Here is a 57,671-nt window from a genome sequence, read left to right on the forward strand (position 1 = left end):
AGGCCCGCACAGCGCGTCGCCCTCGCCTCGCGCACCCTGCACCGGGTGATGGGCACCCGGCACACGCGGGCGCGCGACGCGCTGCTGCGGATGCTGCCCTGAGCCGAGGGCCCCGGCCCGGTCCGTGCGGGTTCAGGCCGGGCCGGGCCCATCAGGGCCGGCCCGTAGGCGAAGACGGTCACCTGCGTACGGCCCCCGGACGTCCCGCTTGACCAGGGGGTCGGCCCACATCTCTCGTGACCCCGTCCCCGTCCCCGTCGTGTCCCGGCCGCCGTGGCGACGGGCCGGTTCGTGTCCGTTCCGGGAGGTGGAGTGGGCGCGGTGTACGCGGGTGCCTAGCCGTCGAGGTGTCGCTGCTGGGCCGCGGAGAGGGCCCGCACGACGAGGATGCCGGCCACCGCGGCGCCGATGACGGTCGCGTCGGCGGCTAGCAGCAGCGGTACGTCGTTGTAGGCGCGGGCGATGATCTCGTCCTTCGAGGAGTCCGCGTACACCAGCCCTGCCCCGCTCAGCATCCCCGCGAGCCACAGGCCCCACCACCAGTTCACGGCGCGCGGCAGCCGCTCGTCCGGGGCGCTCGCGCGGTGGATGTCGGCGACGATTCCGCGGGGCACCCACAGGTTCGCGATGGGCACGATCCAGCCCGCGTAGACCCACAGCCCGGCGTAGCGCAGCGGCTGCGACGAGAGCACCCGGGCGTTGTCCCTGACCCGCAACAGCCAGGACAGGAACGCGATCACGCAGACCACCGTGAGCACGTCTCCCGCGGCGGCGACCAGGTGGTAGGCGTTCTCCAGTCCGGTCAGCGGGCGGTGTTGGCCGTCACCCTGGTCCGGCGGCCCCGAGCCGGGCATCCCGGATATGGCGAGCTGAAGCTGCCACAGCGCCCGCGCCACCCAGGCGGCGCCGACGAGGGCGAGTGCGGCAACGGCCCAGCGGGCCGTCGTGCGGACCGGGCCCAGGGAGGGCGAGGCTATGTCGTCGTTCACCCGGTCACCTTCCCACGGAGGCACGCGCACGCCCGACCCGGCCTGCGGCGGTACGCCGTCGCCGCAGCACCGCCGATATGCAGCCGCCGCACCGCTGATACGCAGCCGCCGCACCGTTGGTACGCCGCGGCGCCGGTACACGTGTGGGGCGCGTCCGAGGGCGGCGGTTTCGGAGGGTCCTGTGCCACGCGTCGGTTCAACTCCGCGATACCCGCGCCTTTCCGGCGCTGCGGCAGGCGGTTCCGGGGCGAGTGCGTTCCTGGAATCCGGTCCTCCTCATTCGGGCCCCACCGAAAGGCATGGACGGCGAAATACCGGCCGAAGAGTCTGTACCTACGCCGCCCAGGCCGGCCCGTCGCGAAGGGAGAGAAGTTTCCCCGCGTCACGCAAGACCTTCCTTGGGATGCCGGTTCTTCCGGGTGGCGCGCAGGATGGCTGGTGATCTCTCGCTGCCTGACGTGACAGGCAGGCAGCGCGGCTTGTTCTCCGGCCATTCTGGAAGTCATTTCCTGGAGTTCGAAGAAGGGGATGGATCGGTATGCGAGATGACATGGCAGTTGCCGAATTCGAGTACGAGGCACCCGAATTCGTTGTGGTGGGTGACTTCTCAGAGATAACCCTGGGCCGCCCCAACTGGGGGTTCGACTCGGTCTGGACCTGCGCACGCGTCGGTTGCCACGACTGAGGCACAGCTGTGCCTCATGTGCGGCCCTCGGGCCAGGACTTGGGCAGGAGGGCCGCACAGCACCGGTGGTGCGGGGCCGAGGAGCTGAGGAGCGGCTCCCCGGCACATCATTCCGCCGATCCGTGCCGGACAGCATGAGGAGGTGAACCGGATGCGTGAGGAAACGCGCGTTGCCGGCTTCGAGTACGAGATGCCTGAGCTTGTTGCCGTGGGGGAGTTCTCCGAGGTGACCATGGGGTATCCCGGTTTCTCTTACGACTACGCGTGGGTGCATAAAGGGCCACCCAGCGGTATTTCCGCGTAGTCGGCGCGGCGCCTGGGACTCGGGAAAGTGGGGCCCAGGCGCCGCATTCACAACCTGCGACGAGGGGGTGGGGTGACATGGCATTCATCGTTCTTCCGGACAGTGCCGGGGGCGCCGCTGTTTCCGCCCGGTGGGCGGCTTCAGCGGGGAGTCAGACGATAGAGCACGCCTCCGGCCGGCCGTGGATCGTGGGCAGCTGGGCGCCGGAAGAGATTGTCCGGACAACCGCGGGGACCCGCAGGCTCGTGCTTATGGGCTGTACGCGTGTCGATCACGCACAGCTTCGTCGCGCGGTGGAGCGGGTGCATTCCCTGCGGGATTTCGACGCGATCATCCGCGCACTGCCGGGTGCCGTCCACGCCATCGCGTCCGTGGACGGCAGGGTACGGGCGCAGGGGAGCGTCAGCCTGACCCGGCAGATCCACTACGCGCGGGTTGAGGGTGTCACCGTGGCTTCCGACGGTGTCGATGTGCTCGCCGACCTCATCGGAAGCGGCATCTGCGCCGAGCACCTGGCCCAGCAGCTGCTCGCCCCGATCGTCCCGTGGCCGCTGAGCACACGCCCCTTGTGGCGGGGCGTCGAAAGCCTGCCCGGGGACGCGTACTTGCAACTGGACCCGGACTCCGCTCCCCGTACCACCCGGTGGTGGACACCTCCGGAACCGTCGCTGCCGCTCGCAGCCGGAGCGGAGGCGCTGCGCTCGGCGCTGGTCGAAGCCGTGGCGGCGCGTACGCACAGCGGTGGGACTCTTAGCGCCGACCTGTCGGGCGGCATGGACTCCACGAGCCTGTGCTTCCTCATCGGGGACAGCGGGCCCGCCCACCTCGTCACCAACCGGGTGGGAGGTATGGACCCCGCCCATGACGACGCGCCATGGGCCCTGGAAGCTGCTGCCCTGCTGCCACGGGCTGAACACCTGGTGTCGGCACCGGACGCCCTGCCCCACTGGTACGCCGGCCTCGCCGATCGGGTGGAGGACCAGGAAGGCCCGGACCCGATCGTCCGGGCCTCGTCGCGCCAACTCGCCCAGATCGATCTCGTCGCCGGGCGGGGCTCGACACGTCACCTCACCGGCCATGGTGGCGACGAACTGTTCAGCGCGCTGCCCGCCTATCTGCACTCCATGGTCCGCAGCAATCCGGTGGCCGCCGTGCCCCACATCAGAGCCACCGCGGCGATGGCCCGCTGGAAGCGGGTGCCGACGCTGCGCGCACTCTGGTCGAACGCGTCCTTCGGTGAGTCGCTCGTCGGGCTGGCCGACTCGCTCACCGCCCGTATCTCCTCTGCGGGCCCGGACTTCGGATGGGGCGTGGGCGTGCGCATGCCCGCATGGGCGAGTGCTGACGCCCTCGACCTCGTCCGCCAGGCGCTGCGCTCGTGCGCCACCGTCCAGCCGCTGGCCCCGCAGCGCGGCCAGCACGCCGTGCTGGAACAGGTCCGCGCGTGCGGCAGCATGATGCGCCGGGTGGACCGCCTGACGGCGCGGCGCGGAGTCACATGGCACGCCCCCTATGTCGACGACCGTGTCGTGGAGGCCGCGATGTCGATCCGCCTCGCCGACCGCGCCGTGACCTCCTCGTACAAGCCACCGCTCGCAGCGGCCATGCGCGGCACCGTCCCCGCGCGGATACTGGGGCGTTCCACCAAGGCGGAGTTCAGCGCCGAGGCGTACGCGGGCCTGCGGCGGCACAAGCACGAACTCGCGGCCCTGTGCGACGACCTGGAACTGGCCAGGCTGGGCCTGGTGGACGCCGGCGGACTGCGGAAAGCGGTGCTCGGCCTGCATCCCGGAGCGCTCACCATGATCCCCCTGGACGGCACGCTGGCGTGCGAGTCCTGGCTGCGCTCCGTACCCGCCGCCACGTCACTTTCCGTGTTGTCCGGAGGAGCGCGATGAACATCACCCTGGCCGACCACGTGTCCGTCGTGCCGGGCGAGGACGGAAGTTCGGTCGTCCTCGACCAGCGCAACGGCCGGTACTGGCAGCTCAACGCCACCGGCGCCATGATCCTGCGGCTCCTGCTGCGGGAACGGAACACGCGGGACACCGTCCGCGCCCTGGTCGAGCGGCATCCGACGGCCGCCGAGCGCATACCGGGCGACGTGGAAACCCTGCTGGCCACACTGCGCGAGCGAGGGCTGGTGACGGTATGAGCATGCCCATCGTGCCGGAGACGGCAGCCAGGCCACCGCTGGGGCGACGCCTGGCGGCCAGGTTCGCCGTGGGACTCGCGGCCGTATGCGTCCGGCTTTCCCCACTGCGGCTGGCACAGGTGCTCCGAGTGCTCAGCCGGGGTGCCCGGCCGGCGGACCGGCGGCGGGCGCTCGAAGCGCGCCAGGCGGTGGTCCATGTGAGCGTGCGCTGTGCCGGACAGGGGTGTCTGCAGCGCTCCGTGGCGACCGTACTGCTGTGCAGGCTCACCGGGACCTGGCCCGACTGGTGCACCGGCGCGCGCACCCAGCCCTTCCGCGCCCACGCGTGGGTCGAGGCCGGGGGAGTACCGGTGGGCGAGCCGGACGACACCCCGCTGTATCAGGTCACGCTGTCGGTGCGGCACCGCACGTGACGCGCCGGCCACCACCGGTCCACGAGCTGCCGGCCCTGGTCGGCCACGAGGTGTCGAGTACGCCGGGCCACGAACTGCCGGCCGCGTTCGGCCACGAGCTGTCGAATCCGCCGGGCCACAACTGTCGGCCGCTTTCGACGACATGTCGACCCGGCCGACTCGCGCACCGTCGGCCGCGTTCACCGCGTTCACCGCGTTCACCGCGTTCGACGCCGAGCCGTCGATTCCGCCGGTCCACGAACCGCCGGCCCCGGTCGGCCACGAGCTACGGAGCACAAGGAGGACTCACACGATGACCAACGGAGACGAAGTCCGCTTCGGGATTCTGCTGCGGACCCGGCGCGTCCGGGGCGAGTCCGACGCCGAGGTGTTCGCCCGCACCCTGGCCCTGGCACAGCGTGCCGAGGCGTTGGGCATGGACGACCTGTGGGTCACCGAGCACCACTTCCACCCCACCATCGTCAGCCCCTCGGCCCTGGCGCTGGCGTCCTTCCTGCTCGGACGGACACGCCGGGTGCAGGTCGGCACCGCGGTCACCCTGCTCCCGCTGCACTCACCCGTGCATGTGGCGGAGCAGGCGGCGCTCCTGGACCAACTCTCCGGCGGACGCTTCGTACTCGGCGTCGGCCGCGGGGCCCCGTCAGCCGACTACGAGGCCATCGGCCGCGGCATCGACCACTGGCACGACGGGCTCCCCGAGTCCCTGGATCTCCTCCGGGCATCGTGGTGCGGCGAAGTCGAAGCCGCTTCACGCCTTCACCAGTTCCGTGGCGTCACCCCGGCCCCCGTTCCCCGGACGCGGTCAGGGCCTCCGCTCTACGTCGCGGCCGGCTCGCCGGGCACCATCGAGCACGCGGCCCACCGGGGGTTGCCCCTGCTGATGTACTTCGACAAGAGCGCGGGGGCCAAGGCCGACATGGTGGCCATGCACGCCAAGTTCGCCACGGCGGTGGGACGGCCGGGCACCGGGTACGCGCACGCCGGTGCCTTCTACGCGCACGTCACGGACTCGCCCGGGAGAGCCCGTGAGCTGATGCTCCGACAGGCACGGGCGCTGTTGGGCGGCGCCGACCGAACGCGGTTGCTGATCGAAACGCCCGAGCCGGCCGGCCCTCCGCCGGACGAGAACCACGTGCAGGCCGTCGCCGACCGGCTCGTCGCTTCCCAGCCGGTCGGTGACGTGGAGACCTGTGTACGGCACCTGCTGCGCGACCTGCGTGCCACCGGCTGCACCCGGGTCCTGCTCCAGGTGGAACTCGACAGCGACCAGTGCGACGTACACGGCACTCTCCACAGGCTCACGGCCGAGGTCGTCCCGCTCGTGCGGGCCGGCCTGCGAGGCGCTGCCGGCCAGGGAAGCGGGGACAGCGCCGCATGACGCAGACCGTGCCGCGCGCCGAGGCCACGCAGCCGTCCCCGGCCGCCCCGGCCGGCGGCGGCCCCGCGCCGCCTCGCGTGCGGGCGACCTGGCGGGCGTTGCGCGGCTACATCCGGCCGTACCGTGCACCCATCGCACTCGGCGGGCTGCTGAACCTGGCCGCCGCTCTGCTGGTGCTCGCCCAGCCGCTCGTGGCGAAGGCCCTCGTGGACGCCCTGGGCAGGGACGGCCCGGTCACCGGCATCGTGCTGGGCCTCACCGGCCTGGTCTTCCTCGGCATGCTCGTCCGTGCGGCGGGCCAGTACGTGCTGGAGCGGGCCGCCGAATCCATCACCCGTGACGCCAGGCGCCAACTGGCAGCCCGGCTCATGCGGTTGCGCGTGGCGGAGATGGACAGGTCCCGGCCGGGCGACTTGATGTCGCGGGTCATCGCGGACACCACCCTGCTGCGGCAGGTCACCACGCAGGCGCTCGTCTCCGCGGTCATCGGCGGCCTCACCCTGGTGGCGACCGTCGTACTGATGGCCGTCCTCGACGCACCCCTGCTCGGGGTCTGCCTTGCCGCCGTCGTCCTCATCGGCTGCTGCGTGACCCTGATCATGCCGCGCATCGCCCACGCCACGCGGCGCGTACAGGAATCCGTCGGCGCAGCGGCAACCGTGCTGGAGAGGGCGTTCGGCGCGTTCCGCACGATCAAGGCGGCCGGTGCCGAAGCGAGAGAGGCCGCGGCGCTCGACGAGGCCGTCGACGAGGCGTGGCACGGTGGTGTGCGGGTCGCAGGACTGCGGTCGGTGGCCTCGTCCGCGACCGGGTTCGCCGTCCATGTGGCGTTCCTCGCGGTACTGGGGGTGGGCGGAGCGCGTGTGGCGTCGGGCGCTGTCGAACTCTCCACACTGATTGCCTTCCTGCTTCTCACCTTCCAACTGGCCAGCCCCGTCGGCCAGTTGGTGGAGGCCGCCGCCCAGTACCAGGCGGGGTCCGCCGCGGTGTTCCGGATCCAGCAGGCGCAGGGCATGGACGTCGAGCAGCCCTCGCCGGGCCGGCCGGGCACCCGCCGGTGTCCCGCGACGGTCGAGTTCCGCCGGGTGGACTTCCGCTACCGCGCCGAGCTGCCCCAGGTGCACCGCGATCTCTCCTTCCGGGCCGAAGGGCCAGGAACAACCGCCTTTGTCGGGCCCTCGGGAGCCGGCAAGACGACGGTCTTCGCTCTGATCGAGCGGTTCTACGAAGCCGTCGGCGGTACGGTCCTGGTCAACGGCATCGACGTGCTCGACTGGCCACTGGCCGGCCTGCGTGCCTCGATCGGTTACGTGGAGCAGGACGCACCGCTTCTTGCGGGAACCCTGCGCGACAACCTGACCTGCGCCGCTCCCGATGTCACCGACGACGACATCCGCGACACCCTCGCACGCGTTCAACTCGACGCGCTGGTCGACCGCCTGCCCGATGGACTCGATGCCTCGGTGGGACACCGCGGCAACGCCCTGTCCGGCGGCGAACGCCAGCGCGTGGCCATCGCTCGCGCCCTTCTGCGGCGCCCCGCCTTGCTCCTGCTGGACGAGGCGACCTCTCAGCTGGACGCGGTCAACGAACGGGTACTGCGTGACGTGGTCGCCGACATCGCCCGGGACACGACGGTGCTCGTGATCGCACATCGGCTGTCCACAGTGGCCACCGCGGATCAGATCGTGGTGCTGGAGGGCGGACGGGTACGCCGCACCGGCACCCACCGCGAACTCGTCGAAGGAGACGCCCTGTACGCGGAACTGGCCGCCACCCAGCTCCTCGCCGAACCCGGCGCGCGGCGGCCTGACGCGTCGTACGGCGCGCGGCGGGCGTGACGCGCCGTACGACGCGCGGCTGGCGGGTCGCTGTCCACCGCCGCCCCGCTACGCCAGGCTGTCGCGCCAGGCGCGGTGGAGGCCGGCGAAGCGGCCCGTGCCCGCTATGAGGTCACGGGGCCTGCCGTCCTCCACGATGTGGCCGTCCGCCATGACCAGGACACGGTCGGCGATCTCCACGGTGGAGAGCCGGTGGGCGATGACGACGGCGGTACGGCCGTGCAGAACGGTGTCCATGGCGCGCTGGACCGCGCGTTCCCCCGGGATGTCGAGGGAGGAGGTCGCCTCGTCCAGGATCAGCACGGAGGGGTCGGCGAGGAGGGCGCGGGCGAAGGAGACCAGCTGGCGCTGCCCGGCCGAGATGCGCCCGCCGCGTTTGCGTACGTCCGTGTCGTAGCCGTCGGGGAGCGCGGCGATGAAGTCGTGTGCGCCGATGGCCTTGGCGGCGTGCTCGACCTCCTCGCGGGTGGCGTCCGGGCGGCCGATCGCGATGTTCTCGGCGACCGTGCCGGAGAACAGGAACGCCTCCTGGGTCACCATCACCACACCGCGGCGCAGCTCGGCCGTGGCCAGTTCGCGCAGGTCGGTGCCGTCCAGAAGCACGCGGCCCGAGGTGGGGTCGTAGAACCGCGCGAGCAGCTTGGCCAGGGTGGACTTGCCCGCGCCCGTCGCACCGACGACCGCGACGGTCTGTCCGGCAGGCAGGGCCAGATCGAAGCGGGGCAGCACCTCGCCGCCCGTACGGTAGGCGAAGTTCACGCCCTCGAAGACGACCTCGCGGCCGGGCATCCCCGGGCGGCGGGGCGGCAGTTGGACCGGTGTCCCGGGCTCGGGCACGGAGGGGACCTGGGCGAGCAGTCCCGCGATCTTCTCCAGTGAGGCGGCGGCCGACTGGTAGGAGTTGAGGAACATCCCCAGCCTGTCGATCGGGTCGTAGAGCCTGCGCAGATACAGCGCAGCCGCCGCCAGCACACCGAGCGCGAGGCCGTCGGAGGCGACGCGGTAGGCACCCCAGACGACGATCCCGGCGACGGCCACGTTCGCCACCGTGCGGGAGAGGATCACATAGCGCGCCATTTCCAGGATGGAGTCGCCGTTGACCCGCAAGTGGTGCCCGTTCAGCCGGTCGAACGCCTCCTCGTTGGCGCGCTCGCGGCGGAAGGACTGGACGGGCCGTATGCCGTTCATGGTCTCGGCGAACTTCACGATGACCGAAGCGATGGCCGTCGACTTGTTGCGGTAGACGCGGATGGAGCGGCGCTGGAAGTTCCGTACGAGCAGCCCGAGCGGGACGAACGAGAGCAGCGCTGCGCCGCCGAGACCGATGTCCAGCCAGATCAGCGTGATCAGGATGTAGATGACGGACAGCACCACGGCCAGCAGCTCCTGGAGCCCCTCGTCGAGCAGTTCGCGCAGCGACTCGACGTCCGTGGTGGCGCGGGATATGAGGCGGCCCGAGGTGTAGCGGTCGTGGAAGTCCACGCTGAGGGCCTGCGCCTGCCGGTAGATGCGCTCGCGCAGCGCCTTGAGCACTCGCTGGTTGACGCGCGCCGCCGCGTTGGTGAACGCGTGCTGGAGCCACCCGGAGGCCACGGCGCACACCAGATAGCCCACGGCCACGGCGATCAGCGGCCCGTAGTCGTCCTTGCGCAGCGCGGGCAGGGCACGGTCGATGGAGTACGCGACGAGCAGCGGGCCGGCCTGCACGGCGGCCTGCTGGAGCACCAGCAGGGACGCCGCCACCGCGACCCCGCGCCGGTAGGGGCGCAGCAGCGAGCCGAGGAGCCGGCGTGAGGCGCCGGGCGGCGAGGGCAGTACGTCACGGTCGAAGGGGTCACCGCCGGGCCTGTCCTCGCCCGGGTCACCTCTCGTCTCCGGGGCCGTCCCCTGCGCGGGCCGGTTCTCGCCCGGGTCGCCCTGCTCCGGGCTCGCCTTGCCCGGGACCGTCGCGGTCATGCTGTGCTCCCCTCGGCGTGCCGGCCGGAACCTCCGGTGTGCCCGGTGCCTTCATCCGTCCGGCCGGTGCCGTCTGTGCCGTCTGTGGCGCCGGTGCCTTCTGGGGTGTCCGTGCCGCCCGTGCTGTCCGTGCCGTTCATGGCGCCCGTGCTGTCCGTGCCGTCCGTGCCGTTCACGGCGCCCGTGCTGTCCGGGTCGTCGGCGCCCGCCATCAGCTCGGCGTACTCCGCGTTGCTGTGCAGCAGTTCGTGGTGGGTGCCCACGGCGGTGACCTTGCCGCCGGACAGCAGCGCCACCCGGTCGGCGAGCAGCACGGTGGAGGGGCGGTGCGCGACGATCAGGGCCGTGGTGGTGGCCAGTACCTCGCGCAGCGCGGCCTCGACGGCGGCCTCGGTGTGCACGTCCAGCGCGGAGAGCGGGTCGTCCAGCACCAGGAAGCGGGGCCGCCCGACCACGGCGCGGGCCAGCGCGAGGCGTTGGCGCTGTCCGCCGGACAGGCTGAGGCCCTGCTCGCCGACCTCGGTCTCGGCGCCCCGGGGCAGTGCGCCGACGAACCCGTCGGCCTGCGCCACCCGCAACGCGCGCTCCAGCAGGCCGTCCGTAGGCCCGTCCGCAGGCCCATCGGCAGCCCCGTCCGCAGCCGCGCGGTCCTCGGCCTCGCTCTTCGCCGTGCCCATCAGCACGTTCTCGCGCACCGTCGCGGAGAAGAGCGTCGGCTCCTCGAAGGCGACGGCCACCCGCTCCCGCAGTTCAGCGCGCGGCAGGGCGCCCACATCGGTGCCGTCGAGCACGATGTGTCCCTCGGTGACCTCGTGCAGCCGTGGCACCAGCGCGGTCAGCGTCGTCTTGCCGCTGCCCGTCGCGCCGACGAGCGCCATCGTCTCGCCGGAGCGTATGCGCAGGTTCACGCCGTCGAGGGTGGGTGCGGCATCCGGTGGCGCGTCCGGATAGCGGAAGACGACACCCTCGAAGCACAGTCCCGACTCGGCCTCCCCGCGCGGTCGTCCACCACCGCCCGGACCTTTCCCGGGGCGCGGTACGTCCGCACCGCCCGCGTCTTTCCCGAGGCGTGCTACGTCCGCGTCCTGGTCGCCGCGCGGTACGTCCGCCGGTACGGGTTCGTCCATCACGTCGAAGAAGCGGTCCGTCGCCGTCGCCGCCTCGTTGCTCATCGCCAGCAGGAAGCCGATCGACTCGACGGGCCAGCGCAGGGCGAGCGCCGTCGAGAGAAAGGCGACGAGGGTGCCGGCCGACAGGCCGCCGTCGGCGACCTGGAGGGTGCCGAGCACGAGCGCGGCACCGATGGCCACCTCGGGCAGCGTCATGATCAGTGCCCAAATGCCCGCCAGCAGCCGCGCCTTGCGCAGTTCGGTGTGCAACAGCCGCTCGGAGAGGGCGCGGAAGGCGCGTGCCTGGCTGCGGTTGCGCCCGAACCCCTTGATGACGCGCACGCCGAGCACCGCCTCCTCGGTGACCGTCGTCAGATCCCCGAGCTGGTCCTGGGCGCCCCGGGCCGCCAGCGCGTACCGCACCTCGAAGACCGAGCACAGCAGCACCAGCGGCAGCACGGGGGCCAGCAGCACCAGGCCCAGCGTCCACTCCTGGAGCAGCAGGATCACACAACCGACCAGCACCGTAGTGCCGTTGACCAGGAGAAACGTCAGCGGGAAAGCGAGAAACATGCGCAGGAGCTGGAGATCGGTCGTGCCGCGCGAGAGCAGCTGGCCGCTGGGCCAGCGGTCGTGGAAGGAGACCGGGAGCCGCTGGAGCCGTCCGTAGAGCGCGGCGCGCATCGACGCCTCCACACCGGCCAGCGGGCGTGCCACGAGCCAGCGCCGCAGCCCGAACAGCAGCGCCTCGGTGAGCCCCACGGCCAGCAGCAGCGCTCCGCCCAGCCACACGCCGTCCGTGTCCTTGCGTGCGACGGGTCCGTCGACGATCCACTTGAGGATCAGCGGGATGACGAGCCCCAGACACGAGGCGAGGATCGCCACGAACGCGGCCGTGAACAGCCGCACCCGCACGGGTCGGACATACGGCCACAGGCGCATCAGCGAGCGCACGGACGACCGTTCTGCCGTGCGGGTGGTGTCAGGAGTCATCAGCGCGAGACTACGGTCAGGGACTGACATCCCTCACGTGCTTTTTCTGCCCTTTCGGCGCGCTCGCGCCACCGCCGGCTCCGGCTCCTGGGCCCGTACCGGCGCCCGCTCCCGTGCCGCTTCCGGCGCTCGGGCCCCCGTTCACGGCGCGCAGGTTGCGGATCGCCGGCACGGCCAGCAGTGCCCCGCACACCACGACGGCCATGACGCCGCCCGCCAGCAGCACCGTACGGCCCCCGAACAGCAGCGCGGCCGGTCCTGCCAGTGCCTGGCCCACCGGCATCATCGCGAGCGAACCCGCCACTTCGTAGGCGTGGATACGGTTCAGGACCGGGCCGGGCACCTGCGTCTGGACGCTGGTCGACCACATGACGCCCCAGAAGCCCAGTCCCGCGCCCGAGACGGCGGCGCCCGCCATCATCGCGGCCGTGGGCATGGCGGCGCCGACGGCGAGCGGGAAGCAGCAGTAGCCCAGCAACGCGAGGGAGCCCGCGCGCAGCTGCCGTACGGGCCTGAAGCGCAGCGCGCACAGGCCGCCGAGTGCGGTGCCGGCGCCGAGCGCCGAGTTGACCAGCCCGAACGCGCCCGCTCCCCGGGACGGGATGATCTCCGATGCGGTCAGCGGCACCAGCGGCCCCGCCACCGTGATCATGTAGACCATCCAGATGACGATGACGCCCCACATCCAGGTACGTGACCTGAACTCCCGCCAGCCCTCGACCAGATCGGCGCGGTAGCTGCTGACCCGTGCGGCGGCCCGCGCGACGGTGGCGGCGGGGAGCCGCAGCAGCGCCAGACACAGGGCGCTGAGCGCGTACGTGGCGGCGTGCGCGGCGAAGACGCCGCCCGGCGAGAACCCCGCGACCAGCATGCCCGCCAGCGCGGGGCCCAGCAGCATGGCGAGCGACTCGGCCGTACGTATCAGGCCGTTGGCGCCCTGTACGTCGTCGGCCACGCGCGGAATGGTGCTGGCGACGCCGGGTTGGAAGAGCCCCGCCGCGATGCCGTTGACCGCGCCGATCGCACAGATCTGCCACAGCACGATGTGCCCGGTCAGGAACAGCCCCGCCAGTAGTGCCTGGGTGCACAGCCGCACCAGGTCGGCGCCGATCATCAGGGCACGGGTGTTGAGGCGGTCGCAGAAGACGCCGCCGAAGATGACGAAGCCCGCGAGGCAGATCGTCAGGGAGGCGAGCGCCGCCCCGATCGCACCCGGGCCGTGCCCCTCCTGGATGAGCCCGGCCGACAGCGCGAGGGGCAGCATCGCGTCGCCGAGCTTGGCGACGGCCCGGGCGGCGAAGAAGAGGAGGAAGTTGCGCGAACGCAGGGTTCTGGCCGGGGGCTTGGCCACGGGAGATGCGGGCGGAGAGTGGGTCACGGGGGACCAGTGTGGCCCGCGATGCTGGTCCAGGCCATTGGATTGTTGGCCGCGCCCCTGCCTCCGACACCTGCCCCGCCTTGGTCACCTCGCCCCTGCCTCGGGCCGAGCCCCCGTGCCCGCGCCCTCGCCTCAGCCGGGCCCGTAGCCGGCGGTCTCCGCCTCCCCGGGCTCATCCCGTACGCGGAATACCACCACCGAGCGTGCGGTCAGGGGGACTTCGGAGCCGGCGGCGTGGACCGCGCCCTCGGGGGTTTCCTCGTGGGCCGTGTCCACGACGACCTCGTACGCGTCGCCCCAGGCCGCACCGGGCAGGCGGAAGCGGGTGTCCTCGGGGTCGGCGTGCAGGAGGCACAGGAAGCTGTCGTCGCGCACCGGGCGGCCCCGTGGGTCGCGCTGCGGGATGTCCCGGCCGGAGAGGTACATCCCGAGGGTGGCGCAGGGCGCGTACCAGTCGGACTCGGCCATCTCCTCGCCCCGCGCGGTGAACCACGCCAGGTCGCGAAGCCCCCGGGTGCCCTGTGCCCGCCCGGAGAAGAACGCCCTGCGGCGCAGTACGGGGTGCGCACGGCGGAGCGTGATCAGGCGGGAGGCGAGGTCGAAGAGGGAGCGCCAGGCCGGGTCGCGCAGCAGGCTCCAGTCGACCCAGCTGACGGGCCCGTCCTGGCAGTAGGCGTTGTTGTTGCCCTCCTGGGTCCGGCCCATCTCGTCGCCCGCCACGAGCATCGGCACACCGGTGGACAGCAGCAGGGTGGTGAGCACGTTGCGCAACTGGCGTCGGCGCAGGGCGAGTACGTCCTCCTGGCCGGTCTCGCCCTCGGCTCCGCAGTTCCAGGAGCGGTTGTCGTGCGTGCCGTCGCGGTTCCCTTCCCCGTTGGCCTCGTTGCGCTTGTGCTCGTAGCTGACGAGGTCCCGCAGGGTGAAACCGTCGTGTGCGGTGACGAAGTTGACGGAGGCGTAGGGGCGCCTGCCGCCCCATGCGTACAGGTCGCTGGAGCCCGACAGGCGGTATCCCAGGTCGCGCATGTCCGGCAGGGAGCCGCGCCAGAAGTCGCGCACGGTGTCGCGGTAGCGGTCGTTCCACTCGGTCCACAGCGGGGGAAAGGCGCCGACCTGGTAGCCGCCGCTGCCCACGTCCCACGGCTCGGCTATCAGCTTCACCCTGCGCAGCACCGGGTCCTGAGCGATGACGGCGAGGAACGGGGAGAGCATGTCGACGTCGTGCATGGAGCGGGCGAGCGCGGCGGCGAGGTCGAACCGGAAGCCGTCCACGCCCATTTCCTGCACCCAGTAGCGCAGCGAGTCGGTGATCAGGCGCAGCACCTGGGGCCGGACGACGTGGAGGGTGTTGCCGCAGCCCGTGTAGTCGGTGTAGCGGCGCGCGTCCTGGGGCGGCAGGCGGTAGTAGGCCGGGTTGTCGATGCCGCGCAGGGACAGGGTGGGCCCGCGCTCGCCACCTTCCGCCGTGTGGTTGTAGACGACGTCCAGTAGCACCTCGATTCCGGCGGCGTGCAGTGCGTGCACCATCCGCTTGAACTCGCCCACCTGTTGTCCGCGTGTACCGGAGGCGGCGTAGGCCGCGTGCGGAGCGAAGTAGCCGACGGAGTTGTAGCCCCAGTAGTTGCGCAGTCCCCGGCGCAGCAGGTGGTCCTCGTGTGCGAACTGGTGCACGGGCAGCAGCTCGACCGCCGTGACACCCAGCCGCGTCAGGTGCTCGATCGCCGCGGGATGCGCGAGCCCCGCGTAGGTGCCGCGCAGCCGCTCGGGCACGCCGGGGTGGCGCATGGTGAAGCCCCGTACGTGCAGCTCGTAGATGACCGAGTCCGGCCACGGCGTCTTCGGCCTGCGGTCGTCGCCCCAGTCGTCCTGGTCGTCCACGACGACGCCCTTGGGGACGAAAGGCGCCGAGTCCCGCTCGTCCCGCACCGTGTCCGCCACATGCTGCTGAGGCCAGTCCCGCACATGCCCGTACACCTCGGCTGGCAGCGTGAACTCGCCGTCGACGGCGCGTGCGTAGGGGTCGAGCAACAGCTTGGCCGGGTTCCAGCGCGCGCCGCTCCACGGGTCCCAGCGGCCGTGCACGCGGTAGCCGTAACGCTGCCCAGGGGCGACGCCGGGCAGGAAGCCGTGCCAGATCTCGTGCGTCAGCTCGGCCAGCGCATAGCGGGTCTCGGCACCCGCGTCGTCGAACAGGCACACCTCAACCCCCTCGGCGCCGCCCGCCCACAGTGCGAAGTTGGTCCCGGCGACACCGCCGGGACCTGTGTGGAAGCGCGTACCGAGCGGTTGCGGACTGCCGGGCCACACCCGCTCGCCCGACCCGTACGGCGCGAGCGGCCCCCGTGGCTGGTGCCCGGTGGCCGCGCGCAGCGCGGCTGTTACGGGCAGCACGGGCGACGGCAGCGCCGTACGCCGGCCGTTGGACCGCGAAGCCGCCGTGGGTGCCTCCTCGGCCCTGGCTCCCGGTTCTGATGCGTGCGACACGTGACCGCCTCCAGCGGCTCGCGGCTCGGTCGGACCGGCCGCACGGTGTACAGCGCCCTGCCGGGCACCATGCCACGGTCCTCCCCCGGATACTTCCCGGTCGGGGAAGCCCGCTCACACGCGTGATCGAGGTGTCCCGGGTGCACGAGGGTCGTTGGTCCCAGCAATGGGCGCCCGCGCACGGCCAGGAGAAGGCCGGTGCCGCACAGGGGACGCACTGAGGCACGGAAGAGCGAGCGAGCGCGGAAGGGCAGCGGACGTGGGGCCGGAGACGGGGCAGGGCGCCGGTAGTGGCCGGCGGACAGGGGTGCGCCGGCTGTACGGGGCGACGGCGGCGGCCGTGCTGGTCGCACTCTGCGTGGGCGTGGCGGGTTGCGCGCTCGTCGCGGACGACGGCAAAGCGCCCGACGACGCCATCACGGTCACACCGGACGACCGCAGCCGGGGCGTACCCGCTGACGCTCCCGTGGAGGTGTCCGTACCGGAGGGACATCTGGAGAGCGTCCGCATGGTCCGCAGGGGCACGGGCCCGAACGGGACCGTCGCCGGGGAGTTCGCGCCCGACAGGCGCAGTTGGCGGCCCCTCCCGGCGGGTGAGGAGGGCGCGGACGTCCTGGAGCTGGCGAGCCAGTACACCGTGGACGCCGTCGCCGTGGACGCGACCGGGCGCCGCGTCGCGCGGCACACCACCTTCACGACGAAGGTGCCACCGCACCGCTTCACCGGCTTCTTCCGCCCCGAGCACCGCCAGACCGTCGGCACCGCCATGATCGTGTCCCTCGTCTTCAACCGGCCGATCACCGACCGCGCGGCGGTTGAGCGGGCCGTGAGCGTCACGGCCGAGCCCCATGTACCCGTCGCCGCGCACTGGTTCGGCCGCTCCCGGCTCGACTTCCGGCCGCAGACCTACTGGAAGCCCGGTACCCGCGTCACGCTCGATCTGCGCCTGCGCGACGTACGGGGAGCGCGGGGCGTCTATGGGACGCAGCGCAAGAAGGTCTGGTTCACCATCGGCCGCGACCAGCGCAGCGTCGTCGACGTACGCAGGCACCGCCTGACCGTCCAGCGTGCCGGGGCGGTGACGTCCCGGGTGCCCGTCACGGCCGGCACCCGCGAGAACCCGACGTACAACGGCCGGATGGTCATCAGCGAGAAGTACCGGGTGACGCGGATGGACGGCGGAACCGTGGGCTTCGGCGGCGAGTACGACATCGACGACGTGCCGCACGCGATGCGGCTGACCACCAGTGGCACCTTCCTGCACGGCAACTACTGGGCGAAGCCGGGCATCTTCGGCGCCAAGAACACCAGTCACGGCTGCATCGGCCTGGAGGACGAGCGGGGCGGCGGGGCACGCTCACCCGCCGGCCTCTTCTTCCGGCACTCCCTCGTCGGCGACCTGGTGACCGTGCAGGGCACCAAGGAGCGGACGGTGGCACCCGACAACGGGCTCGGTGGCTGGAACATGCCGTGGAACGAGTGGACGGCGGGCTCGGCGCTCAGCTGACCAACGGGCGCCCCGCCCCGCACCCGGCCACCCGCCGGGCGCCTCCGACGCCGCGAGCCGGTCTCCCCGATCCCGCCTCCGCTGTCCCTTCACGGGCTCCCGGAGCGCCGGCCAGGTGACCCGCACGGACGTTTGCGCGTGCGGCGGAGTCCTGTGCTGACACGGCCCGTTGGGTGCCCTGCCCCGCGCCCCGTCTTCACCGCTTGCGCCCGTTCTTCCGCGGCTTCCGACCCTTCCTTACGGTCTGCGTGACCCCGTCCCCACCTGCCCTCCGACCTCCTTGTCGCCTCCGCGAAACTGCGACCGAACGGTGACACGTGGGGCGAGTTCGGTGTCAGCGGGGTGTGGTTATCTAACAGGGCATACGCGCGTCACAGCGCGTTCGGGGGCGCACACGGGTGCGCGTGCTGTGTGAGGGGACGTCGGAGATGGGGCCGTCTTGGATCTGAAGACCATGGCCAGGGACAAGCTCAGGATCGAGTCATTCCGGGGGGACAGCCGCGCCCAGCTCATAGGCGGCTCGGCGGCGGGCCTGGTGGTTCTGCTGGTCGTCATGCTGCTGGTTCTGGCCACGTGCGGCGGCAGCGGGAGTTCGGGCGCCGAGGCGAACGGCAAGGGCGGCTCTGGCGGTTCGGGCAAGGAGGCGTCCGAGGCCGTCGTGGAGATAGCCCCCAAGGACGGCGCCGACGAGGTCGCCACCTCAGGGGCGCTGCGTGTCTCCGCGGGCAAGGGCAAGCTGACCGAGGTCACGGTCAAGGAGGGCAAGGGCGGCGACGGGGAAGAGGTCGAGGGGAAGATCGCCCCTGACGGCGCCTCCTGGAAGCCCGCAACGCACCTGGCCACCGGCACGAAGTACACGGTGAACGCCATAGCCGAGGACTCCGAGGGGCGGGAGTCGGCGAAGCACGCCACGTTCACCACGATCGTTCCCAAGGACACCTTCGTCGGGTACTTCACCCCGGAGAACGGCGACACGGTCGGCGCCGGTATGCCGGTCTCGGTCAACTTCAACCGGCCGATCGCCCACCGCGAGACCGTCGAGAAGGCGATATCCGTCACCGCGGAGCCGAAGGCCGAGATCGAGGGCCACTGGTTCGGTGACCGCCGTCTCGACTTCCGCCCGGAGGACTACTGGAAGTCCGGAACCAAGGTCACCCTGGACCTGAACCTCAACGGCGTCGAGGGCTCCAACGGTGTCTACGGCAAGCAGCGCAAGACCGTGAAGTTCACCGTGGGGCGCCAGCAGGTCAGCGTCGTGGACGCGAAGAAGAAGACCATGACCGTGACCAGGGACGGCAAGAAGATCAAGACCATCCCCATCACGTCGGGCAGCCCGCAGAACCCCACGTACAACGGCAAGATGGTGATCAGCGAGAAGTACAAGGTGACGCGGATGAACGGCGACACCGTGGGCTTCGGCGGCGAGTACGACATCAAGGACGTGCCGCACGCGATGCGGCTGAGCACCTCGGGCACCTTCATCCACGGCAACTACTGGACGCCGCAGCCCCAGTTCGGGGAGGTCAACGCCAGCCACGGCTGTGTGGGGCTCTTCGACAGAAGGGGCGGCGGCGACGGCGGGACGCCCGGAGCGTGGTTCTTCAAGAACTCCATGGTCGGAGACGTCGTCGAGGTCAAGAACTCCAACGACGCCACGATCAAGCCCGACAACGGCCTCAACGCCTGGAACATGGACTGGGAGGAGTGGACGGCCCCGCAGTAACGGCCGTTAACCTTCCCCCATGACCGCTAAAACGGAGCACAGGGACCACAGCGAGCACCCGGCGGCACGCCTTGAGGTCGAGGACGGAGTCGGCACCATCCGCCTCGACCGCCCGCCGATGAACGCGCTCGACGTCGCCATGCAGGATCTGCTGCGCGACCTGGCGGGCGAGGCGACCCGGCGCGAGGACGTACGTGCCGTGGTGATCTACGGCGGCGAGAAGGTGTTCGCCGCCGGTGCCGACATCAAGGAGATGCGGGAGATGGACCACGCCGCCATGGTGGTCCGCTCCCGTGGCCTCCAGGAGGCTTTCACCGCGGTGGCCCGTATCCCCAAGCCCGTTGTCGCCGCGGTCACCGGCTACGCGCTGGGCGGCGGCTGCGAGTTGGCGCTGTGCGCCGACATCCGGATCGCGGGAGAGCGCGCCAAGCTCGGCCAGCCCGAGATCCTCCTCGGGCTGATCCCCGGCGCCGGCGGCACCCAGCGGCTGTCGCGCCTGGTGGGCCCGGCCAAGGCCAAGGACCTGATCTTCACGGGGCGCCAGGTGAGGGCGGCCGAGGCGCACGAGATCGGCCTGGTCGACCGCGTGGTGCCGGACGCCGAGGTGTACGAGCAGGCCGCGGCGTGGGCGGCGCAGCTCGCGCGGGGGCCCGCGCTGGCGCTGCGCGCGGCGAAGGAGTCGATCGATTTCGGTCTGGAGACGGACATCGAAACCGGTCTCGCGATCGAGCGGAACTGGTTCGCGGGCCTGTTCGCGACCGAGGACCGGGAGACCGGCATGCGCAGCTTTGTGGAGGAAGGTCCGGGCAAGGCGACGTTCCGCTAGCGCGTCCGCGCGGGCCCCGCGCATGTGGCACGCGGCCCCGCCGTCAACGCGGCGGTTGGCCAACTGACCTTACGGGTGGGGTGGTTGGGGGTGGCGCGTCACGCTCCGCCCCCGCGCCCCACCTTGTGGGGGACTTGGCTTCCGTTGCGCCCCTCCTTGATTCGGGCTCGCTTGTGGCGCCTTGTGATCACTTGCGTACGCGAGGTCATGCCAGGTCAGCCGCCGCACGCGCCCTTGCGTCGCACGCCGTGACGTGTCCCGCGGTCCGGCGGAGGGGGTTCTTCCGGCTATCCGGAAACCCCTGAACCGTCCCCAGGGCCTCTCACCTGCCGCCATGATGGTGGCCATGGCGGGTCAGGGAGATGTGGCGAGCGTGACCGAGCGGGTTCCGGACGACCCGGACGAGACGGCGGGGAGTGAACCCGCGGGCACGGTCCTCGACAGAGTGGGCGATCCGACCGTACGGGAGGTTCCGCTGCCCAATCTGCCGGAGTCCGCACGCCTGGCACGCCGGCTCACCCAGTTCGTGCTGCGGCAGCGCTGGGCGCTCTCGCCCCAACTGACCGAGTACGCCGTGCTGTTGGTCTCCGAACTGGTCGGCAACGCCGTACGCCACACCGGAGCCCACACCTTCGGCCTGCGGATGCTGCGCCGCACCAGCTGGATCCGTATCGAGGTCCGTGACCCCTCGCGTGGCCTGCCCTGTCTGCTGCCCGTGGCCGAACTGGACACCAGCGGCCGGGGCCTCTTCCTGGTCGACACCCTCTCCGACCGCTGGGGCGTCGATCTGCTGCCGCGCGGCAAGACGACCTGGTTCGAGATGCGCGCGGAGTAGAGGCAGGCGCAGCAGAGGCGGTCCGTCCTCCCGGGGCAGCCGCCGGCCGTCCCCCGTGAGCGTGATCCGGGAGGGCCCCGCCTTCACGGCGCGCGGCGCTGCGTACGCTCGGGAACATGACACTCGGCACAGCCCTGTGGTCCTTCGCGCTGGTCGTGGGGCTGCTCACCGTCACGCCCGGACTGGACACCGCGATCATCCTGCGTACGGCGGCCGTCGGGCACCGCCGGCGTGCGTGGGGCGTGGTCACCGGAATCCAGTCGGGAACCCTGACCTGGGGCGCGCTCACCTCGGCCGGTATCACCGCCGTGCTGACGGCCTCGCAACTCGCCTACGACGTACTGCGCTGGGCCGGCGCCGCCTATCTGCTGTGGATGGGCGCGCGCATGCTGGTCGGCACGTTCCGGCGGAGGCGCGGGGGAGCGGAAGGGGAGGGCGCGGCGTCCGAGTCCGGGCCGGCGGCCGACGGATGGTGCGCGGGATGGCGGCAGGGCGCGCTCACCAACCTCCTCAACCCCAAGATCGGTGTCTTCTACGTCGCCGTACTCCCGCAGTTCATCCCCGAGAACGCCCCGCACTTCGCGACGGGACTCCTTCTGACGGTCGTCCATCTCCTGCTGGGCGCCCTGTGGTCCGTCCTTCTCGTCGCCTGCGCCAAGGCCGTGAGCGGCTGGCTGCGCCGCCCCTCGGCCAAGCGGCTCCTCGACCGCGTCACCGGAACGGCCATCGTCGGCTTCGGTATGCACCTCGCGGTGAGCAAGTGAGCACGTGGACAGGGGAATGCGGGATCGCGGGGGCGGGTCCCTACGGGCGGACCGCGGGGTTCCGTACGGTTGTGCGCGCCCGCGTCTTGGGCCGGGCGGGCGGATGCCCGTATAACCGGCTGTATGAGACTGGATGTGCTGGGCGGATGCGGGGCGTGGCCGACGGCGCGGCAGGGGTGTTCGGGCTACGTCGTGGACAGCGGCGGGTTCCGCCTGCTGATCGACCCCGGATACGCGACGCTGCCGCGCCTGTGGGAGCGCGAGGGCGGCGTGGACGGGATCGACGCCGTACTGGTCAGCCACGGCCACCCCGACCACTGCGCCGACCTCAATCCGCTGCTGCGTGCCCGTGATCTGAGCGACGAGCCGCCCGAGGCGCTGGGCGTGTACGCGCCGGTCGGCGCCGTCGACGCGGTGCTCGCGCTCGACAAGCCCGGCATGCTGGCCGACGCGTACGACCTGCACGAGTTCGGTCCTGGCCAGCGCTTCGAGATCGGCCCTTTCCGCGTGGACACCTGGCTGCTGCCGCACTTCGTGCCCAACGCGGGGGTACGGCTGAGCGCGGAAGGCGCCGTTCTCGCCTATACGGGCGACACAGGACCCAGCGAGGACGTTCCCCGCCTGGCCCGGGAAGCGGACGTGCTGCTCTCCGAGGCGACGTACCCGTACGAAGTGCCGCGCGCCGACGCGGACTTCCTGCTCACGGCGCATCTCGCGGGCGGGTACGCCACCCGCGCGGGTGCGGGGCATCTGGTGCTCACGCATCTGTGGCCTGGCACCGACCGGGACGTCGCGCTGGAGGCGGGCGCTGCCTCGTTCGGGGGCACGCTGAGCGTCGCGGAGCCGGGGCTCGTGGTGCCGGCGGGCTGACTGAGGGGGGCGTCCAGCAGGCGCAGCCCGGCCGTCACGGGTCCCGGGCACCGCGGTGTCGACAGTCCGGGCCCGTCTCCCATGGCTGCCGGCGCCACGGTCGGCGGGGGGCTTCACGTCTGGCTCGGCGCGGAGCTGGGGGAGGCGTGAAGTGCGGGGCGTGCGTGGTGCTTCGGGGCGAGCTTGCCGCCGCGGGCACGGCAGGTGCTTGCGGCGGGCACCTCGAAGGTCGGACGGCCGAGCTGTTCGACGGCGGTGGCCGGTTCGGCGAACGGAGCATGTGAGCGGCCCCGTCGGGCCGGCTGCTGGTTCAGCCGAGGCCGACTTCGACGCCGCCGCGGGTGCCCCACCGGTTGACGCGGTGGCAGGTGGCCATGGCGTACAGATACATGGGGCGCAGCAGGAGCGCGCGCCAAGCCGTGGCCACGGGGGCGAGCGTGAAGAGCATCAGGGCCTGGCGCAAGGTCATGTCGCTGCGGCGGACGGTGAACAGGCGCAGGGCCATGAGGTAGCTCATGGCCGTGCCGATGACGGTGCCGGCGACGGCGAGGGCGCCGAGGTGGCAGCGTAGTCCGGCGTCTGTCACCAGCACGACGGGGATGGCGATGCCCAGGACGAGATGGACGTACTCGGCGACGGTGGCCCAGAAGACGATGCCGTTGGCCGGCATGTAGCGCAGCCACCACAGGTGACGAACGGTGGTGCCGCGCATCCAGCGCAGCTGCTGGGCCAGGTAGTGGCGCCACCGCTCGGGGGCGAGGGTGAAGACGAGTGACGAGGGCTGATGAACGGTGTCGCCGGCGAGCAGTCCGTAGAAGGTGAGCATCGAGTCGTCGTTCATCTGCATGGGTCGGCCGCGGAAGGTCTCGTGCTCGTAGACCCCGGCGGCGTCGCGGACGATGTGGGCACGGTAGAAGGCGAGCGTCCCGGAGTTGATGGTCACTCGGCCGAGGACGGACTGGGCGCTGCGCAGCCCGCGGGTGAAGGGCAGGTAGAGCAGGTTGGTCAGCCGGGTGAGGGCGTTGGCATCGTGGTTGAGGACGACGACCTGACCGGCGACGGAGGTGACCTTCGGGTCGCTGAAGGGCTTGAGCCCCTCGGCGACGGCATCGGGGTCGAGGATCGAGTCGCTGTCGAGGGTGACGAAGACATCCGCGTCGTCGTGTGCGAGGACGTGCATCTGGGCGTAGCGCTTGCCGCGGTTGGGGGTGCGGTCCCAGGTGGCCTCGACGCCGTGGTCCGCGGCCCGGTCGAAGAGTTCGGCGCGAATGGCGTCGTACGTCATGGCCGTGCCGTCGCCGTGGACGGAGCCGTCGTCGACGACCCGGATCCGGTCGACCGGCCGCGACTGGGCGAGCACCGACTGCAGACAGGCGCGCAGGGCGTCCGGGGCCTCGTTGTAGACGGGGATCTGCACGGTGACCTTCAGCGCGTCGAGTTCGGCCTGCGCCTGAGGGGACGCGGTGCGGGGCCGCTCCAGCCAGGACACCGGGACCCACCACAGCAGCAGGAACGACGCCAGCCACGGCAGAGCCATGCTTCCTGTGTCCCCGCCCGTCAGGGAACCGATCACGCTGATGGCGTGGGCGATGCCCCAGGCGAGAAACGCGGTCAGCGGAAACGCGCCCAGCAGCACGAGCCCACGGGGGGAGGCGCACCATGCGCGAGGAAGGCTGAACGTTCCGGACAGCCTGGCCGCCGGACGGCTGTCTTCCGGGGTGGAGACCACGCTGTCCGCCGCACGCGCGAAGAGCCCTCGGTGGGCATCTGCCGTCATCGTGCGCCCGGCCCCATGCCGCGCCGGAACCACAGCCGCACCGCGAGGGCGCCCATCAGCACGGCGGCGACGCCGGCGACGACGAGCCACATCTGCCCCGCGGCCAGGCCGGTGGCGGCCAGCATGCCGCCGGGGCCCGTGATCGATCCGTATGGCATGGCAAGAGGCACCCTTCTCACGGAGACGCATGACTTCGACAGTGACCGGAAGCCGCTGGGTGAACGCGGGTTCGTCAACGGACATATCCGCGACCACCGGATCGTGTGATCAAAAAAGATACGTATCCGGTTGGTCGGACTCCAGCGACGCTCCCGAAGCCTCTCCGGACGACGAGGTGCGACCCTCCCGACGGACTCGGCTCCGTCCGTCGCTCCCAGCCCGGACGGATCGGTAACCGGACGGATCGGTGCGGGCGTCCCGCACCTGTGCCGGGCGTTGGAGCCGGTACCTCGCTCGTAGTGGTGAGGGAGCACAGGTCGGCGGCGGGGCGAGGGGCGGTGGGGCCGCGGGTCAGTCGTGTGCGGAGGAGGAGTGGTTGGTGCCGAGGTCTCCCGCGTGGGCGAACTCCTCAAGGAGCCGGTCGGCGTCGGTGAGCAGCACGCCGTGGCTGGGCCATGCCGCTCGGCCCTCGACGGAAGCGGTCAGCTCGTTGTGGCGCCTGCGGCCCTCCTCCAGCGTGCGGCGCAGCGGTCCCGCGTCGCCCCGCCCGTCGTCGGCGTCCTCGTCGAGGCGGGCGACCTCGCCCGCCGCACGCGAGACGACACCCAGCAGTTCCGCGTAGGCGCACAGGAACGCGTCGTCGGGGCACGCTTCGGGGTCCATTTCGCACATGCGCAGCAGCCCGTAGGAGATGGAGCGGATCTGCTCACCGGCGCGCGCGAGCGCCTCGACCAGTGCGCGGTGCCCCTCGAAGCTGCGCGGCGTCGCGCGCAGGAACTTGCGCGGGTTGTAGACGACGCTCTCCGCGCCCGACTCGATCGCCTCGCGGGCGCTGGTGACCGTGTTGTCCAACTGCCGCGCCCTGTACAGCCAGCTCTCCAGCGTCTCGCGCTCCGGCAGGCCCTGTGCGAGCCCGTCCGCCATCTCGCCGAGCAGCTGCTCGTTGGCTCCGGAGATCTCCTCGATGCCCCGCGCCGCCGTGCGGTAGCGCAGCGGAGGCAGGATCAGCAGGCTGACGCCGAGCCCGACCCCGGCGCCGAGCAGCGCCATCATGACGATCTCTCCCAGCATCGACTCGTGGGTGCCCGAGAGCGCGTTGTACGCGAAGACGCCCGCGACCGACACCTGGAGCCCCTGGGAGCCCAGCCGCTGCCAGCGCCCCAGCGTCAGTGTGACGGCCAGCATCACGGCGAAGGCGCCCGGGTTCTCGCCCAGCAGCGGGCCCACGAACCCGGCCGCCAGCACGCCGAGGACGACCGCGAGGACGTACCGCGCGGACTGGAGCAGCGACCTGTAGGCCGTGGACTGGACGACGAGCAGCGCGGTGAAGGGCGCGTAGGTGGGCTGCGGCGAGGCGATCAGATAGGCGGCGAGCGACCAGGAGAACACCCCGGCCAGCGCGCTCTTGATCAGCAGCAGGAGTGTGTCCCGTTCGGGCCCAGGGCGTTCCCTGGCCCTGCGCAGCGCGGCCCTCAGCCGTTCGTTCCAGTGCCCCGGGATCTTCAACGGAGTTCCTCTCCCTCTGCTGTCGCTGTCTGGTGTCCGTGTACACCGGGGGCCGTGTGGCACCCGGCAAGCGCCCGGAACGTGAGGGCTGCGCAACGGCAGTCCTCCGGCTCGCGTGGGTCCCTCGTATGCGCGCCAGGAATGAACATTGACAAAACGCCATAAAGCGGGTGCACCGGCAGAGGGAAATCATGCCAGTACGTTCCACGTCCGGGCGGGAGCGGCGGTACGGGCGAGCGCGGGAGCGGACGCACCGCCCTATATATGGCCACTTGGCGGACCGCCGGGCTTCCGGGCGGAACCCGGCGGCATCTTCCTGCACTTCGGGCACGGACCGCCCTTCCGTGTGAGGCCCGACGGCAGTTGACTGGACGCATGCAGGAGGGCACGGAAAGTCATGGAGTTCCCGGCGCCGTTCCGGTGGAGGCGCTGCTCGATCTCGTGGACGCCGTGGGCCGCGAACGGGACACGGAAGGGCGGCTCCGCGCGCTGTGCGACCTGGCGCACCGGCACCTCGCCGCCGCCGGACACCGGGCCGAGACAGGCGTGCTCCTGCCCGGCGGTGACACCGAGGCGCTCCGCGCGTGCCATGAGGGTCCGGCGGCCAGAAAGCTCCAGGGCTTCGAACTGAGGCGGGGCCACGGGCCGGCGCGTGAGGTCATGGCACGGGGCCACACCCTGGCCGACATCCACCTCGAACGCCCCGGAAAGCGCTGGCCGGGGTACACGCGCCTCGCGCTCGGCCTCGGCGTCCACCGCGTCACCGCCGTACCGCTGGGCTACGGCGAGCACCCCCGTGGCGCGCTCGTCGTCTACAGCAGGCAGCAGCATGCCCTCGGCCCGCACGACCTGGGGCTGCTCCAGGCGCTCGCGCACGCCACCGCGCTCGGCCTGGCGCACCATCACCAGCTCGGCAGCGCACGGGAGCAGGCCGACAGGCTCCAGGGCGCGCTCACCAGCCGCATCCCCATCGAGCAGGCCAAGGGAGCCCTGTCCGAACGGCTCGACTGCACACCCGACGAAGCCTTCACGCTGCTGCGCCTCTACGCGCGCTCCCACCAGAAGCGGCTGCACGAGGTGTGCACCGATGTCCTGGACGGAAAGCTCAACGAGCCGCCCTTCCAGCCCTCGTCTCCGCCTTCGTCCTCGTCTCCGTCCTTGCCCTCGGCGGAGGGCTGAGCCCGCGTGCCGACGGCCCGGTGCCAACGGCCGGGCGGCGGCGCCCTGTTCGCGGGCGTTGGCCGCGCGACGCCTGCCGCCTCACAGGCCCAGGCGCAGTTCGCGGCTCGTGACCGCGAGTGCCACGACAGCGGTCGGCAACCCGTCGGCGAAGGCGCGTGCCTTGATCAGCGCCAGCGCGTCCGCCACCGCGCAGCCCGCCTGTACCGAGACCATGCCGGCCGCCAGCTGCACCCGGTCGCGGTGGTCGGCCTCCCCGTACAGGCCGGGGTCGGCGTCGGGGCCGAGCAGCACGGAGTGGGTCAGCGCCGCCGCGACGCCGGCGACGGCGCGCGGAACCATGCCGCGGGGCCGCCTGTTGAGGATCGTCAGCGCGCCCAGGCACGCTCCCGGTGTCGTCAGCGGTACAGCCAGCACCTCGCCGACGCCAAGGCCGGCCAGCCCGGGACCGTAGCGCGGCCAGCGGACCGCCAGGCCGTCGCCGCCGGCCGAGACCGGTACGCGCAGCAGCGCGGCATCCCTGCCGGGGCCCTCGTCGAGCACGAACTCCAGCTCCTGCGCCCGCTCGGCGCACGGGTCGGAGGTGGCGAAAGCCAGCTGGCTCTGATCGGCGCCGACCAGGGCCAGCGCGGCGCTCTCCGCACCGCACGCCTCGGCCACCCCGCCCATGAAGAGCGGCCGGGGGCCGCCCGATCCCGCCGCCGACCACCGCGCGGCGTGGCGCGCGTAGGTCTCCTGGAGGCGGGCCGACGAAAGATGGCACTCGGCCGTCCTCCGGTGCACGCTCGCGACCTCGGCACAGCCGTACGAGCCGCTGCTCGCAGCCAGCAGGTCGTAGCCCGCCGCCTTCGACAGCGCACGCCGCGCGCGCTCTCTGGCACGTGCGGCACGTTCCCACGCGGGCCTCGACGGATCGGGCACCGGGCCCTCGCGCAGTTCCATGCCGCCATGGTAGAAGCGCCCCGCCGCGAGCGTCGACAACTGCCGTGCTCCGTACGGGTGTTGGCCGCGCCGTGCGGGCGGCTCAGCGGGCGCCGAATGCCTGGGTCCACCAGGGGCCGCCCTGGCCCTGGCGCAGGCCGAGACCCATCTCCTTGTACGAGCAGTTGAGGATGTTCGCGCGGTGTCCGGGGCTGTTCATCCAGCCCTTCATCACCTCTTCCGGGCTGTTCTGGCCCTTGGCGATGTTCTCCCCGTAGGTGCTCCAGCGGTACCCGGCCGCTGTGATGCGGTCGCCGGGGCCCTTGCCGTCCGGGTTGGTGTGGTCGAAGAAGTCGCGGGCCGCCATGTCGGCCGAGTGGCCGCTCGCCGCGGTGTCGAGCTTGTCGTTGGTGCGGACGGGGCCGCATCCCTTCTTCGCCCGCTCCGCGTTGACGAGCGCCGCGACCTCGTGCGACGGGCCGCGCGGTGCGGGGGCGGGCTCGCGGGTCGCCGGGCTGGTCTGGGGGCGCGGAGGCGGAGTGCTCGGGCGGGGCTTCGCCGGCTGCTTCGCCGTCCGCGAGGGCGAGGGTGAGGTGGCAGAGGCCGAAGGCGAGGCGCTGGAGGGCGAGGGCGAGGGCTTGGGACGCGGGGAGTGCGAGGAGGGGGCAGGTTCGGCACGCGCGGTGACGTCCCGCGAGCGCTTCCCGTCCTCCTCGGGCCCGGTGGTGAGGTGGACGATCCCGGCCCCGGTGCTCAGCACCACGGCCGCGGCGACGAGTCCCGTCACCCGCCTGCGCCGCCGCGACCGCCTGCGGCGCAGGGCACGCCCGGGGCCCGAGCCGGGGGAAGAGCCCGAGCCGGGGGAGTGCGAGGCGTGGGCACCCGAGCCTGTCGCGCCGGCGAGGGCTGGGTCGGTGGGCGAGTGCGCCGGGTGGTGGGCGACGCTGTGCGCTGCCAGGTCGGAGGCCGCAGCGGTCACCGCCGTGGAAACGACGGGCACCAACGCCAGCCCCACCAGGAGCCGTTCGGCGGGTACGAGGTCCGAGGAGCGGCCGGAGCAGACCGCGCAGTCGCGGGTGTGGCGGGCCAGGCGCTTGCGCCACAGCGGGGACGGTATGCCGTCCCAGCCCGAGGACAGGGAAGCCAGCAGGACGCATGGCGGTTCGGCCGCCAGCGCGCGCACCACCACGCGGGCCGTCTCCAACTGCGACTTCATCCGCTGCACCCGTACCGCGGTGTGCTGCGGCGACAGCTCCATCGCTGCGGCGACCTCGGCGCGGGTGAGCTGTCCAGCGGCCTCCAGCCACCACAGCGACAGCAGCGTCCTGTCGTCCTCGTCCAGCCAGCGGGTCGCCCGCGCCGTCTCGTGCCGCTGCCCGGAGAGGCCCAGGCGCAGCACGGTCGCGTCGACGAAGTCCTCGACGGGCGGCGCCGCGCGGGTGTCCTCCAGGCTGACGGGCGGCGCCGCCTCGGCGCCGTACCGCCGCCAGTAACCGCGTACCTGGTTCATGGTGATCGCCACCAGCCAGCTGCGGAAGCTCTCAGGAGAGCGCAGCCCGCCGAGGCCGTCCAGGACACGCAGCATGGTCTCCTGCACCACGTCGTCCGTGTCCGCGTGCCCGTTCAGTGCCCGGCCGACGATGTTGTACACCAGCGGGAGGTACGCGGCGGTGAGCCGGTCCCGAGCCCGCTGGTCCCCGGCCTGCGCCGCCCTGATGAGGGCGTACTGGGGTTCGCTGCTCACGCTGCTCGTGCTCCTTCTCGGTTTCTGGAACGGTCCTCCCCCTGGCACTGGAGGTGCGGGGGCGCCGCGCGGATAACAGAAACGCGACCAACAGAAACTACGAGAGCGGTTTCCGGGCGGGCGAGGGGGGATCGCCCGGCGTCACAGCGGGAGCCGCGCCGGCTTGCTCCACACCTCGAACACCGGTGTCTGCGGCGACGTACGCGCATCGCCCAGGCGTGCCCAGCCCCAGGACTGGAGCGCGCTGCGTGCCGGCACGTTCGCGGGCTCGACGCGCGCCGTGACCAGCTCGGCGTCGAGGCGGGCCATCAGCTGCTCCATCACGCGGGTGGCGATGTGGCGCCTGCGTACCGAGGGCAGCACCATCAGCTCGGCGACGGCGAAGACCTTGCCCGAGGCGGTGAGTTCCTCGGCGTCCCGTGAGCGTGCCCCCAGGAAGTCGTGCCACCAGTCGCCCCCGCGGTCCAGCCGGAACCCGTATCCGCATCCGGCGGGGCCCGTCGTGTTCGCCACCACCATGTCGAAGCCGGGGCGCTGTACGTCCTCGGAGAAGCGGCGCAGGAACTCCTGCCGGTCGTGGTACTCCTCGCCCTGCGCCCTGCGGTAGGTCTCGACGTACATGTCAGCGATCGCTTCGCGCTGCTGATCGGCCTGCCATCTGGTCAGACGCCGTACGAACACCTCTGCCACGCGTGCCTCCCACCCCGGAGCCGTTCCTGCCGAACACCGCGTGCGCCCCCGCGACCGTGCCCATCGTGACAGCGCACGGGCGCCGGGGAAACCGGCGGGCTCGCCAGGCCGGTCGCGCTGGGAACACAGTACGCTGGGACGCACCGAGGGCATTTCGTACACCGGTGCCGATGCCGACGTCGTTCTCGGAGAGCGACAACCACCGGGCGGGCGGTGCCCCGCCGGATGCCCGGGGGCGGGAACGAGCCATGGGCGTGGTCGCCGGACCCTGGCACACGGCACGCCCCGGAGCGCCCGCGGCCCGGCTGTCGCTGACGCCCGCCGTCCGCAGTCCGGGCCCGCTGGACGGCGCCTGGTGGCCGTACTCGCTCGACCTGTCCCGTGAACTCCCATGCCTGGCAGCCACGTTGGGGCCGCTGTGGGGCCGGATCACGCGCTTCACGGTGCACCCGGCGCTCTGGCACGACCTCCCACGCGAGGTGTCCCCGCTGGCGCCCGACCCGTACGGCATGGTGTTCTCCTGCGCCGTCGGCACCCGGGGCCTGCTGGTCGTGCCGCCGCTGACGCCGCCGGCAACGGCACTGCTGCTGATGGCCGTCGCCGCCGACCCGCACAACGCGCGTACGGCGAGCGGCCTGAGCGAGACGGTCGGGGCACTGACGGCGCCGGTTCCGGTGCAGTCCCCGGCCCCGGCCCCGATTCCGGCATCGGCGCCGCACCGCGAGGGGGACGGCGTGTACGGGTACGGAGAGCAGGGCGCTTACGAGTACGGGGAGTACGAGCACGGAGAGCACGAGGGCGGGGAGTACGTGGGCGGGCCCTTTCTCCCGGCCTCGGTGCACAACCTGCTGCGCGGCCCCGTGTGTACGCGCCTGGAGAGACGGCAGCGCGAGGAGAGACGGGAGAGCTGAGCGTGGCGGACTCCTCCGCGATGAACACCGGAGCGTCAGCACGCCACGGCGTTCCGGACACCCCACCCCGGACACCCCACCCGGGCATCCCACCCCGGACAGGAGTCCGGAGACAGGCTCACGGCATGAAGCCCACCAGCATGAAGCCCGCCGAGATGAAGGCCATCAGCAGGACCCCCGCCCGCGGGACCCCCAGGTTCGCCCTTCACCCGCCGCACACGGGGGTGCACAGGATCGACGGCGCGTGGTGGCCGCGCTCCCGTGACCTCACCGACGAACTCCCGCCGCTGCTGGCCGCGCTGGAGGACCGCTGGGGCCGCATCACCCGGGTCACGGTCGACAGCGGCATGTGGCTCGCCAGCTCACGCCGGATGACGTTCGGCGACCGTGTGGTCCACCTCAACTGGTCGGCGGGGATGGGGCACCGCGATACCGTCTGCCTCCTCTCCCTGGGGGTGGGCCGGTGCGACCTCACGGTCGTTCCGCCCGAGGCCACAGCGGCCGAGGCGCACCGCGCGCTGACGGCGGCCTCCCGGCCGGAACCCGCGACCGTACGGGAGGAGCGCGCACCCTCACACTCCGCCGGGTGACGGGGACTCCTCACACCCCGCCGGGTGACGGGGACTCAGGAAGCCGCCCTGCCACACGCACGCGCGCACGAGCCCGATCCGGCCCTGGGCCCGGTGCCGGTGGCGGTGCGGGGCTGCGCCAGGTGTTCGGCCGCTGCCTGGAGCAGCGCCACGGCCGCCAGCCGTACGAGAGGGTGCTCAACGGCCCGGCGCAGGGCCTGCGTTCGGGTCGACATGTGCTCTCCTCGCCTGCTCAGTGGCCGGACCGCGGCACGTGGTGTGCGTGCTGTCCGTGGTCGGCGTGCTGTCCGTGGTTGGCGTGGTCGGCGTGCGCGGGTGCTCCGGGCGCGGGTGCGTCGGCGCCTTCCGTGCGTACGGTGAAGGCCGCCGTACGCACCACTCCCTCGTGCTGGAAGTCGAAGAAGAGCCGGTAGGCGCCGGCGCTGGGGACCGTCGCCATGAACGAGACGTCGGGGCCAGGCTGCGTCAGCCCGTCGCCGGGCTCGCCGTGCGGGTGCACGTGCAGATAGGCCAGGTCGCCCGAGCGCAATGCGACGAGGTGCCCGTACGCGCCCAGGTAGGGCTGGAGGTCCCGTACGGGCCTGCCTTCCCTGGCCACGCGCAGCGTCAGATGGCCCGCTTCCCCGGCGCGCAGCGTGCCGGCGAGCCGGACCTCGTACCCGTCGAGGTGCGCGGTGTGGTGCGGTTCCGGCAGCGGTGCGGACTCCGGAACTCCGCCGGTGGTGAGGTCGGCGCCGAGGGTCAGCGCTGCCGCTGACCCTTCGGGCGCGAAGTCGGCGAAGACCCGGTAGGCGCCCGCCTTCGGCAGTTCGACGGGGGTCGACCAGGTGCCGTCCGCCGCGCGGGTGGGGTGGAGGTGGCGGTAGACCGTCAGATCGCGCGAGGCGACGATCAGATGCAGTTCCTTGCCGTGCTGTGTCCGGTAGGCGGTGACGGCCTCTCCCGTGGAGTCCTGGACGACGGCGAAGCGCAGCTCACCTGGGGTTCCCGCGGTGAGCTGGGGAGTCCGCAACTCCAGGGTGTAGCCGCCTGCGGAAGTCAGCAGTCCGCCGGGGGCCTGGCCCGCGTGGGCCCCGTGGTCCGCGTGGCTCACATGGTCCGCGTGGCTCGCGTGTCCGGTGTGGTGTCCGTGTGCCGTGGGGTCGGTGGTCATGACGGTTTCCCTTCTCTCCTCGGGGCTGCCGAGGCGCCCGGCCGATGCCTCACAACATACCCCCCTAGGGTATAAAGTCAACCGGCGTGGCCCCCGGCCGGGCCCGGGGCAACCCGCGCACCACGGCCCCCGCCACCGCACGCCGCTACCGCACACGGCCACCGCACACCGCTACCGGTGGCGACCGCGTTCGCTTAGCGTGTGGTGGTTCGGTGCCCGACGGGCCGCCCAAGCGGGCCGTTACGCAGCGCAGGCGCGTACGCCGCAGACCTGCGCAGCAGACCCGCGCCGAGACCTGCGCCCAGGACAGAGGACCGGAAACGGACATGGAAGCGGAAGCGCACGGCCCCCTCGCCGTCGTCACGGGAGCCAGTACCGGCATCGGCGCCGCCACGGCGCGTGCGCTCGCGGAGCGGGGCCATCCGCTGCTCCTCCTGGCCCGCAGGGCCGGTCTGGCCGAGGCGCTGGACCTGCCCAGGGCGCTGTGCAGGCAGGTCGATGTGACCGACGCGGTGGCCGTCGGCGCCGCGATCGAGGAGGCGGAGGCGCGGTACGGGCCGACCGATCTGCTCGTGAACAACGCGGGGCAGATGTTCCTCGGGTTCGTCGCCGACCAGCCGACCGAACAGTGGAAGCGCATGTTCGACGTCAATGTGCACGGGCTGCTCAACGGCGTACGGTCCGTGCTCCCCGGCATGATCGCGCGTGGCCGCGGCACGCTCGTCAACGTCAGCTCGGTGGCGGGCCGCAACGTCTACCCCAACCACACGGTCTACAGCGGCACCAAGTTCGCCGTTGAGGGCATGTCGGAGAGCCTCCGCCAGGAAGTCGCGGGACATGGAGTGCGCGTGGTCACCGTCGCGCCGGGGTCCGTCGAGACGGAGATCCTGTCGCACACGACCCACGAGGGGGTCAAGGCCGGGTACCAGGCGTTCAAGGACTCCATCGAGGTGCTCGCGCCCGAGGATGTCGCCGCCGCGGTCATGTACGTGTACGAGCAGCCCCAGCGTGTCACCGTGCGCGAGATCGTCCTCGCCTCCACGGCCCAGATCACCTAGCGCCTCTCGTCCGGCCGTCCTTACGCACCGGGCACGCACACCGCTTCGCCCGCCCGGGCCCCGTATCGAGTTCGGTGGCCGGGCGCCGCATGGTGACGCGCCGCGGCCCCTCGGCCTCCCTCAGCCTGACCGCCGTGGCGGCGATGGCCCCGTGGGTGAGCGCGGGCTTGGCAGGGCGCTCGCGGCGGCTGCGGCTGGGCGGGGTTCTCGGGGTCATGCTCCCCACGTGACGAATATGTCCGTCACGAACGGGTCCGTCGCTTCCCTGGTTGTCCCCCGCCCGTCTGCCTGCTCGCGTGTCCGCCTGCCTGGCTGCTCGCGTCGTCCGCCCACCCGCTTGCCCACCTGTCCGCCTGTCTGCTGCCGGTCTGTCCGCCCACCTGTCGCCTGCCTGCCCGTGGCATGAGTGACAGCTTTCGACGGGATCGCGCCATGACCGCCGCGTGGGGCTCTGACCAGGTACGGAGTCGAGCGATACGGAAGCAGGGGGCGGAGACGGCGCGCGGGTGGCGCGGTATGTTCCCGCCATGCACACCGTCGCCGTTCTCGCGCTGGACCAGGTGATCCCCTTCGACCTGTCCACTCCGATCGAGGTCTTCGCCCGTACCCGTCTCCCCGACGGCCGCCCCGGCTATCAGCTCCGCGTCTGCGCGGAGCACGAGGAGGTCGACGCGGGCGCGTTCACCCTGCGTGCCCACTGGGGGCTGGAGGGGCTCAGGGACGCGGACACGGTGATCGTGCCCGGCACGGCCGCTCCCACGGCCCCGCTCCCGCCGGCCGTCCGTGACGCGCTGCGCGAAGCCGCCAGGAACGGCACGCGCATCGCCTCCATCTGTTCGGGCACCTTCCCGCTGGCCGCCACCGGGCTCCTGGACGGGCTCCGGGCCACCACCCACTGGATCGCCGCCGGCATCCTGGCCACGGCGCACCCGGAGATCGAGGTCGACCCGGACGTGCTGTACGTCGACAACGGGCAGTTCCTCACCTCGGCAGGCGCCGCCGCGGGGCTGGACCTGTGCCTGCACATGATCCGCCGCGACTACGGCTCAGCCGTCGCCGCCGACGCGGCCCGGCTGTCCGTCATGCCCCTCGAACGCGAGGGAGGGCAGGCCCAGTTCATCGTCCACGACCGGGTGCCGGCTCCCCAGGGTTCAGCCCTCGAACCCCTCCTGACGTGGCTGCAGGACAACATGGCGCGCGATCTGACCCTCGCCGACATCGCCGCACACGCCGGAACCAGCACCCGCACCCTGATACGCCGCTTCCGCGAACAGACCGGCACGACGCCGCTCCAGTGGCTGCACAGCGCTCGTGTCCGCCAGGCACAGCACCTTCTGGAGACCACGCGGCACTCCGTGGAACGTATCGCCGGTCAGGTCGGGTTCGGGTCGCCCACCACCTTCCGTGACCGCTTCAAGCGCACCACGGGTGTCAGCCCCCACGCCTACCGCCGCACCTTCGCCTCGCCGCCGGAACGGCTGAGCGCCTGACCGGCCCCTTCCACCGGGCAGCGGCTCAACTCCCGTGCCCCACACGCCTCCTGGGGGTTCCGGCTCAGCCGCGCGCCCGCGCCGAGAGTGCGCGATGTTCCTGCGCTTCGAAGGAGGGGTCGCATGCACCGAATGCATCGCATGCACCGGATGCACAGGATGAACAGGCCCGGAGCGGGGCCTTACGCGACCACGCTGAGCGCGCCTTGCTCAAGGAGCATACGGTGTTGCCTATGACGCAAGACAACGGCGAGCTGGACAGCCTCGTACGCAAACGGATCCGCGCACTGCGCGTGGCACAGGGCTGGTCCCTCGATGAGCTGGCCGTCCGCGCCCGGCTCAGCCCGTCCACGCTCAGCCGCATCGAGAACGGTCAGCGCCGCCTCGCCCTTGATCAACTGGTCACCCTCGCCCGCGCCCTGGACACCTCGCTCGACCAACTGGTCGAGACGGCAACCGACGAGGTCATCTCCAGCCCCATGATCGACGCGGCCCACCAGAGCATGCGGTGGCCCATCCGCGCGGACCCGGGCATGACGGTGGTACGCCAGCGCATGACGGACCCGCCGCCGGACAGCCCCACGCGCATGCGCGCCCACCCCGGCCGCGAATGGCTGGTCGTGCTCTCCGGTACCGCCGTACTGCTGCTGGGCAACCGGCGCTTCCGCGTGGAGACCAACCAGGCCGCCGAATTCCCGACGATGCTGCCGCACGCCATCGGCGCGGAGGGCGGGCCGTGCGAGGTCATGGGCATCTTCGACCGCGACGCACGCCGTGGCCACCAGCGCAACGAGGCCCTCGACGACGACCCACGATGACCCGGGCCGTCCCTCTCCCTGAAGCGCCCTTTCCCGTCCGGCCTCCCTGAGACGCCCTTTCCCGTCCGGCCCGTAAAGCCCCCTCTCGACGAGGCGTGGGCCCTCAGCCGTCGTGGGGCCCTCAGCAGTCCGGGCCGCCCAGCCGTCCAGCTTCGTCGCGCCGCCCCGGGCCGCGCTCCCGTACGGCGAGGGGCGTAGGCGAGGGGCGTAACAGTGCAGCAGGTCAAGGACTTCTTGCGCGACCGGCAGGCCAGGCGGTCTTCTCTTGCTCTTCCGGGAAGAGGTGCCGCCCTGCGCCCCCGGTGCTCTTAGCGTGCTCGGTATGACCCACACACCCCCTCGTGCCTCGCACGACCACGAAGGGCACACCGCCCACCGGCACGGAGCCGACCACGGTCACGACCACGACCACGACGACCAGACGGAGATCCTCGACCTGGACGCGGAAGTGCTCGCCGAGCACATCGCCTCCCTCATCGCATGGCTGCCCGTCGGAGCCGAGCCCCGGCACGTCGCTGACCTGGGCTGCGGTACAGGGGTCGGTACGTTCGCGCTGCTCAAGCGCTTCCCCCGCGCCGAGGTGACCGCCGTCGATGCCTCGGCCGCCCACCTGCGCCGCCTGCGCGAAAAGGCCGCTGCGGAAGGTCTGGCCGACCGGGTGTACACCGTCCAGGCCGACCTCGACGCGACCTGGCCCGACCTCGGTACGCCCGAACTGGTGTGGGCGTCGGCCTCCATGCACCACATGACCGACCCCGACCGCGTCCTGCGCCGGGTCCACGGCGCGCTCGCGCCGGGCGGACTGTTCGCGGTCGTCGAACTGGCCGGCTTCCCGAGGTTCCTGCCCGAAGACGCACCCGAGGACCGTCCGGGTCTTGAGGAACGCTGTCACGCCGTACTCGACCGGCACCACGTCGAACAGATGCCGCACCGTGGCGCCGACTGGGGGCCCAAGCTCACCGCGGCCGGCTTCACGGTCGAGGCCGAACGCACCCTCACCGTGAACATCGGGCCGCCCCACACCGAGCTGGTCGGCCGCTACGCACTCAGCAGCCTGCGCCGCATCCGCAGCGGCGCAGCCGAGTCACTGTCGGCCGAGGACCTCACCGCGCTCGACCAACTGCTCGACACCGACAGCCCCCGCAGCATCCTGCGCCGCGGCGATCTGCGGGTACGCACCGAGCGCGAGGTATGGGCGGCACGCCGCACCTGAGGGCGTCGGCCGGCGAGGCGCGGTGACTGTCAGCCGCTATCGCGTCCGCTGGTGGCCCGCCCGCAGCCGTGCTTGCCGCTCGGCCGCACCGCCGTCCGGCGCCGGTTCCCGCGCTCCCGCCGGTTCACTCGCCACGCGGGTCCGGAGCCGCCGGTCCGTCCGTGACCGGTGCGGGCCGCGGTTGCGTGGTCATTGCGGAGGTTTCCTTGCCGAGGTGGTCGTGCGGGGTGTCCGGGTCGGTGAGGCGGCCCAGTCTGCGGGGGACGTCGAACCCTACGAGGAGGATGACGATGAGCGTGCCCGCGAAGGTGAGGATGGCCAGTGAGCGGCCCAGTTCCATGCCCGAGGCGAGGTGTGCGCCCAGTACGGGTGCGACGGCGCCGCCCAGTGATCCGACGTTGTAGGTGAAGCCGAGTGCGGCGCCGCGGCTCTCGGTCGGGAAGTGCCCGCCGATGTAGCGGGGGAGCAGGCCGGAGATGCCGAAGCTGAATGCCTGCAGCATGAACAGCAGGACGCCGAGGACCAGCAGGTTGTCCTGGGCCGCGAAGACCGGGAAGACGAAGACCAGCGAGGCGACGAGCGTGATCACGTACGCCTTTTTGGTCCCGATCCAGTCGCCGATGAATCCGGCGAGGCAGCAGCCGAACATGGTGCCGAAGCCGGCGAAGAAGAGCACGTCGGTGACCTGCCCGCCGCTGTAGCCCAGCTCGGTCTTCAGGTAGGTCGGCAGCAGGCCCTGGATGGGCCAGGTGTACAGGAACGCGAAGAACACGGTGACGATCATCGCGACGTACAGCAGCCAGCCCTTCCTGCCGCCCAGTTGGACGGCGAAGGCGACAAGAGAAGCCCCGGCGACCACCGACAGTACGGGTATCGCGCCGGCCCCGAAGGGGGTGAAGACCGCGAAGAGCGACACGCTCGCGACGGCCACGACGGCGAGGTTGAAGCCCGCCAGCAGAGGTGTGGCGAACAGGGGCCGGAACGGGTTCGGCTTCGCGCCCTTCGCCGCGACCGTCGCGCTCCACTCCTCCGCCTCGGGCAGGGCCCGCCGCATCCACAGCGCGATGACGATCGGGATCAGCCCGAGGTAGAACATCCAGCGCCAGCCGAGGGAGGGCACCACCCATTCGTAGACCTGGGCGGCCAGGACGGAGCCGACGGAGAAGCCGGAGATGAGGAAGCCGCTGGCCCTGTTGCGTACCCGGACGGGCCAGCTCTCCATGACATAGGTGGCGCTGGAGCTGTACTCACCGGCCATGCCCATGCCGATGGCGAGCCGCGCGACGAACAGGCTGGTGTAGTCCCAGGCGAATCCGCAGGCGAAGGTGCCCAGCGAGTACAGCAGGATGCTGGCGATCATCGACAGTTTGCGGCCGAACCGGTCGCCGAGGGCGCCCAGCAGGGCGCCGCCGAGCCACCGGGTGATGAAGGCGCCCGAGATGAGGCTGGCGCCCTCGACCGTACTGAGTCCGAACTCGTCGCTCACTTCGGTGAGGACAAGGGTGATCAGAACGAAGTCGAAGCCGTCGAGGACGTACCCGATCCAGGCGGCGAAGAACGACTTCCACTGCGTGGGGCTGACTTCGCGGTACCAGGGGATCGCGGCTTTGGCTATGGGGGTCACGTGGTCTCCAGGGGGCGGGCCGGGTTCACCGTCGAGCGCTGTGCGCGTACGGCCGTTGGCGCACCGTTCATCGCAGCGGGGTGAGACCGGCGGCGCGCAGCCGCTCGGCGACCTGCTCGACGGAGTCGTCGCTGAGCTGGACCTGCGGGAACGCGGTGTCGCGGCAGGCGATGACGCCGAGCAGCTGGAGGGCGGCCTTGAAGGCGCCGAGGGCCGAGGAGCTGCGGCCCATGTCGGGCTCGGGGCCGACGTCGACGAGGGAGAAGAGGGCGACGAGCCGCTCCTGTTCCTTCGCGGCGAGCGCCCACTCGCCGGCGCGTGCGGCGTCGTAGATGCGCACGTAGGCGGCGGGGTCGACGTTCCCGATGCCGGGAACGACGCCGTCGGCTCCGGCCAACAGGGCCGCGTCGACGGTGAGTTCGGCGCCGGTGAGGATGCTGAAGCCCGGACTGCCCGCGGCTCCGGCCGCTTCACGCGCCGCGGTGCGCGCTGCGGCTCCGCCCAACTCGACGATGAGGCGGCGGAGTCCGCCCTCGTCGCCGCTGGAGTCCTTGAGCCCGGCGAGCGTGCCGTCCTCGGCGAGACCCCGTACGAGGGCGGCCGGCAGCTTGCTGTGCACGGAGACGGGGATGTCGTAGGCGAACAGCGGCAGATCGACCGCCGAGCGGATGCGCCGGAAGTGCCCGGCGATCTCGACGGGGTGGGTGCGGGTGTAGAAGGGGGCGGTGGCGACGAGGGCGTCGGCGCCGGATTCGGCCGCCGCGCGGGCGTGTTCGACGACGCGCGCCGTGGTGGTGTCGATGGCCCCGGCCAGAACGGGCACGCGGCCGGCGGCCACCCGGACGACCGTCTCCAGCGCGGTGCGGCGCTGTGCGTCGGTGAGATACGCGACCTCGCTGGTGGAGCCGAGCGCGAACAGGCCGTGCACGCCGCCGTCGACGAGGTGCTCGACGAGCCGGGTCAGGGAGGCGGTGTCGACGCTTCCGTCGCCGTCGAGCGGGGTGCAGACAGGCGGGACGACGCCGTGCAGCGGGGAGTTGAGTGCCATGGGAGGGCTCCTGCGGTGGGGCGGTGGGGCGGTCGGGCAGTGGGGCAGTGGGGCAGTGGGGTGGTCTGGCGGTGGGGCAGTGGGGCGGTGACGCACGGGGGACGTCCGGACCGCGGGACGGTCCGGGCTACGGGGCCTCGGGACATGGGACTTCGGGGCTACGGGGCTACGGGGCTACGGGGCCTCGGGACGTCGGTACCGGCGGTCCCGTACGGCCCCCGACCTATAGGATGTCTGATGTCCTATGTCGCGGTCACCATAGTCCGCGGCGACCGTCAGAGGTCAAGGGTTTGCGACGAGAAGGAGCGGATCGGTGCCGCGCAACACGATGTCCGAGGACGTTCAGGGCCAGATCAAGCAACTGATCCTGAACCGGAGGCTCGGCCCCGGCGATCCCCTGCCCACCGAGTCGGAGCTGATGGACCTGTTCGACGTCGGACGGGTCTCGGTCCGGGAGGGATTGAAGGCGCTCCAGGCCGTACGGATAGTGGAAACCCGGCGCGGACACGGCACGTTCGTGGGCTCGCTGTCCCTTACGCCGTTCGTCGACGGCCTCGCGTTCCGCGCCGCCGTACGGCACCAGCAGGGCGAGCCGAGTCTGTACGAGCTGATGAAGGTGCGTGAGGCGCTGGAGGCGGGAGTGATAGAGAGCGTCGCCGCCGATCTGCCGGACGAGGACCTTGAGATATTGCGCGGACTGGTCGGGACGATGGAGCAGGAGGCCGCGAAGGGAAAGGTCACGCGCGCGACGGACCGGGCCTTCCACCTCGCGCTCTACCGCTCGCTCGACAACCATCTGCTGAGCGAGGTACTTGACGCCTTCTGGGCGGCGATGGACCGGGTGCGGGACGAGTTGGACGACCGCCATCAGGAACCGGTGCGGACATGCGCTGATCACCGGGAGATCGTCGAGGCCGTCGCCGCCGGTGACGGCGCACGCGCCGCGCGGGCCATGCACCGGCACTTCGACGGGATCAGGAGGCGGCTGGAGCCCACGGCCGCCCGGAGCAACCACGAGAAGCTGCTCCCGCCGGCAGAGGCCAAGGGCTGACCCGTGGAGGGGGGCGGAACGCGGGAAGGTGGCTGTGGGCAGCGGGGGAGCGACCCGCGGCGGTTTCCGGACACGTGATCGGTTACGCTCGCTGGCGGCCAGCTGGGACGAGCCGGGCCCGTCAGCGGAAGTAAGGGGGCCCTGTTGTGGCCGAGTTGAGCGATGCGACCGAGCTGACCGAGCCGACCGGGGCGACCGGGGCGACGGCGGACAGCACGCCGGGTGTCGACGGGCAGTGGCAGTCCTCCCGGGCGAAGGGCCTCTGTTACCGCGGCCCGCGCGTGGTCACCGGCGCTGACATCGTCCGCATCTCGCGGACCCTCGCCCTGGAACCGTGGCACTTCACCCAGACAGCGCCGGCCGCCGCCAACGACCCGACCGGGGTCGTACTGGACAACGCGCGGCGCCGGGTGAACGTCAGGATCGCCAACGCCGCCCACGGCTGCGTCTTCCACATCCTCACCTCCGAGGGCACAGGACGCTGCGGGCTGGGTGAACTGGCGCCGCTGTCCTGCCGCATGTTCCCCACCGTCCCCGGCCGCGGTACCGGCCACGACGGTGCGCCGGGCCCGGAAGAGGACGGGGAAGGGAACGGGGAAGAGAACGGGGCAGGGGACGAGGCAGCGGGCGGGGACCACGGTGGGCCAGGGGCGCCTGGAAGGCCGCTCGACGCGGCGGGGCTGGCGTGGGCGGAACGGCGGTGGGCCGCCGACCGTGACCAGTGGTTCGAGACCGTCGCGCGCTGGAACGCGCTGGCTGAGGACGCCGATGAACCGCCCGGCGTCGAGGATTTCCAACGGTATCTGCTGGAGGCGCACGCGGCCCGGGAGGCCGGTGCGCCCTGGCCGGAGGAGGTGGTCGCATGAGCGCCGAGGGAAGCGGTCTGGCCGGCTGCGCGTCCTGCAAGGGGCGCTGCTGCCGGGAGTACACCGTCAATGTGACCCTGGCCGACGTGCGCAGGCTGGCCACCGGGATGGCGCTGCACCCGCGGGAGTTCGTCACCCTCAAGGAGAAGGAGGACGGCGATTTCCGGTTCAGGCCCGGCGGCCCGCTGTACGACCTCCGCCTCCGCCACCGGCCGGTCACCGAGGGGTGCGTGTTCCTGATGGAGATCGCCCCCGGCCATGCGCGCTGCGGCGCGTACGCGCACCGCCCGGGGGTCTGCGCCAACTTCCCGGCGGCGCTGACGGGGAACACGATCTCCATCCGCGACAGCACCCTGTGCGGCGACTCCGACTCGTGGAACCTCACGGCGATGGACCTGCCCGCGCTGCGCGGGAGCATCCTGCGCAACCGGGCGGCCTGGCGCGAGCACCTGCGGATGGCGGAGCAGTGGAACGCCCGCGTCGACCGCGGGCACCGGACGCTGTCGGAGGACGCGTTCTACGCGTTCGTTCTGGCGCCTGAGCAGCCGGAGCCGACCGAGCAGCCGGAGCCGACCGAGCAGCCGGACGAGCCTGCGCAGCCTGATGTGTCTGAGCGATCTGACGTGCCTGAGCAGCCTGGCACGTCGGCGCGCGCTTCCGTCTGATCCGGCGCTGACCGGCTCCCGGTGCGGCATGTCGTCAAACGTGCCGCACCGGCCGTGCGACGGCATGCCGCACGGGCGGTGCGGGCGTACAGGTCAGCCGGCGGGCTGTGAGGAGAACGCCGGGAGGTCGTCGGGGAGCAGCAGGCGCAGGTCTTCCAGGCCGGGTGCGGTCATCGTGCCGATGCGCCGGGCCTGGTGGGTCATCATCGACTCCAGGAGCTGGCGCGCTGTGCGCGCGTTGCCGAAGGACCGGTCGCGCGGGATCAGCTCCACGTAGCCGCGCAGCGCCTCCAGGGTCTCCTCCGGGCAGTCGTAGCCGGAGTGGGAGGCGTACATGTTCATGATGGTGACCAGCTCTTCGGCGGAGTAGTGCTCGAACTCCACGGTGCGGCTGAAGCGGGAAGCCAGGCCCGGGTTGGAGCCCAGGAAGCGCCGCATTTCGCTGGTGTAGCCCGCGGCGATGACGACCACGTCCTCGCGGTGGTCCTCCATCAGCTTCAGCAGCGTGTCCACGGCCTCCTGGCCGAAGTCGGAGCCCGAGCCCTCAGGGGTGAGGGTGTACGCCTCGTCGATGAACAGCACACCGCCGAAGGCGCGTTCGAAGACCTCCTTGGTGAGCTGCGCGGTGTGTCCCACGTACCGGCCCACCAGGTCGGCGCGGGCCACCTCCACGAGCTGGCCCGTCTTCAGCACGCCCAGGGAGTGCAGCAGGTCGGCGTAGAGGCGGGCGATGGTGGTCTTACCTGTGCCTGGCGGGCCGGAGAAGACCAGATGGTGGCTGATCCGCGGGGTGGGCAGGCCGGCTGCCCGGCGCCGGCGGGCGGCGTCCAAAAGGTTCACCAGGTCCGTGACCTCGCTCTTGACGGCGGCGAGACCGACCATGGAGTCGAGTTCGGCCAGCAGGTCCTGGGAGCTGCGCGCCGTGTCGCCGCCGGCCGTCTCGTCGGCGACGTCGGCAGGCAGCAGCAGCGACAGGTCGGCCTCGGCCGGGTTGTCCATCGAGCCGAGCCGGAACGCCTGCCGGTCCACCATCTCCTCGAAGAGGCGGCGGGCCGCACGGCCGTTGCCGAACGTGGCGTCGCGCGGCATCTGTTCGTAGCGCCGGGCGAGGGCTTCGAGGGTGGCCGGGTCCAGCTCGTACCGGTGCGCGGCGCACAGGGACTGGGTGATGGTGACCAGCTCGTCCACCGCGTAGTTGGCGAACTCGATGGTGCGGGTGAAGCGCGAGGCCAGGCCGGGGTTGGAGCCGAGGAAGGTGGCTATCTGATCGGTGTAGCCGGCGGCGATGACGACCACGTCGTCGCGGTGGTCCTCCATCAGCTTCAGGAGGGTGTCGATGGCCTCCTGGCCGAAGTCGGAGCCCGAACCCTTGCTGTCCGACAGTAGGGTGTACGCCTCGTCGATGAACAGCACGCCGCCGAGTGCCTCGTTGAACGCCTCGGTGGTCTTGACCGCCGTGCCACCGATGACCTGGGCGACCAGGTCGGCGCGGGAGACCTCGACCAGATGTCCTGAGCGCAGCACGCCGAGATCGGCGAGGATGCCGCCGAAGAGCCGCGCGACGGTGGTCTTGCCTGTGCCGGGCGGGCCCGAGAAGACCAGGTGACGGCTCATCGGCGGGGCCGGCATGCCGAGGCTGGCGCGGCGCTGGGCGAGCTGGTTGAGGTTGATCAGGGTGCGGACCTGGTGCTTGACGTCGGCCAGGCCGACCAGCGACTCCAGTTCCTCCAGCGGGCCGGTCGGCCCCTGGGCGCCGCCGGCGTGCCCTGACTCGGTGCCGCCGGCGCCGACGCCCTCGCCCCAGGCGTCGTCGAACGCGTTGCCGCTGCTGTCCAGCCCCTCCACGGTGAGGCGGTCACTGGCCCGTGACTGTTTGAGGCCCGCACCGCGGTTGTCGCGCACGGTGCACTGGTCGATCCCGACCGTCTCGGCGCTGTCCACCCGGATGCCGTCGCCCGTGCTGCCGGTGACCTGGCACGTCTCCAGGGTCGCCTTGGCGCCCTCGGCGATCAGGACGCCGTGCGCCCCGGCCTCGGACAGGTGGAGGCGGCGCGCGGTGATGTCGCCGCCGCTCTCCACATGGAGGCCGGCGGTCGCGCTGGAGTGGATCTCGCAGTCGACGAGGGTCCCGCGGCCGGCGGCGGCGACCGAGACACCGGCCTGGGCCGTCCTGCGCGTCGTGGTGTCGCGGACATCCGGGGCCCCGCCGTCGGTGATGCGGATACCGGCGCCCTCGGCGTCTTCGACCGTGCACCCCTCCAGCCGCCCGCGGCCGTCCTCGGCCACCTCTATGCCGTGGCCGCGTGCTCCGGCGATCCGTACCCGGCTCAGCAGCGGATTGGCGTTGGTGCGGACGGAGACGCCGACACCGGCGGCGTCGGACACCTCCAGCCGCTCGAACTCGGCCGAGGAGCCCTCGGCCAGCAGCACGGAGGCGGTCGTGTCGGCGCACTCGCGCACGGTGGTGCCGGTCAGCAGCGGCGCGCTGGAGCCGATCACGCGGATCGCGGGACCGGCCGCCGAGTCGAAGGCGCAGTCCTGGAAGGTGCCGCGGGACCGCTCGGTGACGGCGAGCCCGTTGCCCTTGGTGCGGGAGGTGACGCAGCGCAGCAACTCCGGGTCGGCACCGGCGGCGAGCACGATGCCGGGGCCCGATGTGTCGGTGACCGTGACCTCTTCGAGAGCGGGCCGGGAGCTGCTGGTGATGTACACACCGACGGAGGTGTCGTGCACCCGGGTCCGCAGCACCTGGGTCGAGCACTTGCCCTCCAGCGCGATGGCGGGCTTCTCGGTCGCGGTCACCTCGCAGTCCTCCACCCGGCCCTGCGCCTCGCCGTTGGCGAGGATGCCGTTGCCCTGGGCGTCGCGCACCCGGCAGCCGCGCACGGTGGTGCGGGCCTGCTCGCCGAGGACGATGGCCGAGGTGCCCAGATGCTCGAAGACGGAGTCGGCGACGACGCTCCCGGTGGGCGCGGTGTCCACCACACCCGCGCCCTCGGGGTTGGAGATCCGGCAGTCCCGGATGGCCACCGAGCCGTCCTCGCGCGCCAGGACCGCCGTCCAGCCGGAGCCCACGACCGTGCAGCCGTCCATGGCCACCTGGCCGCGGGGCGCGTCCACCACGGGGAGATCCTCGTTGCCGCTGCGCAGGGTCAGGTCGGTGAGCTTCACGGCGTCCGCGACGAGCACCACGGCCGTGCCGCGGGGCGGGCAGATCTCGACGCTGCCGCGCTCACCGTCACCGGCGATGGTGATACGGGTGCGGACCGTGAGGCTCTCGCGGTAGCGGCCGGGCCTGACGCGTATCACCGCTCCCGCGCGAGCCTTCTCAAGGGCCTCACCGATCGTCCGGAAGCCCTCCGGCTGGTCCGGACCGACCGTGAGCAACTGCCGTGACACGCTGGGACCTCCTTGTTGTGATGCCGCTGTCGCCCTCTCGCAGCGCCCGGATCCGGGCTGCTGGGAGGCCGGGGGGAGTGGTGCGGACACGCGAAGGCTACGGGACCCGTGGCACCGGCATCCAGGTGCCTCCAACACCGGTGGCGGTGACCGGCGGTGGCCCCATGGCCGTGGGCGAGCGGCCCACGTCCATGGCGGAGCACGGGAGTTCGTCCCGCCCGTTGGCCGCGGGGGGCACGTCGACGTGCGGCGATGGCCTGGGCGTATCGTTGCGCGCCATGCGACGTGCTCGTTCCCCTCGCCGTACGGTGCGGAGCGCGGTGGCCGCCGCTCTGCTGACCGCGGCGCCGCTGGCCGCCCACACACCACCCGCCGCGGCCGACTCCGTCCAACTGCCGGCCCTGCCCACCGTCCTGGAGCCCGGCAAGCCGTGTACGGGCGCTTCGGGTGAGACGGCACGCCAGGAACCGTGGACCCGGCAGGCCCTGGGGCTCAAACGTTCCTGGACACTGGCGGACGGCGGCGGCGTGACCGTCGGCGTGGTGGACACCGGGGTCGGTACGGACATCCCCGCGCTGAAGGGCCGGGTCACGGCGGCCGGCGGGGCGGGCACCGACTGTGTGGGGCACGGCAGTTTCGCCGCCGGGCTGATCGCCGCAGCGCCCCGGAAGGGTGTGGGCGTGACCGGCGCCGCGCCCGCCGCGCGCATCCTGGCGGTGTCCGGCACCGACCGGCGCGGCAACCCGACGGCGGATCAGCTCGCCGAGGGCATCAGGGCCGCGGTCGACGGCGGAGCGAAGGTCGTCTACGTGGCGCGCGCCGTGCCCACGGGCAGGAAGCAGCTGACCGCCGCCGTGCGGTACGCCACGCGGCAGGACGCCCTGGTCGTGGCCCCGTTCGCCCCGGACGCGCTGCCGCAGGACCGCGGTACGGGCAAGACGGCCGAACCGGCGCCGTGGTACTGGCCGGCGGCGGCGCCCGGGGTGCTGTCTGTCATGGACTACGGCCCGGACGGCACCCGGCCGAAGAACGCCCCGCAGGTGGCGGGGGCCGATCTGGCGGCGCCCGGGGACGCGGTGGTCAGCGTCGGGCCGAGCGGATCGGGGCACTACATCGGCTCCGGTTCCTCGCTCGCGGCGGCGAATGTGGCCGGGGCCGCTGCGCTGGTGCGTTCGCGCAACCCGCGGATGACGGCTGCCGAGGTGTCCCGTCAGCTCGTCTCGGCGGCGTACCCGGCGGTTCCGCCACGGGTGGACCCGTACGGAGCGCTGACCGCCGTCCTCACCGACAAGCCGGGCGGCGTGGCCTCCCCGCCGCCCGCGAAGATACCGCCGCAGGCGTCACCCCAGCCGCTGAACCGCGCCCTGCTGATCGCGGGCGCAGGCGGCATGCTGGTGCTGCTGGTGGCGGGCGCCGCGGTGGTGATCCCACGCGGCCGGGCCCGGGGCTGGCGCCCCGGAGGCCAGCCGGAGGAGCCCGGCACTGCCGCGTGACCCCCCTGGGGAGGCGACGGAGGCGAACCGCGTCCGGGAAGCCGTGCGTTCGCGTGACCGGCCGACTCGCGTGACCGGCCGACTCGCGTGACGGCCTCGCGTGACGGCCTTGCGCGACCGACTCGCGTGGCCGCCTTACGCGGCTGGCTCGCCCGCCCGTCTCGCACGGCCCTCTCGCGTGGCCGGCTCGCGTGACCGCCCCGGCGCACCGGGCCGGTACCCGTATCGGCACCGGCCCCGTACCCGTCGACGAGGATCTACGTGTCCCCCCGCGGCGCCGTGTCCGGCGTGTCCGGCGCGGCGTCCAGCATTGCCGTCTGCACCTGCGTCGTCTTGCGGCGGGCGATCCGGACGGCGCGGCCAGGGGGCAGGGTCCTGCCCTTGACGTTGGCCAGCAGGTAGCCCTCCGAGGGCGGGCAGGACAGGAGCAGTGCCGGGGTGTTGACCTCCAGCATGCGGCGTATGAGTGTCTCGTTGAGACCGCGCCCCGCGCCCGAGGCACTCCGGGTGACGATGAGGTGCAGGCCGACCTCCCAGCCCAGGGCCAGGTGGTTGAGCAGCGGGTCGAAGGGCGCGTTGCCGATGCCGGTGCCCAGCATGTCGTAGTCGTCGACCAGGACGAACAGCCGTGGTCCTGACCACCAGTCGGCCCGCTTCATCCGGCCGGGGGAGATGTCGGGCCCCGGCGCCCGGGTCTGTACGGCGCGCGCCGCGCCGTCGACGAGGTCCTTCAGCGCGTCCATGGACACCGCGTGGCCCAGCCGGTACTCCTCCGGCACCGCTTCCACCAGATCGCGGCGGTAGTCCACGATCATGATCCGCGCCTCGGCAGGCGTGTACCGGTCCATGATGGCCTTCGCCATCAGCCGCAGCAGGTTGGTCTTGCCGCTCTCGGTGTCGCCCACGACGACCATGTGCGGGCTCTCGCTGAAGTCGTGCCAGACGACAGAAAGCCGCTCCTCCTCCAGGCCGATCGGCACCCGGAAGTCACCCCCGGCGGGCGGCAGTTCCCGTACCGGCAGCTTCGTCGGCAGCATCCGCAGCTTCGGGGCCGCCGGGCCACGCCAGCTCTCCTTGACCGCGGCCACCAGGGCGGCGACCCCGTCGGAGAGGTCGGCGGCCGACTCCACGCCGTCGATGCGGGGGAGCGCGGTGAGGTAGTGCAGCTTGCCCTCCCTGGTCAGGCCCCGGCCCGGGATGCGCGGCACGGTGGCGGCGCGGCGGGTGTCGATCTGGGAGTCCATCGCGTCACCCATCCGCAGTTCCACATGGGTGCCCGCCTGGTCGCGTACGGCAGCGGTCAGCTCCACCCAGCGGGCCGAGGTCACGATGAGGTGGATGCCGTAGTTGAGGCCGCGCGCCGCGATGGACGCGAACGTCTGGATGTAGCGGTCGAAGTCCTGACGGACCGTGGACCAGCCGTCGATGACGAGGAAGACGTCGCCGTGCGGCTGGTCGGCGAACTCGCCCGCTGCCCTGCGCTGACGGTACGTGGTCATGGAGTCGATGTCGTGATCGAGGAAGAACCGTTCGCGGTCCGCCAGCAGCGCGGTGACCTCCGCGACCACCCGGCTCACCCGCTCGGAGTCCAGCCGCGCCGCGACCCCGGCGGTGTGCGGCAGCCCTGCCAGCGGCGCCAGGGTGCCACCGCCGAAGTCCAGGCAGTAGAACTGCACTTCGCGCGGGGTGTGGGTGAGGGCGAGCGAGGTGAGGAGCGCCCGCACCATGGTGCTCTTGCCGCTCTGCGGGCCGCCCGCGATGGCGACATGGCCGCCGACGCCCGACAGATCGATGGTCAGCAGGTCGCGGAGCTGCTCGAAGGGCTTGTCCACGATGCCGACCGGCACCGTCAGCCGTCCTCGCATCGGCCAGCCCACGGTGGTGAGCCCCAGCTCCGGGTCGGGGGTCAGCGGCGGCAGCACCTGGTCGAGGGTGGCGGGCAGATCCAGCGGCGGCAGCCATACCTGATGGGCGGGCGGGCCGGCGCCGAGCAGCCGGTCGACGGCGACGGACAGCAGGGTGTCGCCGCTCTCCTCCTCGGGCTCGGGCTCGGGTTCGGGAACGTCGGGGAGCTGGCGGGGCACCACATAGCCGGCCGTCCACGGCACCGTCTGGCTGGCCACCCTGGCCTGGTTGGCGCGGCTGCGCCGCTGCTGGTACGGGCCGGAGACATACGCGGCGCGAAACCGGGTCAGCGCCTCGACGCCGGACTTCAGGAAGCCGCTGCCTGGCTGCGGCGGGAGCTGGTAGGCGTCCGGGACGCCCAGCACACCGCGGCTCTCCATGGCGGAGAAGGTACGCAGCCCGATGCGGTACGACAGATGGCTCTCCAACTGGTGCATCCGCCCCTCGTCCAACCGCTGCGAGGCGAGCAGCAGATGGACGCCGAGGCTGCGCCCGAGCCGTCCGATCATGACGAACAGCTCCATGAACTCGCGGTGCGCCGAGAGCAGTTCGCTGAACTCGTCGACGACGACGAACAGGCTGGGCAGCGGTTCCAGCGGGGTGCCGGCCGCCCGTGCCTTCTCGTACTCCAGCGCCGAGGTGTAGCCGCCGGCGGAGCGCAGCAGCTCCTGGCGTCGGATCAGCTCCCCGTGCAGGGCGTCCTGCATGCGGCCGACCAGCGCGGCCTCACCGGCGAGGTTGGTGATCACCGCGGAGACGTGCGGCAGTTCGTCCAGTCCGAGGAAGGTGGCGCCACCCTTGAAGTCCACCAGGACGAAGTTGAGTGTCTCCGAGGAGTTCGAGAGCGCGAGCGCCAGCACCAGGGTGCGCAGCAGCTCGCTCTTGCCGGACCCGGTGGCCCCGATGAGCATGCCGTGCGGTCCTGTGCCGCCCTGGGCCGACTCCTTGATGTCCAGTTCCACGGGGGTGCCGTCGGGGCCGACCGCGATCGGCACCTTGAGCCGGCTGGACCCGGTGCTCTGGTTCCACAGGGCCTGCGGGTCGTGCCGGTACAGGTCGGAGATGCCCAGCAGGGTGGTCAGCTCGACGTCCGAGGAGAGCGGTTCCGAGGAGTCGCCGCCTCCCCTGCCCATCCGGTACGGGGCCAGCTGCTTGGCCAGCGACGTGGCGCCGATCGTGCCCAGCGTGTCGGGGCAGCCGAGCCGGGTGGTCTGCTCCTTGCGCTCGCGGTCGGTGCGCACCAGCCCGAAGGAGTCCTCACTGACGTCGAACCGGAGCGTGACCCGCCCGGGCCGCCAGGTCAGCGCGCCGGTGAGGTCCAGTACGACGGCGTTGCGGAAGCCGGCCCCGTCCACCCGGTGCCGGGCCGGCACGGAACCCCCGTCGAGCACGATCACGGTGAACGGCTCCTCGCGCCCGGGCGGCGCCTCCGGGTCGAACGTCGGCCGTTCCAGGAACTCGGCGCCGAGCAGGTCCTCCAGCTCGTTGAAGGCCGAGACGAACATCCGGGCAGGGCCCGCGCCGTCGTTCTCCTGTGGGTGAAGATTGTGGGGAAGCCACTTCACCCATTCCCACTCGCCCCGCCGCTCGTCGGACACACACAGCGCCACCCACACGTCGTCGGGGGCGTGGAAGGTGACGAGCTGCGCCACGATCGTGCGGGCCAGGGAGCGTATGCGGTCCTCGTCGCCCCGGAACAGCACCCGTGCCCAGGCCCGCAGATAGATGGCGATGGGCTGCTCGGGAACGGTGGAGTAGGCCCGGATGAAGCTGCGCAGGGCGTGGGCCGACAGCGGCTCCAGGTCCTCGACGGGGGTGGTGGCCGTGGGCGTCAGCCGCAGGCCCAGCTTCTGTTCCCCGACGGCCACCCTGACCTCGCCGAAGTCCTCGTCCTGCGGGCGGCGTTCCCACAGCCGCGTGGTGCCCGCGATCTGCCACAGGGCCGAGGGCGGCGGATGCCGCCACGCCAGCGCCTTCTGCTGGTCGACCACCGCGCCGCGCACCTTGCGCCGCAGCTGGGTCAGATAGCGCAGATAGTCGCGGCGCTCACCCTTCAGACGCTGCTTGCGCTCGCTGGCCTTGCGCATCATCTGGCCCAGCAGCATGGCCGCAGAGGACAGCACCATCAGGCCCATGGCCAGATACATGAAGTGGCTGCCGCGGCCACCGCCCATGCCGGGTCTCATCAGCATGAGCATCATGGACACCGACATCAGCGCCATGGGCAGATACGTCCACACCGCGGAACTGTCCGGCACCGTCTCGGGCAGTGTCGGGGGCTCCTGCAGTGTCAGTTCGCCGTCCGGCATCTCGGGGCCGCGCCGACGCGCCGGACGGCGGAACAGGACCACACTCAACGAAAGGGCTCCTCACGGGCGGGACATCGTCGGTGGGCGCCCTCGGTCGGTGGGCGCGCGCCGACGCGTCCGCACTGACGACCGGGAATCAACTCTGCGTACCGGTATACCAGCTCACGGAAACGGCCAGGAACGCGCACCCGTTCGGGCGCGCTGTGGCACACGCATACGATGGTGACTGATCAGTATCACCCGTGTCCCCCACCGTTCGTCCCCGCACACCGCATCACCCGTCCCACAGCCCTCCGTTCACTACGGAACCCGGGAACGCCCTACGCAGACCCCCGGAAGAAACGTGAGCCAGCCCGATGACTGACAACCAGGTGGCAGGACTGTGCCGCCTGACCGTACGTGCGCCGGCCAGGACCATCGATCTGGCTGTCCCCTCCGACGTACCGGTGGCCGACCTGCTGCCCGCCGTCCTCGACTACAGCGGTGACGACCTCGCGGAGAACGGCATCGACCACGGCGGCTGGGTGCTGCAGCGCCTCGGCGGCGAGCCGATGGACGAGGAGCGCACCCTCGACTCCTACGACCTGCGCGACGGCGAGACGCTCTACCTCAGACCGCGCATCGACGCCCTCCCCGAAGTCCACCTCGACGACCTGGTGGACGGCATATCCACCACCATGCAGGGCAGGCCGCACGGCTGGAGCCCGCTGGCCAGCACCCGGCTGCTGACCGGTTTCGCCGTCGCCGCGCTGCTGGCCGGAGCGATCATCCTCGCCCTGCCCGGCGGCTCCTCAGGACTGCGCGCCCTCGCCGCGGCGGCGGCCGGGCTGCTGCTGATCGCCGGGGCCGGCTCGGCCAGCCGCGCGGTCGGCGAAGGCGCCATCGGCGCTGCCCTCGGCAGCATGGCGGGCCCCTACCTCGCCCTCGCCGGCTGGCTGCTGCCCGGCGGCGATCTCGGCGGCCCGCACAGCCACGAGGTGCTGGGCGCCCGGCTGTTGGCGGCCTGCGCAGCCGGCGCCGGCGGCGCGATCGTCGCCCTCGCCGCAGTGGCCTCGTTCGCCGCGCTCTTCCTCGGCTTCGCCGTGGTCATGTTCTTCGGCACCCTCGCCGGCACGCTGATGGTCGTCACCGATCTGGGTCCTTCCCACGTGGCCGGGATCCTCGCCCTGGTGGCCGTACTCCTCGGCGCTTTCGTCCCCTCGCTGGCCTTCCGGATGTCCGGACTGCGCATGCCTCCGCTGCCGACCAACGCGGAACAGCTCCAGGAAGGCATCGAGCCGCACCCGACCTCCGTGGTCGCAGCCCGCGCGGTGCTCGCCGACGGCTGGATGCGCTCGCTGTACGGGGCCGTTGGCGCGGTCTGCGCGGTCTGCCTGGCAGTGCTCACCCACGACGGCGGGCTCGCCGAGGTCATCATGGCGGTCGTGCTCGCGCTGCTGCTGTTGCTGCACGGGCGCGGACTGGGGAACGTATGGCAGCGGCTCTCCCTCTTCGCCCCGGGGGCCGGCGGCCTGCTGCTGCTGGTCCTCTTCAGCGCCGTCGGCTACTCGGTGGACAGCCGGCTGCTGCTGGCCGCGAGCCTGCTGGCGGCCACCGCAGGACTCGCCATCGCCTCGTGGACCGTGCCGGGGCGGCGGCTGGTCCCGTACTGGGGCCGGGCCGCGGAGATCCTGCACTCCGCGACCGCGCTCGCCCTGCTGCCACTGGCCCTGTGGGTGCTCGGGGTGTACGGAGCCCTGCGCGGACTGAACGGCTGACGGCCCGAACCGGAGGAACGCACAGTGCAGTCCAAGCGCGACCAGGTCCAGGCGCACATGTTCGTCATGGGGCGGCTCACCTCGGGCATGCTGCGCGCCGACCCCGACGCCCCCGAGAGCCCCCAGGGCAGAACCAACCGCGGGGTCGCCATCAGCGTCATCATCGCCCTCCTGATCGCCGCGGGTGCCTTCGTCTTCGGGCTCATCAAGCCCGGCACGAAGGACTCCTGGCGGGAGCAGGACAAGCTGGTGGTCAACAAGGACACCGGAGGCCGCTACCTCTACCTCGACGGACGGCTGCGTCCGGTGCGCAACTACACCTCGGCGCGGCTGCTTCTCGGCGCCGACCTGGAGAGCGCGTCCGTCGGCGGCGCCTCGCTCAGCGGTACGGCGCACGGCGTGCCCGTGGGCATCGCCGGGGCCCCCGACGACGTACCGGGGGGTGACTCCCTGACCACAGGACCGTGGCAGGTGTGCTCGGCCGCGGGCGACGGCAGGACCGCCACCGCGCTGGCCATCGGCAAGGACATCCAGGGCGACCGCCTCGGCGGCTCGGAGGGGCTGCTGGTCGCCGGGCCCGACAAGGCCACGTACCTGGTGTGGCAGGGCAGCAAACTGCGCCTGGACGTGGCCGGCGGGGCCCGCGAAGCCCTCGGTTACGGCTCCCGCAGCTCTGTCCCGGTCTCCGCGGCGCTGCTCAACTCGCTGCCCTCGGGCCCCGATCTGACCTCCCCCGACATAGCGGGGCGGGGCGACCCCGGCCCGTCGCTCGGCGGCGCCCGCACCCGGACAGGCCAGGTCTTCCGGGCAGCGGCGCCCGGCGGGGACGGGAACGCCCGCTACTACGTGCTGCGCAAGGAGGGGCTGGCCCCGGTCAACGCCACGGTGGCCGCGCTGCTCCTCGGAGACCCCGAGACCAAGAAGGCGTACGGGGGCGGTGCGGTCAGCACCGTCTCGCTGGGCGCCGACGCGGTGATCGGCCATCTGGCGCCGGGCGCCGAGGGCGGGGACACCCGCAAGGACCTGCCCGCGAGTCCGCCGAAGGCGGTCGAGCCGGACGCGGGCGACGCCACGTGCGTCGGTATCAGGTCGGGCAAGGACGGCACCCGCGTGAGCGTGTCCCTGGCGGATGCCGACAACATCGGCCGGGCGGCGCAGGCCCCGACGGAAGGGCTGACCCCGGCCTGTGTGACGGTCAACCGCATCGTGGTGCCGCCGGGCGGCGGGGCCCTGGTCCACGCGCTCGGCGCCGACGGCTCGAACGCGGGCAGCACCGTGTACCTGGTGACCGACAGCGGGGTGAAGTACCGGGTGCCCGAGCCCGAAGCGCTCAAGGCGCTGGGCTACACCACGAGCCAGGCGCAGCGGCTTCCGTCGTCGCTGCTGTCGATGGTGCCGACGGGGCCTGATCTGACGTCCTCGGCGGCGAAGTCCGGCCGTGCCAAGGCGACAACCGCGCCGTGTGGCGCCGACGAGGAGAAGACCGGCGGCCAACGAGGGCGATAACGCGCCCTGCCCGTCGGCACATCGGTATGTGAGGTGCGTCCGGAAAGGTGCCTGTGTATGCCAAGTCCCGTGCAAACAGGGCGGGCTGGTGAACCCCGCATGAAGCGGCGCTACTTGCCGGTCGGCGTTGCCCACGCTCTACGATCTTCTTAACATCGATACCTGTACCAACCAACTGGGTGGCGGCACTTCCGTGTCCAGCTGCGCGGGCCGCATCAGGGCTTCGGGCCCGGCGGTGAGAATCCTCCGGAAAGGGGAAGTCCATGGCGGGCATGCAGAGGGCAGAAGAACAGGCGACACGGAACGGTATTCAGGCCCTGGAGATGGCTTTCTCGGGCGTCCAGAGCCGGCGTCAGGATGTCGAGAACACCAAGCACGGCATGATCTCGGGGCTTCAGGGCAGCGACGGTGGCGCCTTTCAGAAGCTGCTGGACTCCTGGGACGAGCACGCCGAGATCATCTCGAAGAACCTCCAGGACATGATCAACCAGCTCAACGAGACGCTCAGGGCCCAGGGGATGACCCAGGGCTCGTCGAACGAGGCCATCAACCAGGCGTACTCCCAGTCGCAGTCGGTCTTCGACGGCCTGATGGGCAGCACCGCAGGGCAGTGACCGTGCGGGCCGGGACCCCACCGGCACGCGCTCGACCGTACGACCCGAAACACCCTCCCCCGACAGCCACTCAGCGAGACGAGGTCACTGATGCCGGACAACCTGACCGACGGATACATCTATGTCAGCTATTCCCACGTCGACAACGCGGTCGACGACATGCGCCTTCAGACGCGCGAGATCGAGAAGATCATCAACAGTCTGAACGACGAACTCCAGGCGCTGAAGAACTCCTGGGAAGGTGAGGACCGCGCGGTCTACGACGAGAAGCAGGCGGCGTGGAACCAGGCCGTCACCAACATGGCCACGTGGCTCAACAGCAACGCGAGCACGCTGAACGACATCCGCGACCTCTACAGCCAGAACGAGCGTCAGCAGACGCAGAGCTGGCAGGACGTCAAGATCGGCTGATCTGGTGCCGCCCGGGCGACCGTTCCACGAGGAGGAAGACGTGGGGCGGTCGCCCGCTGTCGTTGACCGGACCGTGACGGAGAGAGGCAAGGACGCGAGGACATGGCCGAGGACAACAAGCCCCCGACGCAGCTCAACAAGGAATGGCTCCAGAAGTTCAAGGACCACGACATAGCGGGGTTCCGGAAAAAGCTCAAGGAGATTGCGGAAGACGGCACGGGAGACCCCGTGATTCCCGCCATGAAGAGCCTGAAGGGCGATGACGGGACCATTCCGGGACTGCCCTTCGGTACGCCCGTCCCGCTCGCGATCGGGAACATGGCGGCCGAGGGCACCGGGACGCACGGGGACGCGGTGAACAAGGCCGTGGTGGAAATGGTGACCGCGCTGGACGGGATCATCACCAGCCACACCGAACTGTTCAAGGACATCGACTCCGCGCTTGAGGAAACCATCGACTCCCTCGTCAAGACCCAGGGGAAGAGCCTGGACGCCATCGACGGCCAGAAGCTCTACGACATCTTCGAGGACGAGGGCGTCGAGGTCGACCTCACGACCTCACCTGACGAGGACGGGGGCGGGGACGGGGGCAAGGACGACTAGATCCGTCCCGCAGCCCACGTCGGCAGGCGGGTCCCGCACGTCCTGATCCTTGGCCTCGCCGCCCGTACCCGCCTGTTGACCCCCCGTTGATGGAGTTCCGCCATGGCCGATGACAAGACCGAGTACGACGACTACTGGATGAAGGCCGTCAGACTCTTCACCGGCTACGAGGCGCCCCCCAGAAACACGCTCTTCGACGAGATCACCGGCAACCACGGCATCAAGCAGATGAAGGTCGAGGTCTCCAAGCAGGACAGCGTCGATTCCGTCACGGGTCATGAATACGACTGGATGGCGGAGAACGCGGGCTGGGACATCAACAACACCGACTTCGTCATCCCGTTCTACACCAGCGGAGGCTATGAGGGAGTCACGTACTACAAGGCCCGTTTCACCCTGCTCGGTGCCAAGATCGCGAATGGCGAGCCGGTGGGCGGCGAGGTCGTCGGGGGCGAGGGGAAGAGCAACTACGGCAAGGAGTTGGAGGACGGCCACTTCAAGCCGAGCGACGACGGCACGGTCTGGAACACCTTGGCGCTGACCAAGTACTCCTACGGGACGGGACACGCGCTGAGCGACCTGTTGGAGAAGGACAACGGGACCCTCGGCTTCAGCTGGGGCGGCGAACCCCCCATCGACCTCGCCAAGGGCGTCAGGCTGAAGTCCTTCGACATGGCGGCGGACGCCTTCGACCGGGTGGCGAAGTTCCTGTGGGACAGCAAGACCACGATGGACGAGTGGCAGAACCGTGTGGGCACGGAGCAGAGCGACGCGTGGCTGGGGCAGGCCGCCGGTGTCTTCTGGGACCTCATCCATGAACTCAGGCGCCGGTACGACCACTACGCCGACGACATGGAGGCCGTGGGCGGCGTCTCGAAGCAGGGCCGCGCGCTGCGTCAAGCGGGGCAGGACCTGCGGACGCAGGCCCAGAACCTCCACAACAAGTGGGACTACTGGAACGTCTTCGAGGGCAACCCGCTGCGCTGGCTCGTCGATCTGCT

General features: G+C 71.7%; 48 protein-coding genes and 1 pseudogene (2 of these 49 only partly in view). 31 read left to right on the top strand and 18 right to left on the bottom strand.

The window, feature by feature from the left end; genetic code table 11:
* Window positions 1-102, top strand: partial view of an FAD-dependent oxidoreductase gene (locus NMN56_RS23485; RefSeq protein ID WP_274045760.1) — the final stretch only. It extends 951 nt beyond the left edge of the window; 102 of the gene's 1,053 nt are visible here — the last part of the coding sequence; the start codon falls outside the window, past its left edge; the stop codon is at window positions 100-102.
* A 233-nt stretch (window positions 103-335) separates the two neighbouring features.
* Here NMN56_RS23485 and NMN56_RS23490 read toward each other — a convergent pair whose 3' ends face one another.
* Window positions 336-989 carry a DUF4328 domain-containing protein gene (locus tag NMN56_RS23490; protein ID WP_274045759.1) on the bottom strand — a complete coding sequence of 218 codons (654 nt, stop codon included), beginning with the start codon at window positions 987-989 and terminating at the stop codon, window positions 336-338.
* 550 nt (window positions 990-1,539) lie between these two features.
* Between NMN56_RS23490 and NMN56_RS23495 the strand changes: the two genes are divergently transcribed.
* From NMN56_RS23495 to NMN56_RS23525, 7 genes are all read left to right on the top strand, one after another.
* Window positions 1,540-1,674 (top strand): lasso RiPP family leader peptide-containing protein, encoded by a 135-nt coding sequence (locus NMN56_RS23495; protein ID WP_274045758.1) that lies wholly within the window; start codon window positions 1,540-1,542, stop codon window positions 1,672-1,674.
* A 151-nt stretch (window positions 1,675-1,825) separates the two neighbouring features.
* The gene (locus NMN56_RS23500; RefSeq protein ID WP_274045757.1) at window positions 1,826-1,978 is read left to right on the top strand and encodes a lasso RiPP family leader peptide-containing protein; all 153 of its coding nucleotides are present in this window, start codon (window positions 1,826-1,828) and stop codon (window positions 1,976-1,978) included.
* A gap of 251 nt (window positions 1,979-2,229) precedes the next feature.
* Entirely contained in the window at window positions 2,230-3,876 is a 1,647-nt protein-coding gene (locus tag NMN56_RS23505) for an asparagine synthase-related protein (RefSeq protein WP_274045756.1), read from the top strand.
* Entirely contained in the window at window positions 3,873-4,133 is a 261-nt protein-coding gene (locus tag NMN56_RS23510) for a lasso peptide biosynthesis PqqD family chaperone (RefSeq protein ID WP_274045755.1), read from the top strand. The genes NMN56_RS23505 and NMN56_RS23510 overlap by 4 nt, the downstream gene beginning before the upstream one ends.
* Window positions 4,134-4,135: 2 nt before the next feature.
* Complete coding sequence (locus NMN56_RS23515) at window positions 4,136-4,546, top strand: lasso peptide biosynthesis B2 protein (RefSeq protein ID WP_430542685.1); 411 nt, start codon at window positions 4,136-4,138, stop codon at window positions 4,544-4,546.
* Window positions 4,547-4,838: 292 nt separating this feature from the next.
* Window positions 4,839-5,924, top strand: a complete 1,086-nt coding sequence (locus NMN56_RS23520; RefSeq protein ID WP_274045753.1) for an LLM class flavin-dependent oxidoreductase — start codon at window positions 4,839-4,841, stop codon at window positions 5,922-5,924.
* Window positions 5,921-7,765 (top strand): ABC transporter ATP-binding protein, encoded by a 1,845-nt coding sequence (locus NMN56_RS23525; RefSeq protein WP_274045752.1) that lies wholly within the window; start codon window positions 5,921-5,923, stop codon window positions 7,763-7,765. Before NMN56_RS23520 ends, NMN56_RS23525 begins: the two co-directional genes overlap by 4 nt.
* Before the next feature lie 48 nt (window positions 7,766-7,813).
* Here the strand turns inward: NMN56_RS23525 and NMN56_RS23530 are convergent, their stop codons facing one another.
* The 4 genes from NMN56_RS23530 to glgX all read right to left on the bottom strand — a co-directional run bounded on the left by NMN56_RS23530 (window position 7,814) and on the right by glgX (window position 15,685).
* Window positions 7,814-9,721 (bottom strand): ABC transporter ATP-binding protein, encoded by a 1,908-nt coding sequence (locus NMN56_RS23530; protein WP_274045751.1) that lies wholly within the window; start codon window positions 9,719-9,721, stop codon window positions 7,814-7,816.
* Window positions 9,718-11,823 carry an ABC transporter ATP-binding protein gene (locus tag NMN56_RS23535; protein ID WP_274045750.1) on the bottom strand — a complete coding sequence of 702 codons (2,106 nt, stop codon included), beginning with the start codon at window positions 11,821-11,823 and terminating at the stop codon, window positions 9,718-9,720. The genes NMN56_RS23530 and NMN56_RS23535 overlap by 4 nt, the downstream gene beginning before the upstream one ends.
* A gap of 16 nt (window positions 11,824-11,839) precedes the next feature.
* A complete protein-coding gene (locus tag NMN56_RS23540; RefSeq protein WP_274045749.1) occupies window positions 11,840-13,201 on the bottom strand; it encodes an MFS transporter in 1,362 nt (453 codons plus the stop codon).
* 132 nt (window positions 13,202-13,333) lie between these two features.
* Window positions 13,334-15,685 (bottom strand): glycogen debranching protein GlgX, encoded by a 2,352-nt coding sequence (gene glgX / locus NMN56_RS23545; protein ID WP_430542686.1) that lies wholly within the window; start codon window positions 15,683-15,685, stop codon window positions 13,334-13,336.
* A 259-nt stretch (window positions 15,686-15,944) separates the two neighbouring features.
* On the opposite strand from glgX, the gene NMN56_RS23550 reads away from it, so the two are divergent.
* The 6 genes from NMN56_RS23550 to NMN56_RS23575 all read left to right on the top strand — a co-directional run bounded on the left by NMN56_RS23550 (window position 15,945) and on the right by NMN56_RS23575 (window position 22,210).
* Window positions 15,945-17,192 carry a L,D-transpeptidase gene (locus NMN56_RS23550; protein WP_430542687.1) on the top strand — a complete coding sequence of 416 codons (1,248 nt, stop codon included), beginning with the start codon at window positions 15,945-15,947 and terminating at the stop codon, window positions 17,190-17,192.
* A gap of 439 nt (window positions 17,193-17,631) precedes the next feature.
* Complete coding sequence (locus tag NMN56_RS23555; protein WP_274045748.1) at window positions 17,632-18,915, top strand: L,D-transpeptidase; 1,284 nt, start codon at window positions 17,632-17,634, stop codon at window positions 18,913-18,915.
* A 19-nt stretch (window positions 18,916-18,934) separates the two neighbouring features.
* On the top strand, window positions 18,935-19,741 hold the full coding sequence (locus tag NMN56_RS23560; protein WP_274045747.1) for an enoyl-CoA hydratase/isomerase family protein: 807 nt from the start codon (window positions 18,935-18,937) through the stop codon (window positions 19,739-19,741).
* Window positions 19,742-20,078: 337 nt separating this feature from the next.
* On the top strand, window positions 20,079-20,576 hold the full coding sequence (locus NMN56_RS23565) for an ATP-binding protein (RefSeq protein WP_274045823.1): 498 nt from the start codon (window positions 20,079-20,081) through the stop codon (window positions 20,574-20,576).
* Between the two features lie 116 nt (window positions 20,577-20,692).
* Entirely contained in the window at window positions 20,693-21,340 is a 648-nt protein-coding gene (locus tag NMN56_RS23570; protein ID WP_274045746.1) for a LysE family translocator, read from the top strand.
* A gap of 123 nt (window positions 21,341-21,463) precedes the next feature.
* Window positions 21,464-22,210: an MBL fold metallo-hydrolase gene (locus NMN56_RS23575; protein ID WP_274045745.1), complete on the top strand. Its 747-nt coding sequence runs from the start codon at window positions 21,464-21,466 to the stop codon at window positions 22,208-22,210.
* A 310-nt stretch (window positions 22,211-22,520) separates the two neighbouring features.
* Here NMN56_RS23575 and NMN56_RS23580 read toward each other — a convergent pair whose 3' ends face one another.
* The 3 genes from NMN56_RS23580 to NMN56_RS23590 all read right to left on the bottom strand — a co-directional run bounded on the left by NMN56_RS23580 (window position 22,521) and on the right by NMN56_RS23590 (window position 25,652).
* The gene (locus NMN56_RS23580) at window positions 22,521-23,987 is read right to left on the bottom strand and encodes a glycosyltransferase (RefSeq protein ID WP_274045744.1); all 1,467 of its coding nucleotides are present in this window, start codon (window positions 23,985-23,987) and stop codon (window positions 22,521-22,523) included.
* Entirely contained in the window at window positions 23,984-24,145 is a 162-nt protein-coding gene (locus tag NMN56_RS23585) for an LPXTG cell wall anchor domain-containing protein (protein WP_274045743.1), read from the bottom strand. Before NMN56_RS23585 ends, NMN56_RS23580 begins: the two co-directional genes overlap by 4 nt.
* A gap of 352 nt (window positions 24,146-24,497) precedes the next feature.
* Window positions 24,498-25,652: an FUSC family protein gene (locus NMN56_RS23590; protein WP_274045742.1), complete on the bottom strand. Its 1,155-nt coding sequence runs from the start codon at window positions 25,650-25,652 to the stop codon at window positions 24,498-24,500.
* Window positions 25,653-26,027: 375 nt separating this feature from the next.
* On the opposite strand from NMN56_RS23590, the gene NMN56_RS23595 reads away from it, so the two are divergent.
* Entirely contained in the window at window positions 26,028-26,831 is an 804-nt protein-coding gene (locus NMN56_RS23595; RefSeq protein ID WP_274045741.1) for a GAF and ANTAR domain-containing protein, read from the top strand.
* A gap of 81 nt (window positions 26,832-26,912) precedes the next feature.
* On the opposite strand, the gene NMN56_RS23600 is transcribed toward NMN56_RS23595, so the two are convergent.
* The 3 genes from NMN56_RS23600 to NMN56_RS23610 all read right to left on the bottom strand — a co-directional run bounded on the left by NMN56_RS23600 (window position 26,913) and on the right by NMN56_RS23610 (window position 30,186).
* Entirely contained in the window at window positions 26,913-27,773 is an 861-nt protein-coding gene (locus NMN56_RS23600; protein ID WP_280842868.1) for a GAF domain-containing protein, read from the bottom strand.
* 82 nt (window positions 27,774-27,855) lie between these two features.
* Window positions 27,856-29,496: a sigma-70 family RNA polymerase sigma factor gene (locus NMN56_RS23605; protein WP_274045739.1), complete on the bottom strand. Its 1,641-nt coding sequence runs from the start codon at window positions 29,494-29,496 to the stop codon at window positions 27,856-27,858.
* Window positions 29,497-29,637: 141 nt separating this feature from the next.
* A complete protein-coding gene (locus NMN56_RS23610; RefSeq protein WP_274045738.1) occupies window positions 29,638-30,186 on the bottom strand; it encodes a GNAT family N-acetyltransferase in 549 nt (182 codons plus the stop codon).
* A gap of 170 nt (window positions 30,187-30,356) precedes the next feature.
* On the opposite strand from NMN56_RS23610, the gene NMN56_RS23615 reads away from it, so the two are divergent.
* Window positions 30,357-31,097 carry a DUF5994 family protein gene (locus tag NMN56_RS23615; protein ID WP_274045737.1) on the top strand — a complete coding sequence of 247 codons (741 nt, stop codon included), beginning with the start codon at window positions 30,357-30,359 and terminating at the stop codon, window positions 31,095-31,097.
* A gap of 125 nt (window positions 31,098-31,222) precedes the next feature.
* Window positions 31,223-31,687: a DUF5994 family protein gene (locus NMN56_RS23620; protein WP_274045736.1), complete on the top strand. Its 465-nt coding sequence runs from the start codon at window positions 31,223-31,225 to the stop codon at window positions 31,685-31,687.
* 35 nt (window positions 31,688-31,722) lie between these two features.
* Here NMN56_RS23620 and NMN56_RS23625 read toward each other — a convergent pair whose 3' ends face one another.
* Together NMN56_RS23625 and NMN56_RS23630 are read right to left on the bottom strand one after the other, a co-directional pair.
* The gene (locus NMN56_RS23625; protein ID WP_274045735.1) at window positions 31,723-31,902 is read right to left on the bottom strand and encodes a hypothetical protein; all 180 of its coding nucleotides are present in this window, start codon (window positions 31,900-31,902) and stop codon (window positions 31,723-31,725) included.
* A gap of 17 nt (window positions 31,903-31,919) precedes the next feature.
* Window positions 31,920-32,840: a hypothetical protein gene (locus tag NMN56_RS23630; protein ID WP_274045734.1), complete on the bottom strand. Its 921-nt coding sequence runs from the start codon at window positions 32,838-32,840 to the stop codon at window positions 31,920-31,922.
* Between the two features lie 212 nt (window positions 32,841-33,052).
* On the opposite strand from NMN56_RS23630, the gene NMN56_RS23635 reads away from it, so the two are divergent.
* The gene (locus tag NMN56_RS23635) at window positions 33,053-33,898 is read left to right on the top strand and encodes an SDR family oxidoreductase (protein WP_274045732.1); all 846 of its coding nucleotides are present in this window, start codon (window positions 33,053-33,055) and stop codon (window positions 33,896-33,898) included.
* A gap of 55 nt (window positions 33,899-33,953) precedes the next feature.
* On the opposite strand, the pseudogene NMN56_RS23640 reads toward NMN56_RS23635, so the two are convergent.
* A pseudogene (locus NMN56_RS23640) lies at window positions 33,954-34,115 on the bottom strand (TetR/AcrR family transcriptional regulator); the annotation flags it as partial.
* A 310-nt stretch (window positions 34,116-34,425) separates the two neighbouring features.
* Between NMN56_RS23640 and NMN56_RS23645 the strand changes: the two are divergent.
* The 3 genes from NMN56_RS23645 to NMN56_RS23655 all read left to right on the top strand — a co-directional run bounded on the left by NMN56_RS23645 (window position 34,426) and on the right by NMN56_RS23655 (window position 37,419).
* The gene (locus tag NMN56_RS23645) at window positions 34,426-35,388 is read left to right on the top strand and encodes a GlxA family transcriptional regulator (RefSeq protein WP_274045731.1); all 963 of its coding nucleotides are present in this window, start codon (window positions 34,426-34,428) and stop codon (window positions 35,386-35,388) included.
* A 233-nt stretch (window positions 35,389-35,621) separates the two neighbouring features.
* Entirely contained in the window at window positions 35,622-36,206 is a 585-nt protein-coding gene (locus NMN56_RS23650; protein ID WP_274045729.1) for a helix-turn-helix domain-containing protein, read from the top strand.
* A 322-nt stretch (window positions 36,207-36,528) separates the two neighbouring features.
* Window positions 36,529-37,419 carry a class I SAM-dependent methyltransferase gene (locus NMN56_RS23655; protein ID WP_274045727.1) on the top strand — a complete coding sequence of 297 codons (891 nt, stop codon included), beginning with the start codon at window positions 36,529-36,531 and terminating at the stop codon, window positions 37,417-37,419.
* A gap of 124 nt (window positions 37,420-37,543) precedes the next feature.
* Here NMN56_RS23655 and NMN56_RS23660 read toward each other — a convergent pair whose 3' ends face one another.
* Together NMN56_RS23660 and NMN56_RS23665 are read right to left on the bottom strand one after the other, a co-directional pair.
* A complete protein-coding gene (locus NMN56_RS23660; protein ID WP_274045725.1) occupies window positions 37,544-39,043 on the bottom strand; it encodes a sialate:H+ symport family MFS transporter in 1,500 nt (499 codons plus the stop codon).
* Window positions 39,044-39,110: 67 nt separating this feature from the next.
* Window positions 39,111-40,091, bottom strand: coding sequence for a dihydrodipicolinate synthase family protein (locus NMN56_RS23665; protein WP_274045723.1), 981 nt, complete (start codon window positions 40,089-40,091; stop codon window positions 39,111-39,113).
* Between the two features lie 313 nt (window positions 40,092-40,404).
* Here NMN56_RS23665 and NMN56_RS23670 point away from each other — a divergent pair, with 313 nt between their 5' ends.
* The 3 genes from NMN56_RS23670 to NMN56_RS23680 all read left to right on the top strand — a co-directional run bounded on the left by NMN56_RS23670 (window position 40,405) and on the right by NMN56_RS23680 (window position 42,673).
* On the top strand, window positions 40,405-41,142 hold the full coding sequence (locus tag NMN56_RS23670) for a FadR/GntR family transcriptional regulator (RefSeq protein WP_274045721.1): 738 nt from the start codon (window positions 40,405-40,407) through the stop codon (window positions 41,140-41,142).
* A gap of 146 nt (window positions 41,143-41,288) precedes the next feature.
* Window positions 41,289-42,008, top strand: a complete 720-nt coding sequence (locus tag NMN56_RS23675; protein ID WP_274045719.1) for a YkgJ family cysteine cluster protein — start codon at window positions 41,289-41,291, stop codon at window positions 42,006-42,008.
* Window positions 42,005-42,673, top strand: a complete 669-nt coding sequence (locus tag NMN56_RS23680; RefSeq protein WP_274045717.1) for a YkgJ family cysteine cluster protein — start codon at window positions 42,005-42,007, stop codon at window positions 42,671-42,673. Before NMN56_RS23675 ends, NMN56_RS23680 begins: the two co-directional genes overlap by 4 nt.
* Before the next feature lie 93 nt (window positions 42,674-42,766).
* Here the strand turns inward: NMN56_RS23680 and NMN56_RS23685 are convergent, their stop codons facing one another.
* Window positions 42,767-46,072 (bottom strand): right-handed parallel beta-helix repeat-containing protein, encoded by a 3,306-nt coding sequence (locus NMN56_RS23685; RefSeq protein WP_274045715.1) that lies wholly within the window; start codon window positions 46,070-46,072, stop codon window positions 42,767-42,769.
* Between the two features lie 278 nt (window positions 46,073-46,350).
* On the opposite strand from NMN56_RS23685, the gene NMN56_RS23690 reads away from it, so the two are divergent.
* A complete protein-coding gene (locus NMN56_RS23690) occupies window positions 46,351-47,565 on the top strand; it encodes a S8 family serine peptidase (RefSeq protein WP_274045711.1) in 1,215 nt (404 codons plus the stop codon).
* Between the two features lie 257 nt (window positions 47,566-47,822).
* Here the strand turns inward: NMN56_RS23690 and eccCa are convergent, their stop codons facing one another.
* Complete coding sequence (eccCa, locus tag NMN56_RS23695) at window positions 47,823-51,821, bottom strand: type VII secretion protein EccCa (protein ID WP_274045822.1); 3,999 nt, start codon at window positions 51,819-51,821, stop codon at window positions 47,823-47,825.
* Between the two features lie 314 nt (window positions 51,822-52,135).
* On the opposite strand from eccCa, the gene eccD reads away from it, so the two are divergent.
* The 6 genes from eccD to NMN56_RS23725 all read left to right on the top strand — a co-directional run.
* A complete protein-coding gene (gene eccD, locus NMN56_RS23700; protein WP_274045709.1) occupies window positions 52,136-53,536 on the top strand; it encodes a type VII secretion integral membrane protein EccD in 1,401 nt (466 codons plus the stop codon).
* Window positions 53,537-53,560: 24 nt separating this feature from the next.
* The gene (gene eccB, locus NMN56_RS23705; RefSeq protein WP_274045707.1) at window positions 53,561-55,042 is read left to right on the top strand and encodes a type VII secretion protein EccB; all 1,482 of its coding nucleotides are present in this window, start codon (window positions 53,561-53,563) and stop codon (window positions 55,040-55,042) included.
* 263 nt (window positions 55,043-55,305) lie between these two features.
* Window positions 55,306-55,656, top strand: coding sequence for a hypothetical protein (locus tag NMN56_RS23710; protein ID WP_274045706.1), 351 nt, complete (start codon window positions 55,306-55,308; stop codon window positions 55,654-55,656).
* A 90-nt stretch (window positions 55,657-55,746) separates the two neighbouring features.
* Entirely contained in the window at window positions 55,747-56,067 is a 321-nt protein-coding gene (locus tag NMN56_RS23715; RefSeq protein WP_274045704.1) for a WXG100 family type VII secretion target, read from the top strand.
* A 102-nt stretch (window positions 56,068-56,169) separates the two neighbouring features.
* On the top strand, window positions 56,170-56,670 hold the full coding sequence (locus tag NMN56_RS23720) for a type VII secretion system-associated protein (protein WP_274045702.1): 501 nt from the start codon (window positions 56,170-56,172) through the stop codon (window positions 56,668-56,670).
* 102 nt (window positions 56,671-56,772) lie between these two features.
* A protein-coding gene (locus NMN56_RS23725; protein ID WP_274045700.1) for an AAWKG family protein crosses the window boundary here: on the top strand, window positions 56,773-57,671 show its start. Its footprint extends 2,374 nt past the window's final position; only the first 899 of its 3,273 coding nucleotides appear in the window; the start codon lies at window positions 56,773-56,775; its stop codon lies beyond the right edge, outside the window.

Source organism: Streptomyces iconiensis (assembly GCF_028657195.3).
Lineage (GTDB): Bacteria > Actinomycetota > Actinomycetes > Streptomycetales > Streptomycetaceae > Streptomyces > Streptomyces iconiensis.

Bases quoted from the DNA above. Each gene is read 5' to 3' on its own strand.
- NMN56_RS23515 (WP_430542685.1), top strand. From the start codon at position 4,136: ATGCCCATCGTGCCGGAGACGGCAGCCAGGCCACCGCTGGGGCGACGC.
- NMN56_RS23600 (WP_280842868.1), bottom strand. From the start codon at position 27,773: ATGGAACTGCGCGAGGGCCCGGTGCCCGATCCGTCGAGGCCCGCGTGG.
- NMN56_RS23645 (WP_274045731.1), top strand. From the start codon at position 34,426: ATGCACACCGTCGCCGTTCTCGCGCTGGACCAGGTGATCCCCTTCGAC.
- NMN56_RS23595 (WP_274045741.1), top strand. From the start codon at position 26,028: ATGCAGGAGGGCACGGAAAGTCATGGAGTTCCCGGCGCCGTTCCGGTG.
- NMN56_RS23620 (WP_274045736.1), top strand. From the start codon at position 31,223: ATGAAGCCCACCAGCATGAAGCCCGCCGAGATGAAGGCCATCAGCAGG.
- NMN56_RS23630 (WP_274045734.1), bottom strand. From the start codon at position 32,840: ATGACCACCGACCCCACGGCACACGGACACCACACCGGACACGCGAGC.
- NMN56_RS23665 (WP_274045723.1), bottom strand. From the start codon at position 40,091: ATGGCACTCAACTCCCCGCTGCACGGCGTCGTCCCGCCTGTCTGCACC.
- NMN56_RS23495 (WP_274045758.1), top strand. From the start codon at position 1,540: ATGGCAGTTGCCGAATTCGAGTACGAGGCACCCGAATTCGTTGTGGTG.
- NMN56_RS23575 (WP_274045745.1), top strand. From the start codon at position 21,464: ATGAGACTGGATGTGCTGGGCGGATGCGGGGCGTGGCCGACGGCGCGG.
- NMN56_RS23715 (WP_274045704.1), top strand. From the start codon at position 55,747: ATGCCGGACAACCTGACCGACGGATACATCTATGTCAGCTATTCCCAC.
- NMN56_RS23570 (WP_274045746.1), top strand. From the start codon at position 20,693: ATGACACTCGGCACAGCCCTGTGGTCCTTCGCGCTGGTCGTGGGGCTG.
- NMN56_RS23525 (WP_274045752.1), top strand. From the start codon at position 5,921: ATGACGCAGACCGTGCCGCGCGCCGAGGCCACGCAGCCGTCCCCGGCC.
- NMN56_RS23625 (WP_274045735.1), bottom strand. From the start codon at position 31,902: ATGTCGACCCGAACGCAGGCCCTGCGCCGGGCCGTTGAGCACCCTCTC.
- NMN56_RS23615 (WP_274045737.1), top strand. From the start codon at position 30,357: ATGCCGACGTCGTTCTCGGAGAGCGACAACCACCGGGCGGGCGGTGCC.
- NMN56_RS23560 (WP_274045747.1), top strand. From the start codon at position 18,935: ATGACCGCTAAAACGGAGCACAGGGACCACAGCGAGCACCCGGCGGCA.
- NMN56_RS23530 (WP_274045751.1), bottom strand. From the start codon at position 9,721: ATGACCGCGACGGTCCCGGGCAAGGCGAGCCCGGAGCAGGGCGACCCG.
- NMN56_RS23680 (WP_274045717.1), top strand. From the start codon at position 42,005: ATGAGCGCCGAGGGAAGCGGTCTGGCCGGCTGCGCGTCCTGCAAGGGG.
- NMN56_RS23535 (WP_274045750.1), bottom strand. From the start codon at position 11,823: ATGACTCCTGACACCACCCGCACGGCAGAACGGTCGTCCGTGCGCTCG.
- NMN56_RS23500 (WP_274045757.1), top strand. From the start codon at position 1,826: ATGCGTGAGGAAACGCGCGTTGCCGGCTTCGAGTACGAGATGCCTGAG.
- NMN56_RS23565 (WP_274045823.1), top strand. From the start codon at position 20,079: ATGGTGGCCATGGCGGGTCAGGGAGATGTGGCGAGCGTGACCGAGCGG.
- NMN56_RS23580 (WP_274045744.1), bottom strand. From the start codon at position 23,987: ATGACGGCAGATGCCCACCGAGGGCTCTTCGCGCGTGCGGCGGACAGC.
- NMN56_RS23585 (WP_274045743.1), bottom strand. From the start codon at position 24,145: ATGCCATACGGATCGATCACGGGCCCCGGCGGCATGCTGGCCGCCACC.
- eccD (WP_274045709.1), top strand. From the start codon at position 52,136: ATGACTGACAACCAGGTGGCAGGACTGTGCCGCCTGACCGTACGTGCG.
- NMN56_RS23720 (WP_274045702.1), top strand. From the start codon at position 56,170: ATGGCCGAGGACAACAAGCCCCCGACGCAGCTCAACAAGGAATGGCTC.
- NMN56_RS23505 (WP_274045756.1), top strand. From the start codon at position 2,230: ATGGGCTGTACGCGTGTCGATCACGCACAGCTTCGTCGCGCGGTGGAG.
- NMN56_RS23710 (WP_274045706.1), top strand. From the start codon at position 55,306: ATGGCGGGCATGCAGAGGGCAGAAGAACAGGCGACACGGAACGGTATT.
- NMN56_RS23655 (WP_274045727.1), top strand. From the start codon at position 36,529: ATGACCCACACACCCCCTCGTGCCTCGCACGACCACGAAGGGCACACC.
- NMN56_RS23690 (WP_274045711.1), top strand. From the start codon at position 46,351: ATGCGACGTGCTCGTTCCCCTCGCCGTACGGTGCGGAGCGCGGTGGCC.
- NMN56_RS23510 (WP_274045755.1), top strand. From the start codon at position 3,873: ATGAACATCACCCTGGCCGACCACGTGTCCGTCGTGCCGGGCGAGGAC.
- NMN56_RS23650 (WP_274045729.1), top strand. From the start codon at position 35,622: ATGACGCAAGACAACGGCGAGCTGGACAGCCTCGTACGCAAACGGATC.
- NMN56_RS23520 (WP_274045753.1), top strand. From the start codon at position 4,839: ATGACCAACGGAGACGAAGTCCGCTTCGGGATTCTGCTGCGGACCCGG.